The organism is Parashewanella sp. 2210YD4-3 (assembly GCF_056591735.1).
Genome location: NZ_JBWQOG010000001.1, coordinates 519,043 through 576,713 on the forward strand (window position 1 = coordinate 519,043; position 57,671 = coordinate 576,713).

The window sequence follows — 57,671 nt, forward strand, 5'->3', positions numbered from 1 at the left end:
CGATAGTTAGGTTAAGGTTAGTCGCGCCAAACGTCTTTTCAGTAGAAGCCAGCCATTCACCCGTTCCCATCACTTTGGTTTTTGGGGTCGTTAATGCGATTTGATTGAGTACATAACGTTTTGGTTCAGGGTGACCTTGTAAACTCAAACTTCCCAATTGGTATCCTTTAAACCGAAAATCGTCGGCCGATATGCTCAGAACAGGAAGCCCTTTTAGTACTTCAAGATTTTTGGCTGCATCAATGGTAGACGGCACATGTGCCTCTTCTGGCAATGCTTTTTTATCATTCTGCTGTGATGGCTGTTCAGTAAAGAGGTAGAGTTTGCTGGCATCAATATTGATGCCTTGCTCATTCCAATTTTTATGGAAAGTGAGCTTTCCAGCAAAGTTATCCGATGAAGCATGAAACACCCAATCACCTTGTTTTGGATTGGCGTTCATTTGCAGTTGCTTGAAAGATTGCCCAATAAAATCCAAGTGCTCTATTTGCGATTGAATTGAAACCAATTCAGGAAAGAAGGGAGGTTTCGGGGTTGTATTCACAGCTAGATGGGTCAAAGGAGGTTCTGAGTTTGAAGTAAAAGCATCCACCAAGGGCAACCATTTTTCAAGATTCGCATACTTAAGCTCAGCACGAAGTTGACCACCTTCATCATTCAATGCATCACCAGGCTGAAACAGTCGCCCAATAATGACATCATAGGCTTTTAGCCTCTTTTGGTTGTCAGGATCAAAACTTCCCCAAAACTCAGCTTGATCACCAAGTTTAACGCTCATCGAAAGCTGCTTATTATCTCCTGCTATTTCAGCTTGCAAAGATTTACTTTCTTTAGCGGTCTTAGCTAATTGTTCGGGTAAATCTAGAGTCACCCCAACTAAATCTGATCCCACAGTTCCTTGCAAACTGTAACCTGTATCACTGAACACCATCTTAAGTTTGGCTTTTAAGTCCATACTGCCCGAATAAAATGGCGACAGCGGGTTTTCAAACTCAACAGGGAGATTGCTTAAATCCCACTGACTACCCATAGTTAAATGTAAGTTGGTCGCATCTGTTTGTGGCTCAGTATCAAACGATAACTGTGTCGGTTGCTGAAATAACAACGCGGAAAGATCATCGCCTTCAACGACATCATTTTGAAAGCGAACATCACCGCTGACTTTTTGTAATTCGATCCCAGGCTCAGAAATGTAAATTGGATTATCTTTAAGGCTAATTTGGCCACGAATTTGTGCTTCATCACCTTCGTAGAGTGGAATATCAAGGTCTAATATCCCTTTTACTCGCCCTTGTACTTGAACGATATTCAGCACCTTACCAACCGAATCAGACAGTGGTGAAGACTGTAAAACCTCAGTAGCATTTTCCCCTTTAGGATGAAGCTCAGCTTGAACGCCTAGCCTTGATTTTTCATCCATTACTGGGATAAACACATGAGCACCATCAATCGGTACTTTGATCAATTGACCTTTGTTGACATGCAAATCCATTCGGGCATTTTCAAATAAAGCAGATAAGTTTAATTTATCAATATTGGGCCAATCTGGTTGAAAGCGGAATGTCGCATCTGCTAGCTGAAAACCAGCCTGAAACACGCCAGTATTTTGTTTAAACGGAAAGTCACTGAAGTTTCCTTGCCAAACCAATTCGGCATTAGGAATCTTACCCGCTACTAATGCACCAGTGAGGTAATCCGTTAAGTCTTTACCCATGGCCAACTGAGGAAGATATAAAAACGCATGGTTAACATTATGAATAGCAATATTAGCCGCCAGAGCTAATCCAGCCTGCTGCGTTAAGTCAACACTCGCCATTCCTTTTATATCAAGATCTGCATTATAAAAACGAAATTTGGGCACATCTAATTGTCCGTCAGAAAATGCGAATGACGCTTTGAGAGGTTCACCTTTTAGGTGCAAAGTTTCAATGAACTGCTCACCAAAGTCTAATTGATAACCTTGTTCTGGTAATGACAAATAAAGTTTATCAGCTTGCAGGTTCAAATTAGCATTGAATGGAGCAACTCCCAGACCATTATTGACTGAATTCCAACTGACTTGCTTTAATTGACTGGCTAGCTGCAATCCACTGCTTACAGAATAACTCAGTTGGGTTTCACCAATATAACCTTGAGGCTCTAATTGATGCCAATCAGTAAGCATTTGGTTCGATACTTGCGGGATCAAGGGAAGCAAAGGTTCCAACCACGCTAAATTAAGGCTGGTGATTTGAGCCTGTAGCTTATGCTGTTGATAATCGGCTGCTAATGACAATCCATGCCAACTCTGATCATTACTGACAAAATCTAAACGATCGCTGCGTAACCTAAAACCGTTCTCGGTATTAAGCCAACTAAACTCACCTTTATTAATTTCAAAGCGCTGAGTATCGTCATCTAACTTCCACTTTAGCCAACTGGGTTTAAAACGAATTAAACCTGACTTCCAGTTTCGATCTTCAAAGTTTGCCCAGCCCTGAAGATTAATTACACCTTGTAAATTAATCGCCGCTAACTGATTTAGAGCACTTTGATGCTTGGCGCCCCATTCTCCTAAATCTAAAGCATTCGCTTCTAGATAAGCTTGACCTTTAATCGAATCTGGCTTGTAACCATCACCATGAAAATCAAATTTTAATGCCAAATATTCTAAGGCATCTGAATTATTATCTAGCTTTAATTCGCCTTGACCTCGATGGCGCTCTCCTCGATTAAGCCAATGAAAATTTTGAATATGAATGGGCTGAAATTGCCGTTCATGGCTTAACAGTTGAATACTGACATCGGATAGCGAGTATTGTTGCAATTGCTCAAACAGCAGTTGATAAAGCCAATCGAGTTGGGGTGCAGTTGGATTTGTGCCTTCAGCTTGTTGCTCAATGTTTTCAGAGAGCTTTTTTTCTTCTTGCTCAACTTGATCAAGCTTTAATCCGACATGGACACCATCAACCTTAACGTCTTCAATCTTTGGAGATAAGGTCAGCAGTGTTTGCCAAAAATCTAATTTGATCTGCACTTTTTGTAAGATCAGGGTCGCGGGTAGCTTATCTTGCTCAGGCAGCACCAAATCGTCGACGGTAATTGAGGGGCCATAAGCTTGCCAGTGTGCAGACAAGCTTCCTACATAAACCTGAACTTGATATGTATCTTCGACAAACCGAACCAGCTCATTGCGAGCCTCATCCAATTGAGGCAGTAACCCTCTGATCAAACTGACCAGCAATGCAAACAGCACTAAACAGCCTGCGAGAATTTTCAGACTGATTTGAAAAAAGCGTGTAAGTATTGCTGTCCATTGCACTAGATCATCACCACATCATATTTATTTTGAGGGTACATAGCTTCGACATTCACACGGATACGTTTGTTCACATAAACCTCGAGTTCCGCAACTAAATGACTTTCTTCACCCGTTAAACTGCTATGTACTGATGGCGAACAATATAAAATAAACTCGTCAGCATCGTAGGTTTTATTTAAGCGGATCACTTCTCTAAAAATTTCATAAGAGATGGTATCGACGGTTTTCATGCTGCCACTGCCTTGGCATACACTACATGGCTCACATAACACGTGCTCTAGGCTTTCCCGTGTTCTTTTGCGGGTCATCTCTACTAAGCCTAAGCCTGAGAATCCACTAACACTGGTTTTGACCTTGTCTTTATCTAGGTTAGTTTGCAAGCTGTTGAGCACTCGTTGTTTGTGATCTTCATTGATCATATCAATAAAATCAATAATGATGATGCCGCCTAAGTTTCTTAGTCTCAACTGACGAGCAATGGCTTTGGTCGCTTCAAGGTTAGTATTAAAAATCGTTTCTTCTAAATTACGATGCCCAACAAAAGCGCCGGTATTGATGTCGATCGTCGTCATGGCTTCCGTTTGATCTATGATCAAATAGCCACCAGACTTAAGCTCCACTTTTCGCTCTAAAGCGCGCTTAGACTCGTTTTCTACATCGTACAATTCAAAAATAGGCTCAGAGCCTTCGTAGTGTTCGATCTTAGAGGCAATTTGTGGCATAAACTCGTCAGCAAACTGAACTAACTCTTCGTAAATACGCTGAGCATCGACCCGTACTTTTTCTAAATTCGCTCCAGCAAAATCACGTACGATTCTAACTTGCAGTGGTAAATCTTGATACAACAAACATGCCCCTTTACGGCGGCGACGTTCAATCACTTTTTGCCACACTCGACGTAAAAAGGCGGCGTCTTGTTTTAATTCTTCTTCCCCAACCCCTTCAGCAGCGGTGCGAATAATAAAACCACCATCCTCATCAACAAAAGGTTCTGCAATGGCTTTTAAGCGTTCTCGCTCAGAAAACTCAATACGTTGAGATACACCGACATGACCGGCGCCGGGCATAAAAACGAGATAACGGGAAGGAAGCGTAATATCCGTCGTTAAACGAGCACCTTTGGTACCCAGTGGATCTTTCACCACTTGCACCATGATAAATTGCCCTTGCTTTACCAGTTCGGCAATATCACGAACAACGAAATTTCCTTTTTCCACTTCAGCGACGCATTCAGTATGAGGCACAATATCTGAGGCATGTAAAAAAGCCGCTTTGTCTAAACCAATATCTACAAAAGCGGCCTGCATACCCGGCAAAACTCGGCTAATTTTGCCTTTATAAATATTCCCTACTAATCCCCGCTTAGTGCGACGCTCAATATGTACTTCTTGTAAAGAGCCATCTTCAATTAAAGCGACTCGGGCTTCACTGGGAGTAACATTGATCAAAAGTTCGGAGCTTTTATTCGCTTTTGCTTTTGATTTTTCTTCTGAATTCATTGTATTGTTCTCTGTCTGAAGCGCTTCTCAATCCCTGCTATCTAACTTTCCTATTATGAATTTAATGCTTGTTTTAATAGTGCTTGAGTCTCTGCCATAGGCAAGCCAATCACGGCTGAATGACTACCTTGGATTTGCTCAACAAAAGTGCCGCCAATGCCTTGAATACCATAAGCACCCGCTTTATCCATTGGCTCTTTAGAAGCCACATAAGCTTCAATAACCGCGTCTGTTAATTCGGTAAATTGGACTTGTGTCGTTACGCTACAAGCCAAAACTTCGTTTGCACTTATAATGGCAACAGCCGTCATCACTTGATGGCTAACTCCAGACAATCGAGATAATATCGCTTTGGCATCGGTAACATCTTTAGGTTTACCCAGCACCTGATTGTCAATTACCACTATGGTATCTGAGCCAATTACCAAGGCATCACCATCAATTAACGCCAATCCAGCTTTGGCTTTTTCAACAGCTAACCGCTCTACCAGTTGTTTGGGTGACTCATCATCAAATTGGGTTTCATCTATATCTGGCGAGACACACTCAAAAGTTTGTTGAGGCCACAGCTGTAAAATCAAATTCAACAGCTCTTTTCGTCTTGGAGAGGTAGACGCTAATACTAGTTTTTTCATAAACCTTAGGTTACTCGATACTTGTGGGCAATACTGCGGATCACCCAATAGGCCCAACGCCAAATAACAAAACTACTAATGGCAGAATAAAGTAAGGAAACCGAAAAGGTTCCAACACCTAAAATGAATTCCACCCAGTTCACCAGTAATTGATAGATAACAACGATACCGAATACCACCAAAGACTGCTGCCAGCGAGGGAAATTCATCAGCCGTTGTTGATACATAAGAACAAGATAAATACAGATAGAAAACCCAAGAGCTCGAATGCCAATGGTTGCCCCTAACAGCACATCTAATATCACACCCAGAATGAATCCTGTAAAAATACTGTATCTAAGAGGAAGTCTCATGGTCCAACAAATTAAGGTGATCAACACCCAATCAGGTCGCCATACTTCTAATTCGGTTGGCAACGGCATAATTTGCAATACTAAGGCCACCATAAAGGTGAGCCATGCTGCCATTCTTCCTGAAGCAGACTGATAACTCATTGAGTCTCCTCCTTGCTTTTAACTTGAATGTTTTTATCATTGTTAGGCCAAACCAGTAATACATAACGTATTCTATCCAGCGCCGCCAATGGCTCTGCCGTAACCTGAGCATACTTTTGACCATCATCTTTATTGACACTCACAACACGAGCAACCGGATAGCCTTCAGGAAAACGATGTCCAAGCCCAGATGTGACCAAAAGGTCTCCCACCCTTACATCGGTACTTTTAGCTACAAATTTCAGCTCAAGTTGATCCAATTCATCCGTGCCATTCGCTACCATGCGAACATCGTTGCGAGTAATTCGAACCGGTGTTGCATGAGTACTATCTGACAGTAATAACACTCGACTGCTATACGGGTTTACCTGCACCACTTGACCCACGACGCCTTGCCCATCAATAACCGGTTGCCCTACAAAAACATCATCGTTTTGTCCTTGATTTAACACTACATACTCATGAGCAGGATCATTAGCAACTTCGATGACTTCAGCCACTTTGATACGCGTATTCATACGCACAGGCGACTTCAGTAAAGTTCTCAGTCGTTGGTTTTCTTGGCGTAAATGTTCAAAACGTTGCAAGCGCTCACTCATCAAGAGTTGCTGATTGAGCAACTGATTATTCTGCTTTTGCAACATATCACGAGTCGCTAAAGCTTCAACTGAATAATTCAGCGCGATATTTGGCAAACTCGCAAGATACTGGAAAGGGGTTAAGAGTCCGGCAAGGGCACTTCTAAATGGCACTAAATAGGGATTGGCCACTATCAGTATGATCGACAACACGACTGCTACAAGCAGTCGTGTTTGAGGGGAAATTCCACGTACAAAAATTGGCTTCATAAATGCATTCGTATAGCAAACGCCCTATAGACTCGTGATACCTGAAGATGCAGGATTTCAGCGAGAATTAATTAACTGTCTTCAGAGAACAAATCGCCACCATGCATATCAATCATCTCAAGCGCTTTACCACCACCGCGGGCAACACACGTGAGGGGATCTTCGGCTACCACGACAGGAATACCGGTTTCTTGCATTAGCAGTCTGTCTAAATCACGTAGCAAACCGCCACCGCCAGTTAGCACCATGCCTCGCTCAGAAATATCCGACGCCAGTTCTGGTGGAGACTGCTCGAGTGCAACCATTACCGCACTCACAATACCACTTAACGGCTCTTGCAAGGCTTCAAGAATTTCGTTGCTGTTTAGGGTAAAACTTCTTGGTACACCTTCGGCTAAGTTACGTCCACGAACTTCAATTTCGAGCACTTCATCACCTGGATAAGCAGTACCAATCGTGTGTTTGATTCGCTCTGCTGTTGCTTCACCAATCAAGCTACCGTAATTGCGACGCACATAGTTAATGATGGCATCATCAAATTTATCGCCACCAATGCGAACGGACGATGAGTACACCACACCATTTAAAGAAATAATCGCAACTTCAGTCGTACCACCACCAATGTCAACAACCATAGAACCTGTGGCTTCTGACACCGGCAGACCAGCACCAATTGCCGCCGCCATTGGTTCTTCAATCAAATACACTTCTCGTGCACCTGCGCCCATTGCAGATTCACGAATCGCACGACGCTCAACCTGAGTAGCACCAACGGGAACACAAACTAATACTCGTGGGCTTGGACGGAAAAAACCGTTGTTGTTATGTACTTGCTTAATGAAATGCTGAAGCATTTTTTCGGTTACATAAAAGTCGGCAATAACACCATCTTTCATTGGACGAATGGCTTGAATATTACCAGGAGTCCTACCTAGCATTTGCTTCGCTTCAGTCCCCACCGCGGCAACAGACTTTTGTCCTGAACCACTTCGTTCACCACGGATTGCAACTACGGAAGGTTCATTAAGTACTATGCCTTGCTCCCTGACATAAATAAGAGTGTTTGCTGTTCCCAAATCAATGGAAAGATCATTAGAAAAAACGCCGCGCAGTTTTTTGAACATGGGTCCTGCCTGTCATAAATAAATCTAAGACGTATTTATCTTTAAATGCGAAGAAAAAGATAAATACGCCCTAAGCAAGCTTCTCATTTCAAGGGGTTTGAACCGAGAAACCAATTAATCAAAGAAATAATATAAATTCTGTTAACTTTATCAATGCCCTGTCAATTCCACAAGTGCTGAAACCGCAAGTTATGAGCCTAACGTGATTTATTTTAACTGTGATTTGCAAAGTATGTGTTTCGTTTTTTAGACCTTTCACTCTTTAACATCCAAGAGCGCCTTACATTTACCTTAGATTCAGTATCGATTCCTTACAATTATATTTATTTAAATAGAAATATAGAGGTGTCGAATGAAGTCTTTATCAAAATTAATAAATCTCAGCCTATTAGCGTTATCAAGCGTAACGTGTGGCCATTTGTGGGCTGCTGAAACCACTCAGTGTGACTCCATCCCAACTGTTGTCGATGATGGCAACGCCGATGGTAGTGTTGAACACCCTTTTCTGTTGTCTTCTCTTCAAGAGACCGATATCACTAACATCAAAGCGGGTGATGATACTTATTTTGTCTTCAATAAAAATACCCAAAGCATGCCCGCTTATTTGGCAGCAATCATCGTAAAGCCTGACCAAAAAATTACCATTACTGAACGTAAAAACTGCCCTCCAACAGAAAAAGATTATGACGTTAACGGCATCACTATTTTTAAAGCGAAAGACGTTGGGCGCTTATTGCTAGCTTATGTGGAAGATACTAAAGCAGATAACAATTATTGGTTCAGAATTCACGCTAACACCGATGTTTCTGGCGTTGGCCTAATGCCTGTATTGCAAGGCGGTGATTTCTCTCTACAAGATGTGTTGAATTTTCGGGGATAAAGTTAGAGCCTTAGAACCGCGAAATGAGAGAGCGAATATAAGCTCTCTCGTTAGATAATTTACTGAACTTCGCGCCAATAAATGATGCGGTCATGGCCTCTGAAGCGACCGAAATAGGCGTTCGACATAGGGTTTGCATCACTACCAGCAGGGTTAGCCCAAGGCCAGCGCCACTTTAAATATGTAGGAACTGTCAGTTCAGATGTTACCTTTCCTCGATAGTATGGAACAGAACTGGGTTTCCAAATTAATTGCAATTGTCCATTACTAAATCGACCATTATTACCAAACTCTCGACTGATACTTTGTCCCGCCCCAATAGAAGGGGCATATTGAGGATTTACCAAATTTGAAGTAGCTAGCGTCGTACAACTGTCTGTTTTATTATCCAGCCAATTCTTCGAAGCAGAATCCCATATCTGAATTTTTACTTTGGTGTTTATATCCTTAGACTCGATTCCATAGCCGTTTTCAGTAAAAGCTCGAGCATAGTAGAAATCAATGGGAGTAGTTGATAGCTTTAAGCCTTTACATGATTGAGAACTACAACCTCTTGGCGTCATATCAGCACCATTAATGCTCGCAATACCGTTATCCTTATCATCAAGAGCAATACCGATGTCATAGTTTAAATATGGCCCGTCTGGTAATGATTGCCTTTCAAAAATGGGATTAGAATTTATTGAACCTTGACCGTTCGACCAGCCAATATTCACTGTAGGGATATATTTGATGCTGCCAGAGCCAGATACCTTAGCATTTAATCTTGAGCTTAGATCTTGAGTACCACTTAGCGCCATAAGACGCATATCCGCTTTAGCAAATGAACCTGTATAATTTTGTGTATGAGTACCTGAGCTATTAACAGCCGTTATTTGATAGTTAAGATCAAACGGCTGATCCATATAAAGACTTTCACCACATACTGGAAAAGGTTTGGGTTTAACAACATTTACATTAAAACTGGCAGGAACAAAACGACCTACATTACTGGATGTAGCATCAACAATTGCTTTATTGATGTTCATGTAATTAGGCGCTGACACAGTAAAATTAAATACGCCAACTTCAGAGACAGATTGATTAACGGTATTGCCATCGCTCGATTGCTGATAGTTAAAGTTTGTGACTTTGAGATTGCCCTTTGCGCCACCAATTGGAGCAATCAACTGATGAGTTAATTGAATGCTTTGCTGCTGATAATTTTGTGTCGTCAAATTATTACAAAAATCACTGTCATTATCACTTTGCCAAGCCTTAGCGGTGACTTTTAAACCAAACTCTTCTCCTGCTTTCTTGAATGCACTATTTGCGTCAAAGCCACCTTTATATTCAGCTTTTGGATCAGTTTCTATGCAAAAACCGACTGGAGAACGGGTAAATTGATCGCTGCCTTTTAGTTCCAATCTATTGTTTTGGAATTGTAAGTTAAGCTCGACTTTGCCTGCTTCAGGATAATTCACATTAATGGAGGTTTGCCCTTGACCATTAAATCGTAATCTTAACTCACTGGGATTAGTAGCTTGCTTTGAAATAGGTTGTCCATCGACCGTTACATTGGCTGCATTAAGAGGTGTGCTTGGCTCTATATATTTACTTGAGAATTCAACCCAGCGCTGCTTGTTTCTAAACAAAGGAACACAGCGACCTTGATTATCTAAACGTTTAGCTTCAACTATTACCTCTTGCGATTTATTCGCGTACTCATCATTAATGGAAAATATAAAACCACTGCCTGAAAAATCCATTAAGCATGCTTGTGTACTTGCAGTCCCATTGCCTTTTTTACACAAGGTTGGCGTTAAAGCGAGCGGAGAAGATGAGCTGACACCAATGCGAATCGCATCTGTAGAAAAATAGCTTAAATCAACAGTCGACCGGCCTGAATTAAAGTTAACTTGCGAAACTCGATTACCATCAATCAACCAGCCTCCAAGAGCAGTACTAATGTTCGGTGATAAAGTGGCCGTTACTGCGCCTTGATACAAAGTACTACAACTTTGATCTGCACAGGCTTTAATGGCTATCGGCTCAGGTTTACAAGTAAAAGGCGAATCACTGTATTGCATTTCAAAATGATGTATTTGCGCTTGCTGCTTATCAATCAATTCAAATGCTGCAAAGCTGTATTCTTCATCTCGATGCCGTCTATCTGAGTCGCGAAAAGTATCTTCATCTACTACTGCACTGACTTGATTTTGATTTAATCGGCATCGACGTAACCAGCCACCATCACCTCCTTTTCGGGTAATTTTTTTTGCTACTAAAAAAGGGGTACCAGTAAACCCATCAAGATTAGTTGTGTGGCTACACTGCTGATTAAGATCACGTACACCATTCCCTGTTGCTGTCACTCCATTACCGAACTGAAATCTAAGTTGCTGAGTCGCATTGTAATCTACAACACCACTGCCAATTTTTAACGCCAAATAACCAACATTTTCAGTTCTTACACTCACTGAATCACTTGGTGCACAATAATTAAATCCACCAATTCGTCTATAAACTTCCGATGTATCTAAGTTAATATCACCATTCACGGCCCCATTGGATTGAATGGCTCGACGGCTTACACTCGTCACCCAACAATGGCTGTTGTTACTATTATTTCGGCGGTTATTGTCTGTCTGAATTTGAGTTAAAAAAGCATCATAGTCAACAGCATCATTGGTGACAGTCGTCCAAGCGGCGTTACTTAAATTAAGTGCATTATTAACCTGACGCGTTCCAGCAAACAGCTCTTGCCCATTGGGCAATTGATGAGTACCAGGAGTTACCGCAATCCAGTTAACGTTTCGCATTATACTCGATGGACGGTACCGATTAATTGGAGATGGAGGCTCACGCTGAATCCAAGTAAAACCAAATCGGTCTACACTAAGAATATAAATGGACGCAGGGCCTTCTCCATTAGTGTTACTGATAGGAATTGTGGGAGTGATAAAAATAACGGGAGTGGCACCTGCAGGAAATGGCGTATCGAAAGTAACGGTTACGGATTGATAATTGGCATTGTTTGCGCTTGACTGGGTCGTTCCAAATTTAAGAAACTGCTCCACATCAATAGCACAACTTTGCCACGAAAAAACACTAAGCAATAACAATAAGGCAATTGAATAAAACTGAGAAAACTTTGTTATTTTCATTATTATCTCGCCATGACTTCAACTGTGCGACTGACTCGATTTGGAGTGCTGTCCCCACACACAGCTTTAGCCGTTAATCTAAATTGAGTGCCGACATTGGCAACCGTGTAACTTTGGCAGGTTAGTGTTACTGGGCAAGCTTGCAAGGCTACATCATTATTACGCCAATCCTTATTAGTTCCATATGCATTATTTACGTTTGAGCAATCTCCACCACCAGCAACTGGAAACAGCAGTGCCAAGCCTGCATCTAACGCACTATTCGCCGCAAATAATGCTCTTGCACCTTGTACCTCTATGGTTATCGCTTGATCTTCGTTTTGTGAAACCTTGATCAACGTAGCTGCCAGCAGAAACATCACGGTTAGGATAAAAATACCCAGCACTAGCATGCTGCCTCGCTGCTTTGAACGATTCATCAAGCTATTATTTTTATGGAACATTCGGCACCTGCACTTGATGTTGGTACGACATACTTTGCCCTAATACTTCAAACCTTAAATTCATTTGAATAATGGCATTGTGCCTTAAGGTAGAAGGCAACAGGCTAAACGGCCTATCTGAAGCATCACTAATATCGTTTACAATGCTTTGAGCGATCACACTACCTGAACCACGATTCTGAGGTGTAGGTAATGTTACATTAAAGCTATAGTTGTCAAAGCGCTCGATTGTGTCCGATACCCCTGATATGCAATAGGTGACCGGATTACGAGTAAAATACATTCGTTTTTGTGGTGATGAGTACTTGAAGCGGGTGTCTCCAAAAAAAGTAAGTGTCAAGGTCGGTGAGGTGTTGCTTGGACTAGAACTATAAAATACCCTTGCAGCAATAGAGTTTTGAGTATTCGTAATATAAATTTCATCCGCACTTATCGGGTACACATAAGCTCGAGAAAAAGGAGGGATCTTGCTGTTGATATCATCACGGAACACAGTGGCAGTTCTTGACGGTGCAGTTAACGGAATTTGAATATAGCTTGTCGATGCAAAGGTAGGCACAAACTCTATACATTGATAACTAGCATTATCTGTATTCACACGGACGCTATTGGGTAAAGCAGTACGTAACTCTCGTGTCATCCGTTGGATTGCAAAACGACTCTCTCCTAATACTTTATCAACACTGGTTGAATCTACAAAAATGCGAGTTCCAAAGGTAATAAAACCACTCACACCAACCAACACAATACCAAGAATGATAATGACAGTTACCAGTTCAATTAAGGTAAACCCCACCGCTTTGTTATAGGAGCGTATCATTAGTAGTTGCTCCTTACAGCAGTAAACCGAATAGCTTCATTGAGTGGTGTTGTGACCGTGATGATAATGGTTTTAGACACACTTGGGTTAGTCGAACTCACCGACACATTTAATTGATAATTAGGATAGCGTTGAGCATAGGTTTGAGTCGAATCAAGCATCAAGCTTTTTTGATTCAATCCATTATAATCGTTCAAATTTTCAAAATTGTTCCGGCTTTTTCCACCAGGAGAGAAGACATTCGAGCAACTTGGTGCTGATGGACTACCGCAAGCCGGAATTCCTCCAACTCCAGAATTAGGATCGTATCTTTTCGACCAAATCTCATTCATTACCGATTGCGCTAATTCCGTAGCCCTCATACGATGTATATTCTCAGCAGCACGATCAGCTTGTGGATACAGCATAGTGGCCATCAGAACTAAACCAATGCCTAGTACCATCATACCCACAACTAACTCAATCAGGGTAAAACCTTTTTTGCAGATAAATTTAGGCCCCATGAATATACCCTGCCTTTGAAAGCTCAATTTTCACGGTATCTCCGGCACGTATTGTAATGGTTATTTTATCTGTAAACGTGTTGCCAATAGTCTCCAAACTGCCACTGCCTGAAAAATTAAACAGAAAGGTTGTCGGTGGTAAATAGAGATGAGATGTCACTTCGACGCCTTTTGGCCATGGTTTTAACGGTAGAAAATTTCGATAAGAATTGGAAGCACAAGCACCGATATTATTTTTATCTGCAACTAAGGATTGATATCCCTGCGTTGTTGCTGAAAAGCGAAAACATTGATCAGTGTTATTCATCGCCCTTAGCTGGAGTTGACGCAATTCACTGATTAATTCAGCTCGAACCGCATAAGCACTATAATTACTCGGCCCTAAAAATTTTGGCGCAACACTAACCGCAAGAATACCGATCAATACCATAGTGGCGATCAGTTCAACTAAGGTAAATCCTTTTTTACTGACATGAATTTTAGGAATGCGGCTAACCTGCTTCATTATTGTTATTTTTGTAGTCTTTTAGTGTCTTGGTAATAATGCATGAATTGATGGAAAAATAACAGCTGATTAACTCAAACTCTGTGTAATTTTTTGTCCCATAGCATGACCCCAAGCACCTCCCAAAAAGCCAGAAATAAGAGCTGCAAAGCTCATATTGACTGAAGTCTTATGATCATCATTATTGCTAGTAGAATTAATATTGTACTCTTCTGTGATTACAGCTCTTACGACAGATTTAACCGTATAACCACCGGCAACTGTCAAAGAGGCAACCATAGGATTACTGCATTTTAAACTGGTAAAAAACACACCTACTACAAGTTCGAGTTCCTCAATATTTTGATGAACTTTTTCTTCGTTTGAAGCACCTTGAGTCAACCATTTAGAAGTGCAACTCCAAAGGTGAAGTCCTGCTGCGACAGCGCCTCCCGTTGCAGCCAAAGGTAACCCTCCAGCAATGGCACCAACCCCCATCCCGAGACCTAATTTCCATGCTGCACTCTCAGTTGAACGTGACAAGATTGACACCAAGCTATTGTTTTGGATCATTTTGTTCTCCCAGTTGGATGTTAACAATCAGAGGGTTTAGGCAGTTTAGAATATTCGGGCAGCAATGTTCCTCTCGCTTCGGTGTATGATATGTAGCATTTTTCGGGGTCGCCCCGCTGCCAAATCTCGACTCTGCCAGTGTTATCACTCAGCATTATCCAATCTTGGCCTTGATCCGTTCCCTCAACTAAATCATGGCTTCGTGCACTGACCGCCTTTGCAAACCGTATACCTGTAGCATTTTCGATTTCATCGAGCCTAGCCTGCATGTAACCATAATTAGTATCTAAGGGTTTTCCGGTGCCAATATCTACTGCAGGTTTAGACATGGCATCAATTTTAGCTTTGCCTTGCAGTACTGCTTTTGAATAAACCAAAGCATTGGTGGTTTTTAGGGTGGATTCCATCTCCTGCAATGCCACCACCCTTGCTTCACCTTTGTAGTTGATAAACTTAGGCGCAGCGACAACGGCTAAAATACCCAGAACGATGATGACGATAACCAATTCGACAAGAGTAAAACCTAAATAATCTCGTCGAGTTGGTAATTGAATACGAGAGCTATTCATTTTCCCTGTAAACCAATTAAATTAAAAAGTGAACATACTCAACAACTGTTAGCATGCTGATGCCGCAGGTAATACACTGTATCGTGGAGCGTTGATTGTCGTGCCAGTCAATGAGGCTTGAGTGTAGGTAATACGACAAGTAGCTGGAGCACCACGCTGCCAAATCGTCACCACGCCAGAATCTGCAAAAATCGTCCAGTCAGCATTATTGTCAGTCACTATGGTATTATCAGTAGCACTGGTTCCAATATTAAATTTGAGATCGGTCGCGTTTTCTAGTTCTGCTAGGGTGGCTTGCAAATAGCCATATCGAGTGTTGGCATTCGTCCCAGTGCCAATATCGACAATTCCCGTCTCAACCCTTTCTCGACCGACTAAAATCGCTTTTGAATTCACCATAGAGTTGGTGCTTTTTAAGGTTGCTTCTACTCCTTTAAGGGCTGACACACGTGCGTCACCTTGAAAGTTGATAAATTTAGGGGCTGCCGTCACTGCCAATATACCGAGAATGATAATGACAATAACTAATTCGACTAAGGTAAAACCTTGATGTTGTTTCATAACAATGACCTCGATTGAGAATCATCCGTGATATGAATTTGTGTATAGATAGGAGGAAGTTAATTTAACGGTTTTTCTTGAAGTGGTAAAGAGGGTCAGTGTGGATTTAGGATTAATAAAAAAGCCCTATGTTATAGGGCCTTTTTGAAGATAACTCTTTAACAACCATCTGTTGTTGCAACAGCTTTAGCTGCCACAGTAGCTGTTGCCGGAGTATAAGTAACAAAACAGTTTCCTGAAACACCGTGAGCGTATAACTTTGCAGTGGTCACTGAACCTGCTGGTTCTTCGATCAACCAGTCACCAGTAGTTGTTTGATTACTATCAACCTTTTTATCTAAAGTTACCTGCATACCCGCTTCGAGTGAGGCTTTAGTAGCTTTCATATAACCGTGATCTACAGATACTGTACCCACAGTTTTACCCGTTCCTTTATGATCACCTGATAAACTTGCTTTAGAATAAATCAAGCTATTCGCACTATTAATTGCACCAGCTAAGCCAACAACTGTAGATTTTTTAGCATCGCCTTGAAAGTTAATGAACTTAGGCGCAGCTGTTACAGCCAAAATACCCAAAATAATGATTACTACTACTAATTCAATTAGAGTAAAGCCTTGTTGTTTTTGTTTCATATTATTTCTCTATAAAAATTTGAGTTTAGATATTAACAACCAGTTGTATCCACTGTAACTGATGGTATGCCACCTGAAGCAGCAGCGGTATAGGTCAATTGGCAAGACTTGGTCGTACTACCTACAGTTGTTGAAGTTGGAGCGTTTGTTTGTCTGATGATGATAGGTCCAGAACCTGTTACAACCCAATCATTATCTAGATCAACATTCATCCCCTTTGATAGAGCATCTTTAGAGGCAGACATATAGCCATTGGTAAGAGGTACATCATCTCCGGTAGCAGTCGTACCAAGTATGTCAATACTTGATGCAGTTTCTTTGTTTTTTACAACAGCTTGAGAGTGAATAAGCTTATTCGCACTTTCGATACTCCCCTTCAAACCTGCTAGAGCAGATTTATGAGCATCACCTTGAAAGTCCAAAAACTTAGGCGCAGCCGTTACCGCCAAAATACCTAAAATAATGATTACTACCACTAATTCGATTAGTGTGAATCCTTGTTGTTTTTTTATCATATCAATTCTCTTATTACGTCTACGTATTTCATATTCACAATTTGTCTGAAAATCACAAATTGTATACCCCGAAAACAGTCATATTAGTAATACGACTGACTAATATCTTCCGTGACGTAATACTGAAGTGAGGCTCATTTATAAAAAATGACCACTCCAGTCTACTACTCCAATTCTATTACTTAGCAGTATGATTACTGTTAAGTGTTTATTTTAACTGAACAAGATTAGCAATTGTACAATTAACTTAAATTTTACATACTCATATTTTAAAGTGATCACACTAGAGTTACTACTCTTATATAGCTTTTACTTCAGTAAAACTCAGCGTTTCACTCGCTAAACTATAAATAATCACTGCACTATCAAAGGCTTTAAACTCACACTGTTGCTGTGACTCATTGTAACGAGTAACCAAATGCAGCTTGGTACGACTTGCGCCCATTAATTGCTGCCATAATAATTCACAACCTTGAGCATCATTAGAGCTAGGTATGGGAAAGCCATTTACTGATAACTTTACCTTTGTGCTGGCTACGATTTTTGGATTACTGTTTAGCGGCTGAGTGAATTGGCTAACATCTTGCCAATTTAAGTTAATATACTTTGGCTTACCTCTGATAACCCATTGGTTATGAACCATGCCTAACACATGCTGCAATCGCAAATACTCTTGCTTGTAAGCTTGGTTATCTACCTGCTCTATATCTGGTTCGATATATGCCGAGGCATAACCAATAACCACCAATACCACGCAGATTGCAGCCATTTTTATAAACTGCAATGAGACATTGGCATCGGACTTTTGCTGAGGTGTCATTCTCACGTTATAGCAATCCTCACTGAAGAATGATCAGCCACCTTTAACCGCATTCATCATATCCCACATTGGTAAGTAGATGCCTAACGCTAATATCATTACCATCACCGCTACAATACCAATCAGAATCGGCTCTAATTTTGAAGTTAGGTTCTTAAGGTCGTAATCCACTTCGCCTTCGTAAAAATCGGCGGCATCCGTGAGCAATTCATCGATTCGTCCAGTTTCTTCACCTACTGCTACCATTTGCAGTACCAATGGCGTAAATAGTTTGCTGTTGGCCGAAGTTCGCAGCATGGAATCACCCGATTCAACCCCTCGTCGCATACCGACAATTTGATCATGCATGTACTTATTATCTACCGCATCAGCTACCAAGCTTAAGGCTTGGGTCATGGGAACACCAGAACCCAACATCATGGCAAAGCTACGGCAGTAACGAGAGAGTGTAGAGCGCTCAATAATCGACCCGACAACGGGTAATTTAAGCTTCCATAAATCCCATTGTTTTTCACCTTTGTCAGTCTTCAGCCAAGTTTTGATTCCGATTATCGATCCTGCAAGCACTATCAGCATTAACTGCCAATGGTTAACAAACGCATTAGAGGTAGCAATCAGTAGTTTTGTAGCCCAAGGCAGATCTGCACCTAAGCGGCTGAACATAGAAGTAAACTTTGGGATCACCAATATATTTAAAATGGTAATGGCGATACCGATAGCCAATAGTACAAAGGTTGGATAACGCATCGCAGCTTTGATCTGGCGTCTTGTTTCTTGCTCACGCTCAATGTATGACGCTAACTGTAAAAAGACTTCTTCAAGCTTACCCGAGTTTTCCCCCACATGAACCATAGACACATAAAGTGAGTCAAACACTGTAGGGTGCTGATTCATGGCCGTTGAAAGCTGTCGTCCTGATGTCAGCTGTTCATGGATAGCATTCAGCGCTAGCTTAAGTTTTTTGGAGTTTGTGCTTTCTGCCAAGCCCGCAATCGCACGTAAAATCGGAATGCCAGACTTAACCAAGGAATACATTTGCCGTGTAAAGATTTGCAATTCAGTCAGGTTGATTTGACGTTGAAATAAACGGCTTACATCAAAGCCAGTATTCTCTTTCGCTGTCGTTATCTGCAACGGAATGGTGCCACGAGACATCAACATATCGGCTACCGCCGCTTCAGAAGTCGCTTCAATACGCCCTGTTGCTTCTTTACCTTGGCTATCACGGCCTTTATATTCAAACCAAGGCATAATTAAGACTCTGCACTCAGTTCAGCCGTTTCGTTCAAGTCTTGTGGTGACTCCGCTACGGTTTCTACTAGCTTGGCGACTTCTTCAATAGTAGTCATACCTTTCAGAAGATAATCAATGGCCGCCTGAGACAGCGGCACAAAATCTTTCTTTTGCTCTGCAGCGTTGGCAAAGTCTTGGATATCACCGGTTCGCATCACCGACATTAAATGTTCGTCTAGTTCCAGCATTTCGAATACACCGATTCGACCACGATACCCTGTGCCGTTACAGGTCTGGCAGCCACTGCCGACTTTTAAATTCGCTTGTGAATACCCACTTTGGCTAATGGACGATAACCATAATTTTTCAGAATCGGTAAGGGAGTACTCAACCGCACAATTTTGGCAAACTCGACGTACTAATCGCTGTGCAATCACCACTCGTAATGCACTGGCCACCAAATAACCTGCGGCGCCCATATCTAATAAACGCATGGCACTGGTGATGGCATCATTGGTGTGCAAGGTGGACAATACAAAGTGACCCGTTAACGCACCACGCAAGCCGATTTCTACGGTTTCTTTGTCACGCATCTCACCCACCATGATGGTATCGGGGTCTTGACGTAAGGTTGTACGCAGAACACTAGAAAAATCCAAGCCAATCTTATGATTTACTTGTACTTGGTTAATCCGTGGAAGCTGGTATTCAACCGGGTCTTCAACAGTAATGATTTTACGTTCGGGGGTATTGAGTTCACTCAATATGCCATAAAGGGTGGTAGTTTTACCGCTACCCGTTGGCCCTGTTACCAGCAACATGCCGTGAGGACGTTTAATTTGCTGGCGAATACGTTTGAGGATATGCGGCGGCATCCCTGTTTCATCAAGGGTTAACAAACCAGCCGATTGATCCAGTAAACGCATTACTACCGATTCGCCATGATAAATTGGCATGGTAGACATACGCACATCAATCTTATGTTTGCGAACTTCGATATGAAAACGCCCATCCTGTGGAAGACGTTTTTCAGAGATATCCAGCCCTGCCATCAGTTTTAGCCTTAACACTAACGCATTAGCGATATTGGCTTCTTTTAATACGGTTTCAGATAGCTGCCCATCAATACGCTGGCGAATATAAAGCTTGGCATTACCCGGCTCAATATGAATATCCGAAGCACGCATTTGTACTGCGTCTTCAAAAATAGACTGCAATAGTTTAACGACGGTCGCTTCGTTGTTAGTATCGTCTTGACCCAGCGCAGAGAGATCAAATACATCATCAGAGGCATATTCTTGCTCTAACTCTCCCGCCATTTGCGCAATTTCTTGAGTACGGCGATAGAGGTTATCAAATGCCGTCATCAATTGTTGCTCTGGCACTACCACCAATGAAATATGCTTAGGCGCTAATAAGCCTTCCAAGCTATCCAGCGCTTGCAGATCGGCAGGATCGCTCATAGCGATTTTTACCGTATCGCCTTTATCTTCGATAGCCAACGCGCGGTAACGTCTAGCCTGTACTTCGGGGATCAGATTGACCACTTCTTCAGCAATTGGGCGACGACTAATATCTAAATAAGGAATGTTCAGCTGTTGAGACAAAAACGTCAGTAATTGATCTTCTGAAATAAAACTCAAATCGATCAGAGTCTTACCGAGCTTTTTACCACTGGTACGCTGCTCTGACAGAGCCTGCATTAATTGCGGTTCTGAAATAATGTGGTTTTCTACCAGCAAATCACCGAGACGTTTTTTTAACTTTGGCTTCATTTGGCGCTGTCATCCTTTTTGGAAGCTAACGAGTGAGCGGCTAACTGTTGTAATCGTTGCTGAACATAGTTCTCACTAGCTGGCGATAAATTACTGCTTAATAAGGCTTGTTTATAAGCATTACTCGCTTCCGAATACTGAGCTTGAGAGTCTAAATTAAACGCTAAACCTAGCCACCAACGGGATTGATGTGGTTGAAGATGAGTGAGCTGTTTATAGGCTTTAACAGCACGAGAATATTGCTTTTGCTGCTGGGCAATACGACCAATTTGAACCCATTTTTGAGTTGCAAACTCACTGCTATCTGGAATTTTTTCTAGGCTATACAAAGCTTCGGTTGGCTGCTTAACTTGGTATTGTACTTTCGCTAATAGTAAAGAAAACATGCTGTGTTGCGGATACTTACTGATACCATCACTAAGCACTTGCATTGCTTCTGCATACGATTGTTTTCCGTATAGCAGAGCCGCTAGTTTTTCCCTAGCTTGATGTTGTGCTGGATTAAATTCCAATACCTTTGAAAATAGCTCAATGGCAGAGTTTAATTCCCCGTCCTCTTGTGCTTGAAGTGCTTGTCTATAAAATTTAGCTGCCAATTGTTTTGGGGTCAGCTTTACTTCTTTGATCTGTAATACAGGCTTTTGTTCTTGCTTGGCTGGCTTAGTTACCGGTTCTGAGTTTACTCTTGGTTGTTGTATTTTAACTTGTGCAGCCACTTCTACTGGCGCTGTAGAATGAGTTTCAGGCTTTGATTGAACCGTTTTAGTTTCTAGCTGATTCGCTACATTGTTTGATGCTTGGCTAGTGCTAACCGCTTTTTCAGCTACAGGCATTACCGAGGTTTCAGCGGGGTTGCTGATTTGTTTTGCTGAAGATGGTTGCGTTTTTACCGGAGCTTGAGCAAGGCTCAGTTCTGTTTTCGGTTCTACTTCTGATTTTGATTGTTGAGTGGAATACCACCAGTAGCCACTCGCTATGGCGACAAAAGCGATCAACAAAGACAGTAAGATCACTGACATCTGTTTCCAACGATTATCCTTGTCTTCCGCAATCTGAACTCGAGAAACATTACTCAAGTCATGAGGCTGCTGTCTTTGCTCTAAATCTTTGAGCATTTTATTAATAACACTCATGGTTTACCTCCTAACCACAAGGTTGTTGATAAGGTGATCAATAAGGTCAAAATGATCATCAAGGGAACCCATTTTGATCGCCATCCAGCCCACTGGGTATCATCGGTATCCAGCACGGCCGTTTTAATATGAGATGGAGTGATGATGTGCTTACCTTCACCATAAGCAAGTAGCAGTGCTTTATGAACCAAGATATTGACTAACCTTGGTGTTCCTCTTGCCGCTTTAGTAATGTATTTTGCCACTTTATTATTGATAGGGCTTGCGCCTGTTAATCCTGCAACACGCAATCGCTTCTGAATGTAGTTATTAACTTCATGTTCCGTCAGTAATCTGAGTTCATAACGAAAACTGATCCTCTGTCTCAGTTGACGGAATTTATCTTGCTTTAATCGTTGATCCAACTCAGGCTGCCCAAATAGCACAAAGCGTAGTAGCTTACGTTGCTCAGTTTCTAGGTTAGTAAACAGGCGTAAGGCTTCAAGTGTGTCGTCAGGAATGGCTTGCGCTTCATCTAACACAAGCACTACGGTTTTACCTGCCGCAGCTAACTCAATTAAGCGATTTTGGATCAAACTGTTCAATGTCGCTTGATTGACCTCTGACTCTACTTCAATCTCTAATTCCGCCGCCAGTGCCCAGTTAAGTTCACTCGGCGTCAAATATGGATTAGGAATGTAAGCGCACTGAAAATCGTCTGGTAACTCATTCATCAACTTACGGCACAACAGGGTTTTGCCACTGCCAACTTCACCGACAACTTTGATAAAACCCTCACCCATTTGCAGTGCCGTTTGCAGTACTTGCATGGCTTCAAGGTGAGGCCCCAGTTCTACAAAGTAACTGGTATTTGGAGTTAAGCTGAATGGCAGCTCTGTTAGGCCGAAATGCTGTAAATACATCAGTTTTCTGGATACCAGCGATCAAGCAACTTTTTAGAGCGTTCAAGCTCAGTCTTCCAAGTGCTTTCGTCAACCACCGTTGGCTTGAGTAAAATAATAAGCTCAGTTTTGTTAGTCACTTTACGACGATTAGTAAAAGCTTCACCTAAGAATGGAATGTCACCTAGTAATGGGACTTTAGATACTTGGTCATTGGTTTCAGATCTCATCAACCCACCAATCACAACCACATCGCCACTTTTGGCCTTAATGACGGTATCAGACTCACGTATTTCAGATCGTGCCAATGGCAAGACTAGAGGATCATCGCCTATGTTGATGCTCTTGGTTTGCTCGTTGATATCAACAACGGACGGGTGAACGTGTAGTAACACTCCTCCGTTATCATCAATTTGTGGCGTTACATCTAAAGCAATACCGGAGAAAAATGGTGTGAGTTCAACATCAGGCTGTGTGACCGTACCGCCACCGCTATTACTGACAACACTTGAAGACACATTAGTTACAAAATACTCATCACTTCCCGCTTTTAACACCGCTTTTTGGTTGTTTGATGCTGTAACTCTTGGGCTAGAAAGTACATCAACATCCCCTTGGGTTTTAAGTAACCTAACTAATGTATTGAAACTATTTCCCTTTTTATCTGCAAAGGTAAAACTTAAAGAGCCTATACCACCTAATGCATCTGAAATCGCATCAGAAAAAGGTTGACCTTTACTGGTAGAAAAACGGGAAACTGAATCTCCATTAGTACCAAACTTGTCAACTATACTGCCCCACTCGATACCTTGCTGATAACCGTCTGATAACGTCACCTCAATGATCTTCGCTTCTAAAATTACTTGGCGTTGCAAGTGTGATTCTGCCGTAGTTAAAAAAGAACGCACTTGTCGTAATTCGTCAGGATAGGCACGAATGGTCACTAGGCCAGCTTGTGGTGTTACCACGACTTGGCGACCATTTTCACCACTGTGCACTATAGTACTTAAGGTTTTTTCTAAATCTTTCCAAAAATCGGTTTCGGTGCTGGAACGAATAAACGTACCATTGGACGAGCCATTACCATTGGCATTATTGCCATTGTTATTGCCGTTATTGTTGCCGTTATTACTGCTGTTATTTCGATTATTAGAGTTGTTGTTATTAGAATTACCGTTGCCATTATTACCATTGTTTTCTGATAAACGCCCAGAGTTAACCGAGGTCAACGACAAGCCTTGGCGCTTCATAAATAGGTAATTTACTGGAAAGGTTTCCGTTCTCAACCCAGCAGGAAATACGCGTAAGATTCTTCCTTCACGACTGATTTCATAGCCGTAAATATCTTGAACGACCTGTAAGACTTCTGACATGGTTACCGCCTTTAGCGATAACGATATTTTGCCAGTGACTTGCGGGTGTACCACAACACTCAAAGGTGTGTTTTGCACAAGGCTGGCAAAGAACAATCTTGCATCAACATCACTGGCATTGACATCAAATCGACGCTGTTGAGGTACTAACTGATTAGACCCAAAAGACTGTTGGTTCGACAACTCTTGTTCAACATCAGATGGCAGAGCAGGAGGCGGTGACAGTGGTTTCACCTTATTTTTCTGAGTCGCTAAGGCTTGATTTAACTCTGATTTCGCTATCTTAGGCTGTGGTCTTTGCGTTGTTTGGCAGGCAACCAGCGCTAAAGACAACAAAGTGATTACATACGCATTCGTTTTCATCTTTAATGCCTTCCCTCTTTAATCGCAACTGATTGAAACATTTTTATTTTTTTACCGTTAGCTAAAATCACTTGAGTTGGTTTGATGGCGACCACTTTACTGCCATTAATGCTATCGCCCACAGATTTAATTTCATTATTAATGATGGCAACGGGATGCTTACCAGAAATGACACTGGTTAGCCCCGATTGATTTTTATTTACCTTAACTGTTCCTGTCGACTTAGGACTTGGAAAAACAGCTGGACGTGTAGGATCATTAAGTGTGGCAGCATGGCTAACACCACTAACCCCTACACCCAAGATCAGAATTGCTTTTATTAGGCTATTGATTGTTTGCAACACGGATCAGTTCCTTGTTAATGCTCACTGTTTCAAGTTCTAATTCGATTTCAGCTTTTGGATATTGAGTAACGCTGTATTGCACTCGTTTCCAATACAATTTGTTGGGCAATGCATCGATGGCCGCAACAAATTTAATAAAACCGAAGTAATCCCCTGTGAGCTTCAACCTTAAACCGTGTCGATATAGGTTTTCTGAAGAGTTATCATCCAATGATAGAACTGGCACTGGCGCAACGGTTGTTAAACCAGTGAGTTTCACATTTGTTGTTTTACTTAATATGTCTTTGAGTAACGTAGGCATATATGTAGCAGATACCATATCCACTAACTGCCCCTCAAGCTTCTCATCGAGCGCCGCTTGTTGAACTTCTAGGCTTTGAATTTGTGCTCGATAATCAACATTAGGATCGGTTTGCAACCTTTGCTGGTAGCTCTCATTTAATTGACTCGACATCTGATTTTGTTGCATCAATGTTTTATAAGCATTTTTTTGATCGCACCACTGTTGATACAAATGCTCGACGGGCAAAGAACACAACCAAATTAGCAGCACACTTGATGCGGTCGCAATCAACACTCTTTCTCTTAAAGTAAGCTGAGCAAACTTGTCTCGCCATTGGCTAAAATTCAACTTCATGGCTTCTCCTCAGCAGCAGTTGTGGTCGAAGAAGCTTTAGAAAAATCAGTATTTAAGTGAAAATGGATAACGTCTTTATCATCCCTTTGTAACTGTAAGTCACTGAACTTTTGCCCTGCAAATGATTGAGTTTGACTTAACCGCTGTATCCAAGCCGGAACGCTGTCTGCGGACATGGTTTCACCTGAAAGCATCAGCTTGCCTTCTTGAACATCAATTTCAGTGAGCCATGAGCTGCCATCTGTAACTCTCGCTAGGTCTTCTAACATAGCATCGAAACTGCGGCTCTGAAGCTTACTAACATCGTCAAGCTCAGCTATCATTTTTTGTTTAATATCCAGCTGCTTGCGTTTTAATTCAATTTCTTTCGACAAAGATTGATCCGGCAAATGAACGGCTAACTGCTGTTCTAATTGTTTTTGTTGCTCTTGGATTTGCTGGCTTTGATGCTGAGCCGTCTGCATTTTTGCCATCAGAGCATCACTTTCCATCCAAAACAAAACACTTAACCCTAATGAGAAACAAATAATTAACACGAATACCGACAACAAACGCGGTAAACTTAAGCTTAATTTTTTTGGTAATAAGTCTTCTGAAAGTAAGTTAACCCGAGTTTTTATCGCTGTCATTGGCTAACCTCTTTTGCGTTATCGGTTAACCCTAATTCTGATAATCCTAATTCAGCCAACCATAACGAATAATTCTCAACCGATACTACCTCAACAGGCTGTTGCAAATTTTGGGCGAGCAAGGGTTTTAAGTCTTCTCCACGATCACCCAAGATCAACTGAATTTTACTGATTGGAGCTTGGCGAGACTGACTTTCATAGAAATCCATCGAGCGTTGGATCTCTAAGCTTAATGTGTCAGCAGCCCCATAGCTTAAGTCTTCTTTACTCATGGCATTTAAGGCATGGAAGCCACGAATACGACGTTGCAGACATAGCTCACCGTCTTTGATCACCACTAGAAGTAAATCTGCTCCTTCTTGATAGCACAACATCATGCGAGCTTGATCTGTTTCACTTGGGCTATTGGAAAGCACGATTTCTTCAATACTAATCCCTTCAACTGTTAACTCATGTTCACAAGCAGCAGCGACCATTTGTTGCAATAATGCTTTTTCAGAAACAACAACATTGAGCTTATTGTTGTTTGAAATGGAATAAGAGAAGTAATCGAGATGTAATTGATTAACTGGAGTAGACACCAGATCTTTGATAGACCATAACAAAGCTTGTTTAAGCTCGGCTTCATCGACTTGTGGTCTGTCTACTTGTAAAAACTGATAACATCCTTGGCCAAGGACAAGTTGGAGGTGAGCATTAGGATAAACATCACTAATCGCTTTAAAAATACTAGGCCAACCGTCGTCTCTAGCAAAACTTTGGGGCGCACTAAGCTCCCCCTCACGCTGGGTAAAACACCATACATGATTGTTATCTAAATAAATCCCTATATTTATTGATTCTGAAGGCTTCTTCCAAAACGCCAATTTTCTGGACAGCACATTACCCATTAATTGCCTTTATTTTTCTTATATAACGCTTCGTCTCTTACCTGACAGCAGCAATAACAAGGTAAGTCTTGTGACGATTTTCCAACAATTGACCTAAAAACGTCAAGTGAAAGCTCAATAAATTTAAAATAGCCGAGAGGGCAAAAAGTACATTGGCGATAAATACAAGCTTCATATTTGCAAAATAACTTAACAAAAAAATACCAACTTTATTATGATAATTGCGTTAACTCATTAAAGAAGCTTCCCTGCCCTGCACTGACCCCTAACACTTGTAACGTTTGCCATTCTTCAAATGCTTCAACGCCCTCTGCAATAATCTTGGCATCAGTCCGATACAAAGCGCCATACAAACTTCTAACGAATAACTGATTCTCGGGGCGAAGATGAATCTGCCTGACAATAGCCCTATGCAATTTTACATAATTTACTTTCATTTCTTTCAAGTATTGGCTACCGACAACTTGCTGCCCAACACTATCGATACTGATTTTTGCTCCCAACGAAGACACTAAAGCAAACACTTGGTTGACTTCATCACTGTGTTTTACCGCGACTGGCTCAGAGACTTCAAAAATAAGTTGTGGAACATATTGCACCTGTTCTTTTAGGAACGAAGTCAGCCACTCCTTAAAGGGCTTATTTAACAGAGAGTCGACATGCAAATTAATACAATATTGAGACTGACGGTTATGCTTCTTACTCAAATGTAGACGCAATAAAGACTCGATAGTCAGACGGTCAATCTGCGGCATTAAGCCACACTTTGCTGCCATGGCAGTGTATTGGGAAGTACGAATAAAACTGTCTTTAGATTCTTTGATCCGTGAAAACACTTCGAAATATAAAGTACTTTGATCAACGTCTATTACTTTTTGAACAAACGCTACAAACCTTTGTTTTTCGATGGCGTTTTCTAATAAGCTGCGCCATCTTACAGAGCCTTTTTTCACATCTTCAATCACGAATTCTTTTTCATACATAAACCAACTGCTGTTCCCCTGAAACTGAGCAGCTCTTAGCGCCATTTCAGCTTCTTCCATGGTTGATTTACTATCATCGCCGACACTAAAAAATGCACCGCCAATATGAAAAAAATCATCCATCCTTTTTGAAGTAGGCAAAGGCAATCGCAAACAAATCTTTAAAATTCGTGCGGCTAAAGCATCGGCTTCAGGTAAAGACAGTTGCGGGATAACAATTGCGAATTGATTAAAGCTACGACGAGCGACAAAGCTGTTTGCTTGACTCTGAAGCGCAACGTCGATGGCGCTCACACAAGCGGTTAAAAAACCACGTATGGCTTCTTCACCTTCTTCTTGCTGTAACAAGTCGAGGTCTTCCATTTCCAAAAAGTAAATCACGCCATTGGATAACATCCCTTGTTCATTGGATAAGGCCGCTAAACGATTTTTGAGATATAAACGGTTGCCGATCCCGATCTCGGGATCTAAAAAGGTGTTACTGCGAATGTATTTATCAAACCGTGATCTCTCTTTATGTGCGTCTTTCAGTTCTTCCAACAGTAAGGTAATGGCATTATTGATGAGCCTAGGTTGCCCTCGGCCTTTTTCTGATAAGGCTTGATCAAATTTCCCCTCAAGGATCAGTTGTCCTCGTGTCGCTAATTCTTCGACCCCGTATAATTGATTTTCGATCCAACGATATCCATAAAACGTAAACCCAGCAATCACGCCTAAAGTTATCAACAGCAAAATCACTTCAAATTTGCTCACTTGGTGCATCATGTAAGGAGACTCAAGTGTTAAAGTGACGCTCGCTTTATTGTTTGTATTTAAATTGAATTGATATTGATTAACAAAGCGCGTTTGAATATTGCCCTGATAGCGGAATAAGACTTTATTATTTTCGGTAAGCTCAAAATTTACCGTGTTATAACTCATCAATACTGGTGGCAACCAGTCATCAAGCTCCCAACTGGAATACTCCGTCTTATGCTCCACCAACATACTCTTTAATTCATCAACTTGCTGGCTTTGCAGATTATTGGCTAAATGAAAAAAACTTAAGAGGGAACTCGAAATAAACACAACTGCCACTGCAGCAAGAGACAACAGCCAAAATAAGGCCAGTTTTTTGGTGAGAACTCGAGTTAGCTTCATACAAGGTCCAATGTAATTGACACTTTTGTAACAATACTTGCTGAATTATTCGTGAAGCAACTGCAAAAGGCAATTAGAACTGAACAAATATATGCCCAAAACGAACAAAGCCTCCAAATAGGAGGCTTCGTTGTAGTGCAGGTTAATTACTTAACTCCGTCTTTTAAGCCTTTACCGGCCTTAAACTTAGGCACTGTTGCCGCAGGAATTTTGATTTCTTTACCCGTTTGCGGGTTACGGCCGACACGAGCCGCCCTTTTTGAAACATCAAATGTTCCAAAACCAAGAATTGATACTTTTTTGCCAGACTTTAGCGCTTTAGTAACCGCACTTTCAAAAGCACTTAGGGCACGGCCTGCATCAGCTTTTGTTAGCTTTGCTTCGTCAGCAATAACTTCAATTAATTCACTTTTATTCATATTTTATGTCTCTTCTTTCCATAGATGATCAAGGTGGTTAAGCATGTTCAGTATTCGGCTTAACGACCCATAACAAAGAGATAACTGAGCAAAGCGCTCTCTATCCCACCTTTTGTACACTTTATATTGATTAATTTGGACTGAAACGACTTGATACAAGCTCAATAACGACTAAAGCGAAGCAACCATAGAGAAGGCTGCTTCCCTAGTATAGACATAGTTTTTAATCTGTTGCAGTAAATCTTGCAAAATATCGACGATTTTCTTTAGAAAACGCCACCCAAAACTGGAAAGCTAACAAAATGACTACAGAAATTGATAATGGTATCAATGGGATATTAATGCCTTTAAAGGTAATAACTACATCATCAGGGTTTATCTGATATGAAATAAGCCCAACAATAGAGAAACCGCATATTCCGATTAACTGTATGGCTAGATAAATCTTCAACAAAATTAACGTCCATGACTTATGGGTAAATACTCCATATAAAATCGGTAAAACGCCAAAGGTAAATATTTCTATTACACCCGCATCAAATATTCGCCAAACGCCGATAATCGCCACCAAACAATACATGAAACTGAGGATTTTTAGAGATAACGTTGTTTTTTCCATTCTTCCCACCCAAAATGCTATACTTTTAATCGTTTTTAGATTGATAAAACTTAATTGAAATCTAGGAACTTTGTCGTTTCTTCACTATTCTAAAAGTGCATGTTTATGCTGCCCACCTTCATTCTCCCCGGTGAGCGACATGATGTTCTTGCAATCAAAAACACAAACTATAGGAGTCCAACATGAAGCACCTCATTTATGCATTCACCGGTTTGTTCCTACTTGCAGGTTGTGCCTCAAAGCCTGCGCCAGAGCCAACTATGGTAACGACCACCTCAGGTAAAGTAACCATAAACTGGAAAGAGCCTTCAAAATTCACCGACATTAAATCTTCTGGTGAGTTACAAAGCCGATTCGAAAAACGCCTGTTTGATAGCCTCACCAAAGACATTGATAAAACAGCGTCTAAGTTTCTTAAGCCCGATCAAAAGCTCGAACTGAAGGTGACCAACCTCGATTTAGCTGGCGATGTTCGCCCAACTTTTGGTGCAACCAGCGACGACATTCGATTCGTACAAGGGATTTATCCACCTAGGATCAAATTCAGCTATAAAGTAACCGTCAGTGGCAACATTATTAGTTCAGGCACCCAGAATTTAAGTGACCTTGCCTTCCAAGATCGTATTGTGCGCGATCTTGATAGACCGTTCGTTTATGAGAAAAACCTAATCAATCGCTGGTTAACACGTACTTTGAAGCCGCAGCTGGAGAAATAAATCATTTAACCTGTTGTTTAAACGCTTGCTGAGTTTGTAACACAACACCGAGTCTAGCGACAATCTCTGTAATATCAGATTCCGCTAGATTTGGCGTTTGTTTTAATTCTTCAAACTCTTCCACTAATTCCAGCACATAAGGCTTAAAGCGGTTACTTTTGGTAACAAACCCCATATCTTCATTAAATATTTGAGAAAATTGACCTTTACCTTCTTGCTTTAAACCATCTAGCTGGCTGTCAAGATCAATGGCTTTACGATAAGCTAACTGTAGATTTTGATGGATTTGCTCAAGCACCTTTTGGTATGACATCGATGAAGCTCTTTGTAATAAATAATTGAGGAATTATATCTGATATGAATCGTCAAAACATGATCCTATGTGGGCTTATGTTCAGTGCCCTAATATTTTGCACTTCAGCATGGGCAAAACTTACGGATACCCCTCCTTTTTATAAGGTTGAATATCAAGGAAAAACCGCCTTTTTACTTGGCTCGGTACACCTTGGAAAAAAGGACTTTTATCCTCTTCCTAAACCAATCAACCAAGCTTTTAACGCCAGCGAAACATTAGTGGTTGAAGCCTTGCCAGATGATAAAACCACCAGCACAATCCTCAAAGCTCAAACAGCAAGTACCCTACCAGCAGCTAAATCACAAGGTTACATCAATTTCTGTGAGTTGCATTTATTGCTATGCCAAGCGATTGAGCATATGCCAATGTGGATACAAGCAACCCAAATCACCTTGTTTAGGTTGTCCCACTTGGGCTATCACCCAAATTTGGGAATAGATATGCATTTTATCAATCGAGCCAAAGGTAAACACAAAGCCCAACTGGAAAGTATGGAGTATCAACTAAAGCTGCTTAACACTATCGACAAAAAAGCTCAGTTACACATGCTTGATGAAGCCATTTCTACCCCTGACGATGAACTTGAAGATTTGTTTATTGCTTGGCGACAAGGCGATAGCGAAAAAATCAGTAATACAATCAAGCAATCCATGGGCAAAGGTGGCAATACTAAATTGCTGGATACATTAGTCTGGAAACGAAATAAACCTATGAGTGATGGGATAATTAGGCTAATGACAAATACCAAAGGTGGCTCATCAATTTTTGTTGTGATTGGCGCTGGCCACCTAGAAGGTGACCATAGCGTCAATCATTATTTAAAACAAGCAGGTGCTAAAGTAAGAAGCGTGTGGCAAAAGCCATAGCCCTTGTAAAAGCCATTAGTGCTTAAAACTGCCCGCTTCATTTTCATTTAATGAAACACTAATAGGATGCTCTGTTAAGTGCTGAATAGCCTGCTTATAATCCTCAAGCAGTAGGCTGGCGAGATCGAAGCTAAATCCACGCTTAACGAGTATTCGTTGCACAACGGTTTCCTGTTCATTAGCAGGCATAGAGTAAGCAGGTACTAACCAACCTTTATTTCTAAGCCTATCGGCTAAGTCATATAAGGTGAACTCCGTTACATAAGATTTTAGTTTCCAGCTTAATGCAGGGATACCATCATCACCGTTATAAATGATATCAAAATGCCCCATTTTGTTAATTTCATCCGCCAAGAACATGGCTACTTTGCGGCAATTGTCATGTATGGCGTAGTAGCCAGAACGTCCCAAATGCAAAAAGTTATAATACTGAGCAATGATCTGACCGCTTGGTCTAGAAAAGTTCAAAGCTAAATCCGGCATGTTGCCACCTAGATAGTTCACATGAAAGATAAGCTCATCAGGTAAATCAGATTCCTCGTGCCACATGATCCAGCCCACTCCTAATGGCGTGAGACCAAATTTGTGCCCAGAGGCATTGATGGATCGTACGCGATCTAAACGAAAATCCCACTCAAGATCCGGATGTAAAAAAGGCGCAACAAAACCACCACTGGCAGCATCAACATGCATAGGAATATCGTGGCCGGTTTGGCGCTGAAAATCATCCAGAGCTTTTGCAATATCTTTAACTGGATCATATTTTCCGGTAAAGGTAATCCCAAGAGTGGCGACAACACCAATGGTGTTTTCATCACAATGAGCTACCGCCCCTTTTGGAGTTAAATGATATTGATCTTTCTCCATGGGGACTTCTCTCAGAGTCACCCCCCAATATCGAGCAAACTTGTGCCAGCATACTTGCACTGGACCTGTAACCAAATTAGGTTTATCAACAGGAAGTCCCTGTGCCTTACGTTTTGCTTGCCATTTTCTCAGCAAAGATAAACCACCTAGCATGGCCGCTTCAGAAGACCCCGTGGTAGAAGTCCCTATGGCACTTTTAGTTTCTTTGCTGTTCCAGAGATCGGAAATGATATTGACACAACGACGTTCTAATTCTGCAGTTTGTGGATATTCGTCCCTATCCACGATATTTTTATCAATGGCAACCGACATTAAGTCGACGACTTCTGGCTCAAACCAAGTTTGGCAAAAAGTAGCTAGATTTTGTCGTGAGTTACCATCAAGCATCAACTCATCTTTAATAAGTTGATGGATAATATTACTAGAATGAGATTCTTCAGGTAGGCGGTGTTTTTCGAGTTCATGCTGAGATTCTGGAGAACTGAAAACCGAAGTCTCAGAACTATCGTGCTTCTTGTGTAACATTGCTTCCTCCAACACTTAAAACAGGCAAAGAAATTACGTTACAAAAAGCTTAACTCATGATTAGATAAAGTACAGTACACAAAGATAACTTGCGTTTCAATTTAATAGTGACCAAGCATATGGACGTAGCGTCCTAATGGAATATAAGTTTGATGGCGTGAGTATTTGAGTTCCATTTTAATCAATTGGTCATTATCTAACGTTTGGTTTTTACTAAGCTTGAGATAATCATTAATCACTCGAACGCCACTACGACACGCTTCCTGTAAATCCCATTCTTTAAACCATTGTTCAACATCTTCAATAAGTAATGGATATTGTGGAGTAAGCCTAACAGGTTTTTTTACTTTTAATCCAGCTTCAACATAATCAAAGTTTCCCGAAACTAGGCTGTGAAAACGTTGGGCATCTTTGTTGTAGAACATCAAAGATAAATGCCCTTGCGGTTTTAAAAACGCCAGTAGACCTTTAATGGTGGCTTTGGCATCAACTAGCCATTCGACCACTGCATGACAAAGCACTAAGTCAAACTGCCCTAGAGATTCAACCGATAAATCCTGAATAGAAGATTGGAGCAAAGTGATGTCTAATTCTTTAGCATTATCTCGGATTTGCTCATCAGCCAAAGCTAACATTTCTTCTGAGATATCACACAAGACAATGCTATGCCCTAGCTCAGCTAACTGCTGACTCAAATACCCAAAACCACCACCAGCATCTAGTATTCTCAATTTACTTGTTGTTAAGCTGGGTATGCTTTCAAACAAATCTCGCTTGAGCACTTCAATACGAATTTGTCCTTTAGCCGTACCATAAATATTTTTGGAAAACTTGGTTGCTAGCGAGTCAAAGTTTTTATCTTTCATATGTACAAAAAAAAGAGGAGCGCCGTCCTCTTACAAATAATGGAAATAACCAAATTAATTATGCCACAAATCAACGTAGATTATTTTCATCCGAAAGCAAATTCAATACATCACTTAATATGATTTATTGGATGCCAAGAATGGTCTTAATAACGGCTCTAACTGGAGCTTAGATAGTTTTTGTACAATAGGTAGTGAGAAATTATTTGGCTGTTGTGCTTGTTTAGATGTGGAAATATTAATATGCCAAATTGCTGAAAGAAAAGTTCCGCCCTCATTAACAAAGTTAGCAGATACCATTATGTTCGATGGAGCAAAAACCATGCTCAATAGATTCAATGTAACTGTCGTAGACTTATCCGTTGTGGTAAGCACCATCTTTTTAGGAAAAAAATGACATTGACCTTGTTGATTTCCTGACTTCTTAACATAGTCAGTAGCGGTTCCCTCCCAAAGCTCTATTGTTGCTGAGCAAGGGTAAGTGTTACCTTTCAGTGCCAAGCTTGTAGTATCTGAAGAATTTGCCGTTGCTTTTGCCAAACTAAAAGTAGACATCACAAAGTAAGATAGCGGTAAAGAGCTTTAATAAACTTATAATACGTTCTCTTTAGCCCTTGAGAACTACTCAGCATAATGAGGTTAAAAAGGGTATCCCCATAAAATCACGTTCTATTCAGAATTTATTCAGCTTTTGAACGATAAAAGCGACCACTGACGGTCGCTTTTATTGAAATGGTTAAGTGATTACTTGTCACTTAACCCATATAGTTTTCAGGTAAGGCGATTTTCGCTACCCCTGATTTTACTGCTGCTTCAGCAACAGCTTTAGCTACTCGTGGTAATAAACGAGGGTCCATTGGTTTTGGAAGCACATATTCTGAACCAAACTCCATGCTGTCTACGCCTTCATATGCATCAAGTACGCTTTGAGGTACAGACTCTTTTGCTAGTTCAGCTAGTGCATGAACCGCTGCAACTTTCATTTCATCATTAATTTCAGTAGCACGAACATCCAGTGCGCCACGGAATAAAAATGGGAAACAAAGTACATTGTTAACTTGGTTAGGGTAATCACTACGACCTGTCCCCATAATCACATCAGGACGAACCGCTTGTGCCAGTTCAGGTTTGATCTCAGGATCTGGGTTTGAACAAGCGAATACTACCGGCTTCTCTGCCATTAGCTTAATGTCTTCTTCATCTAGAAGATTTGGTCCTGATAAGCCTAAGAATGCATCAGCACCTTTGATTGCATCTTGTAAGGTGCGTTTATCGGTATTATTGGCAAACAAAGCTTTATAAGCATTCAAATCATCACGCTGTGTGTGAATAACACCTTTACGGTCAAGCATATAAATATGCTCACGTTGAGCACCACATTTTACCAACATGGTCATACACGCAATCGCTGCAGCACCAGCACCTAAACAAACAAAAGTGGCATCTTCAATCTTCTTACCTTGAATTTCCAATGCATTGATCATACCCGCTGCAGTAACAATTGCAGTACCGTGTTGATCGTCATGGAATACGGGTACACGGCAACGCTCAATTAATGTCTTTTCAATTTCAAAGCATTCTGGTGCTTTAATATCTTCGAGGTTAATGCCACCAAAAGTATCAGCAATAGCTGCAACAGTATTGATAAAATCTTCGGTTGTATTGTGCTTAACTTCAATATCTGTTGCATCGATATCAGCAAAGGTTTTAAACAATAACGCCTTACCTTCCATTACAGGTTTAGACGCTAGTGGGCCTAGATTCCCCAACCCTAAAATCGCTGTCCCGTTAGAAATAACCGCTACGGTGTTACCTTTGCTGGTATAGCGATAAGCATTTTCTGGGTCGGCTGCAATCTCTCGTACTGGCTCCGCTACACCTGGGCTATAGGCAAGAGATAAGTCATGGCTTGTTTTAGCTGGCTTAGTTAAGGTTACGGCCATTTTTCCCGGTACAGGGAATTCATGATAATCAAGTGCTTGTTGGCGAAAATCCGACATGAGAGTGTCCTAAAGTGTGTATCTGAATACAAGATGATAAAAAGTTAGCCCATTTTTTATGAATATAAAGATAGCGATCTTCATCACATAAAAATTGTTGCACATTCTAGTCTCTGACAAGGCTGCAAACAAGTTATTTCAGGTCTTACATGTTAACAATATCTTATTGATTATATTGGTTTTATTTTTGTTAAAAATGTTAATAAAACCACTTCACTTTTAAACATTGAAACTTGTTTTCATTTTAGAAATTAAAGTGAAGTTTAGCTATGTGAACAATGAGTATAAGTGCCTAAAAGAAGAATTTTTGATCGTTAAAATTCAATTCTATTCTTAAATAACAATAAGGCAGAGATTTCTAACTCACGATGTAAACTAGATGCAGGTAAAAAATCAAGCAAATTTATTGAGGAAAAATGTATCCCTCCATTTATACCCAAGATAGTAACTTGTATCTCGCCTGTTTTGTTTGATGTTATTACAAGTTGCTTATTTTCAATCTCATAAACAACAGTTAACTAAATTATAACCTTGAATCCATGAAAAGTATTTTGCTAACGCTACTCTTTGAGATACCAACCTAAAATTCAAGCGAGAGTTCATACTATGGCTACATCAACGGTCATGATAGCTCCCTGTCGAGCGAATACGGTGTTTGCTAACCCTATGTTTACAAGCTCCATGTCTACCGAAAGAACACTGAGTTCTGAGCCGAAGTCATTATTGTCGATAGCAGAGCTACAAACTTTCTCAAAATGTTGCCATGAGCTAGTCGGCGATGAACCATCAAATATTCAATCACACTTAGTGTTTTTTTGTGAATATATCAATACCATGGATGAAAATGACGAGTATAAAACTGAAGTAACGCCATTTTTTGGTACATTACAGTCACAATTGAACACTCTTAACCAATGGCTAGCAGACGATACTATACCATTTAAAGTTAAATTAATGGCACTCCAATTACTTCCTCAAAATGCAAAGGATCAAGCAGACAAGGAATTAGGCTTATGTCATAGCCTTAGCCTACTGAATGCAGCAAAAAATGATTCATTTGATGAGTATCGAGATTATGTAAAACACTGTGCAGCACGATATAGTCGACACATTTCTTGCGACGAAAATCATTTAATCGATGTTGCTCTTATAGAACACAGCGACGATCTATACTCAGGTGTAGAGAGAGTCGATGCTCCCGCTGTTTTAGATAAACACCGCATGGGATTTACCATATATTTATATGCGATGAGCCTACAAGTACCCAGTGTTCCAAATGCTGCAAAATCTCTTTTTGCTTATACAAAAATTCAAGACCAACATAAAAAAAGCTATACCGTTATAGGTAGCCACCCTCACTCAGCTCTGGAGGCACCGCGAGGTGCAGTTGTGACAACCCAAGACTATCGACAATTTTTTGTAGAAAACACAAAAGGCGAAAAAGCGCCAATTCAGGTAAAAAATTTAGTGAACATACCTCTTGATAATTTAGATCCTTTTGAGCAAACATTGATTGCGACAAGCGCAATGTTGAATACAAACGATGCCAATCAGTTTATCGACTTCATTCATAGGTTGAGTATTCAAACGCAAGTACGACCTCATGCACAAGCCTTACTATATCGTTGTAGTGAAGTTATTAATTCAAAATACGTTCAGCTTAATATGAGAAAGAGCTTAGACAGTTGCTTACCTCAAACTATCAATCAAATATATCCTTATTTATCACCTCAACTAAAAGCAAATTGTCTAGAAAGGTTAGCTGATTTAGGCGAGTTAACAGAAGACCTAAGGCTAAGTGATGACGCCGTTATTACTCGTCTTCCAGCACATCTTCTCTCCGAAAAGTATCTACCGGATCAAGCATTCATGTCATTCCTGTGTGATGCTTGTGATCATGATAATCGCGTCTTGTTAATGAAGCTGTTATCTTGCGAAAGGCTTAAAGATATAGTCAAAAAAGCAGGGACATCTCAAGCACTAGTTGAATTTTCCCCATTCCATATAGCGGCTGGCAACGGACACCTAAAATGTGTCACAAGCCTTTATGCTTATTGCGAAGCACAGGAAATAACTACATGGCTCAAGAATCCTGATAAAAAAGGAAATTCGGCTCTCAGCATGGCCGTTTTCAATGGGCATGTAAAAGTCGTTGAGTATTTACTGAATAAATTTGATTATGATGTGAACCAGCACACAGTCAATCAAGACGGTGAAAGTTTATGTCTGCTTGCCGTTAAGAGTGGCAATTTAACGATGCTAGATTTTTTGCTGCGAATTCCATACTGGAACACAACTGGAACAAAAATCAAAGATGATTTAATTTCTAAACTGAAACATTCTCGCTATGCTCTTTATGCTTCAACAAAAGTATTAGAAAAGATCAATAGCATTGATCGATCCCTCAATAATGCAAAGAGGTTCACTCTCAGAGAGACCAAGTTTGAAAACCCATATTTAGCACGCATAGGGATAAGAGGTAGAGCTGAATTGTTAGAATTTTGGCTGCAAAAAGGAACGACTGAACAAATAAAAGAAATATTAAAATTTATACATCCAACCAACACCTTGATGAATGCAATAATCTATACCGTAACAGTTAACGATATTGAAACTCTTGAGATTTTATTGCCTCTAGTCGACGCCACAGTTTTACTCAATTATCAAAACTTTGAATTTAATGGGGTAAAACGCCAAAGTATGCTTTCTCTAGCGCTTGACTATCATCATAAGGGCAAAGCTAATCCCCCCGAAAGACCTTGTTTCCAATCGTTAGTAAAAAAATGTCCTGAACTTCTAGGTCTACCTCTAAAGGGACATAACAATGCCCTCTTATACTTTTTGCAAGAACATGATAAAGACACAATGACAAAATTTATCATACCACTTAAGCCTGACTTGTTATTACAAGCCGATAAGGATGGCCGCTTCGCTCTTCATATCGCTGTAGAAAGAAGAAGCGTGGTCAAAGTCAAAGCTGTACTTGAATATTTACCTGAGGATAGGCTTAAAGTTAGAACCCAGGGAATCTTTAAGGGGAAAACAGCTCGCGAGCTGGCTCAGAGGAATGGTGACCTTTACTATGTTACCCTCATAGATGATTGGCATGCCATAAACAAACTACAGCGTAAAGATGAGGTACGATAGATAAACAAGCTTTGTCTTTTACACACAAAAAAAGCGCCAAATTGGCGCTTTTTTCATTATCAGTAAGCCGCTATTACTTCTTGCTAAGCATACCGAAACGCTTGTTGAACTTGTCGATACGACCACCAGTGTCAACAACTTTTTGAGTACCAGTGTAGAATGGGTGACATGCACCACATACGTCCAAGTGCAAATCTTTACCTACAGTAGAGTTGATCTTGATAGTGTTACCACAAGTACAAGTTGCAGTGATTTCTTCGTATTTAGGGTGGATACCTTCTTTCATCGGATTACCTTTAGCGTTAAGGCCATGTCGCTCTCCCAACCCGAAGTTGAGCACCACATGCGTTAAAATTCAAAATTCGTTTCATTGGATTGGCCCGCAATTAGGCAAATTCCAAGGCGCGAAATTCTACAAGAAATCAATCATTCATACAAGTCTGTAGTATTAAGTGAATTTTACCTAGCCGTTATCTGATCCACTAAGTAAACTAACTACCATGTTTCTATTGGTTTTCTCTTAAATACTCAATGTCATCCATTTTTGTTGAAGTCGCTCTACCTGTTCCCATGCGCCAATGTTTCAGCTATGCCGTTTCTGAAACTCAGCAATCTCATGTGTGTATTGGTGGGCGAGTTAAAGTGCCCTTCGGTCGACAAAAGTTGATTGGTATTGTCTTGAGTATCAATTCGCATTGCGACGTGCCTGCCGACAAAATTAAAACCATCATTGAAGTATTAGATAACCACCCCTTACTCCCCGAGTCCTTAACTAAGCTTTGTGATTGGGCGGCCAAGTATTACTTTTGCAGCCAAGGACAAATGTTTTCTCAAGCTATTCCTGTAGCATTACGAAATGGTGCAGACAGCCAAAGTGCTAAACGAATCGAATACCGCATTACACAAGCGGGGCGAGAGATGGATGAAGCCCTTTTGAAACGTGCTACAGCCCAGCTTAAAATACTCAGATTACTAAAAGACCAAGCCCTATCACCACTTGAAATTTCCGATTTACAACTAAGCAAACCTGCACTTAATGTGTTGATCGAAAAAGACTTGGCCATAAAACTAGAACTTGAGCGTAAAGTGGATTTGCGTTGGCGTGATCAACTGGAAATGGGCGAAACACCACTGCGTCTTAATCCAGAGCAGGCGATTGCCGTATCAGCCATTAATCAGCAACAAAATTATCATTGCTCTTTAATTGAAGGCGTTACTGGCTCAGGTAAAACCGAAGTCTATCTATCGATATTAGAAACCGTATTAAAGCAAGGTAAACAAGCTTTAGTGTTAGTGCCAGAAATTGGACTCACCCCACAAACCATTAACCGTTTTAAATATCGTTTTAAGGTTACCATTGCAGTCATTCACTCTGGGTTAACCGATAAACAGCGATTAGAAGCGTGGCAATTGGCTCGAAGTGGTGAAGCCGCCATCATCATAGGGACTCGCTCAGCCCTATTTGCGCCAATGGCCTTTCCCGGCATGATCATTTTAGATGAGGAGCATGACTCCAGCTTTAAGCAACAAGAAGGTGTCGGTTATCACGCCAGAGACTTAGCCGTGATGCGAGGGCATTTAGAGCAAATCCCCGTGATTTTAGGCTCAGCTACACCGTCTTTAGAAACTCTGCAAAATGCCTTAACCGAACGCTATCAACACCATGTGCTGACTAAACGTGCAGGGGCTGCACAAAACGTCAAACAAGGCATCATCGATATTCGTAGCCAGCCACTAAAAGCAGGGCTATCTACACCCCTCATTAACGAGATCCGAATCCATCTCAACGCTGGTAACCAAGTCTTATTGTTTTTGAACCGTAGAGGGTTCTCACCTGCTCTACTTTGCCACGAATGTGGTCATTTACACGAGTGTGACCGCTGCGATGCTTACTTTACTGTTCATCAAGGCTTGAACGAAATCCGTTGTCACCACTGCGGTCAGCAATACGCTATCCCTAAACAGTGCCATCAATGTAGCAGCACTATGTTATTTGGTCATGGTGTCGGTACAGAGCAACTCGAAGCTGAACTTACAAAAGAGTTTCCAGACTTTCCCGTAGTGAGAATAGACAGAGACAGCACTCGACGAAAAGGCTCACTCGAGCAACACTTGAATGCTATTCATAAAGGTGAATACAAAATCTTAGTGGGCACCCAAATGCTCGCCAAAGGCCATCACTTTCCAGATGTCACCTTAGTCGGCTTATTAGATGTTGATGGAGCACTATTCAGCGCTGATTTTCGAGCACCAGAGCGCTTCGGGCAACTGTATACTCAAGTTGCAGGGCGAGCAGGACGAGCCACGAAACCCGGCACAGTATTACTGCAAACTCACCAAGCTGATAATCCATTGCTACGCGATTTACTGCATCGTGGTTATGGTGAATTTTCAAGAACTCAATTAGAAGAACGTAAACTGGCTCAACTACCACCCAGCTGGCACATGGTACTCATTCGTGCTGAATCCCATAAGCCTGAAGATGCGGATACGTTTTTAGCAGCGCTGAGTCAGTTACTGCCACAAGATAAACAATGTGAGGTCATTGGCCCAATGCCAGCACCAATGGATAGAAAAGCCGGAAAACATCGACGTCATTTGATGTTTCAAAGCAAACACCGTCCTTTGCTTCAACAAGTATTTGAGCAAGCTTTAGCGCAAGTGGAACAAATGCCTGAAGCTAAACGATGCCGCTGGAGTGTCGATAGAGATCCGCAAGATTTATTGTGACTTTTTCCTATCCCTAGATCCATGATACTGACTTTAATTATGGACTCCCTACCAACTAAATTTAGCTCCTTCGCCTAATAGGCACTTTGTTTTTTTCTTCTTTTGCATTTGCTCATTCTAGGGCGTGTCTGGGTAACCAATCGCTTTACTTGTCAAGAGCAAGTTAACGCCTACTTTAATCAATACCCAGTTTGTAACGTGATCACTGGGGAGATCGATCTAAGCGGTGATACCATAACCAATGGTATGCCTTTCAAAAACATTGAAACTATTGTCGGGGCTTTGGATATTCAAGTAGCAAAGATCAGAAGTACACATTTCCAATTATTCAGGAAACTGTAAGACTAATGACAGCTTCCAATGTCCAAATAACTAGAAAATTCAGCTTAGATTCAGCCCATTGAATTAGAGTATTAATATTGTTAATGAGATCAGAAAAACAATGGCAACGGCTCAAGCACCTTCTCGCACTCAAATATTACGTGGTATTGAAATTCAGCTTTCGAGTGAGACCACTTTAGATGACCTTTATAATGCTGTTCACAGCAAAATTGGTGATTACAACGCCGAATTTCATTGCAGCAGGCAAGACTGGTCTAGGTTTCATCATGCTAGCTCAGAGCCAGTGTATTGTCGGGTTATTGTGACAGACTCTTGTTGCAATTTACGACCATTAAAAACTTACTATCATGATGTATATGGTGGCGCCCTTCTTGCGGATATTTTACTTAAAGAACATGGCGTTAACAATACAGTCGCATTGATGACTAGAGCGGACACTTTACATTGTTACACAAATAAAATACAACATCTTAAAGATCCTAACTTAACCAGCGACTTAGGCCTTAGAAAATGCTTTGCTCTCGGTTCATCTAGCTACCCCACATCAACATATTTTATTTATCGCTTGAAACAGCAACAAGATAAAGTATCTACTGATTCGTTCTCAGCTACAACACGATTTATTGGTGAAACAACCCAAACCTTACCTCAATCTTCACCCAAAAGTTCACGTCGCCAAAAATATGTTATTCAGCAGTCAGAGGGTAAACCAACTTCTGATAAACGGACCAGCTTTCACCCAGATCTTGTAGGCAGAGCTACTTTAGAAAGGCATCTTTCACCTAAAACATCTAAAAAAGCCATCGAAGGGAGAGCAGAAACCACATTTTACTCAGGAACACCGAAACCAATTCTAAAAGTATCTAGAGATAAAAATGCTGCTCAAAAATCAACTGAGCAACATTCCCCACCCGATTCAACTCAAAACAAAATAACTGAGTCTCTCGTTTAGCTTTCTGATTCTGAGAGCTTCCACAAGCATACTAAGTTGGCAATAAACCATAAATCTTTAATTAAAAAGTGGCCTGTTGTAGAAAGAATGGTTTCTGCTGAAAACGCACCTTCAGCAGTAAATAAAAACGTTTGAGTAACAGCAAATACTGCGCCTGACATCAATACTGCAGGCAACAGGAATTGGCGTTTAAATATCGCAGCAATGACTAATGCCATCGCGATTAAATCGTAAACACCAATAAGATCTGAAGTGGTTTGTACATCCCATATGTTATACATCCATGACATCAGTGGAGACGTATTGACTAAGCTTTCGATGCCTTTAGCTTCTAGCTCAGTAAACTTCATGCCGCCGATCCAAAGCAACACTAAAATTACTGGAAATGCAGCAATGACTTTTTGTATCGTTTTATCCAAGTTTGGCAATAAAATGAGTAAGCCAACGGAAAGTAGAGCAAAATATTTGATCACCCCTTGGCCAGCGCCAATCGCTGGAAAACCACCTAGTGACGCAATCCACATCTTTGATGAAAACAATGCAATCAGCGGTACAGCACCAATAATGGTTAGCCACAGACCAAGCACTTTTTGATATTCAGCCTTTTTAATCGTCATCAAAGAAAAGATAGCGACTAATAGAAAACTCACCGCTGCGGTAACGTTAAATACGGCGCCAGAAGCAACTGATTCTAGGTGATAAAAATCAGTTACTATGGTGATGTGCCTATGGTCACCCATCAGTAACATACTCAGCCCCATCAAAGCAGAAGATACGGCTAATAAAACATAAACAGGTGTTGGGATTGAGGCTTTCATATACTTCATCTCTCGTTGACATTCACTTCAATTGATTACCAGACCCGAGAAAGCACAATTGAATTTCATAATTTATCGCTATTAATCAGTTAATGATCAGCATAGCTAATAGATTTCATCCACTTAGTCGGCAAATTAACGCAAAACGGTATATGATTTTAATTGTAGATTTGTATTGGAGTACTAAGAAATGGATGTTCTTACTTTAGTGTTGACGGGATTATCGTTTATTTACTTAATTGTTGGCGCTATCGCCACCTTGTATGTTGTTATTAGCTATTTACTCAATGGCTATACCGTATTTAATGCTCCCAAAAAGCCATCAATGCCCTTTCGGTATAAGGTCAGTTACATTTTCGTTATGCTCAATATCTTTCCTTACTTTTATATTGCTTTTATCAAAGAAATTTTATCGTTACACAAAAACGTAGCGCTTGGTAAAACAGCTAGTTCAGGATAGGATTATACTAACTCTCAAACTCATTCTAAGGAAAAACAATTGAAAACCATAGGGTTACTCGGTGGAATGAGTTGGGAGTCAACTGCCAGCTATTACAAAGCCATTAATGAGGAGGTAAAAGCCCAATTGGGTGGATTACACTCAGCTAAAATTTGTCTTTATAGTGTGGATTTTAATGAAATAGAAACGCTTCAACACCAAGGAAAGTGGGACGAAACTGCCGCTATTCTATCTAAGGCAGCAAAAGCTGTGGAGGCCGGAGGCGCAGACTTTCTGCTTATCTGCACTAATACTATGCATAAAGTCGCTTCGGAAATTCAATCCTCCATCTCTATCCCTCTTATTCATATCGCCGACGCCACTGCCGAAAGATTGATTGAAGATAAAATTAACCGTGTAGGGCTTCTTGGTACTCGATTTACCATGGAGCAAGATTTTTATAAAAAGCGGATTTCTGATCAATACGGTATTGAGGTCATTGTTCCAAACGAAAAAGAGCAAGAATATGTTCATCAAGTGATTTATCAAGAGCTATGTCAGGGTAAGATCAATGATGCTTCTAAAGACCAATATTTAAAAATCATCAATAGCTTATATGAACAAGGTGCAGAAGCCATCATTCTAGGCTGCACTGAAATCGCCTTACTCATTCAGCAGCAACATACTAAAATCCCACTGTATGACACCACTCAAATTCATGCCGCAAAAGCTGTTAATTTAGCTATAGGCTAAAGGTAATACTCCAAATTAATGAGTTAGAGCATTATCTTCTTAGTATTTTTCTGCTCTCAATGTGATGATGAAAAATAAACGGCATAGAGATTATAAAGATGCGCTGGACTCACCTCTTATTCATTACTGTTTTAGCAGCAGCTTCAGGCAATGCTTCTGCCTCAGCCTCAGTCAATACACACCATTTAGCTTCCCATCAAATAAAATCAATAAATAACTTTTCCGCAGCCCAACCATCCCATTCAACTAATTTGCTTGGCTGTACCGTCAGCCAAAATATCGTGCTCTACTCTCAAGCCGATGTAGATGGTTTTACCAATAAATATGCCCCTAAGTGCAAGTACATAGAAGTTGTGGGAGATTTATTAATCACAGGCTCAGATATATCAGACCTATCCAATCTAGAGGGTATTGTGACCATTGTAGGAAATTTGTATATCTCAAAAAATCCTAAACTCGTGAACTTACAGCACCTCTATCAATTAGCAACGGTAACCAAGAGCATTGAGATTGCCCATAATCCAGTTTTAGAATCCTTAGAGGGACTCAATGCGCTGAATGATGTAACTGGGGCTTTAGTGATTTTAGATAACCCTAACCTCCAAAATTTAGAGGGATTGATGGGTTTACAATATGTCGGTGCTGATTTGGTGGTTTCAGATGATAATAATTTAACTTCACTTTCAGGCCTCAACCTACTCAAGTCGGTAGGGGGAGAATTGGGTATAAACAACAACCAAAATCTTACCTCTTTGTCTGGTACACCTAATTTAACTCAAATAGGTAACCTGCATATTCAAAGCAACACAAAATTAACTGACTTATCAGGCTTAGCCACATTTGACGATATTACGGGCTATATTGAGATCAGTGGTAATGATAATTTGCACAGCTTGAATGGCTTAAACCTCAATACTCATTCGGTTAATGCACTAGCCATTGTTGATAACCCAACGCTAACAGATATGAATGCATTGCAAATGCTTCAAGATGTTAAACAAAGTATCAATATCAGCGGCAATGGCGCATTAACCACGCTTTTAGGGCTTCATAACATTACACAGCTCGATCCCAGTACCGATAAACCCACAAAATCACTCACACTAGAAGACGAAGCGAAACTCACTGATTGCAGCGGAATTTGCCCTTTTTTGTCTTGGGTCGATCCAAAGCTATTACAAACTCAAAACCTAACTAACGAGTGCATGAGTAGCATTAACAAAGGTGGCTGCCCTTAACATTTTGAGAGAAGGTGTATTCTGAACAAAATTATGAAAAAACCTATGGTCATACACGCAGTTAATTCGTTAAAATGAACGGCTATTTACCTTTTCATCAATCAGTGTTGCAAATCGCCAATGAAATCACATATTCAATCTTTGCTAGAGCAAACCTTACAGTCCTTAATTGAACAAGGCGTTGTGCCAACAGATATTCAAGCACGCATTCAGGTTGACCGAACCAAGGACAAGAGTCACGGTGATTTCGCAACAAACCTTGCGATGATGCTAACGAAAGCTGCGCGCAAAAATCCACGTGAGTTAGCGCAACTGATCATCGACAACCTTCCAGAATCAAGTCATGTGGCTAAGGTTGAGATTGCAGGCCCTGGTTTTATTAACTTCTTTATAGATGACAATGCTCTTGCGAATCAACTACAAGAAGCACTTGCAGATCCTAAGTTAGGCGTGACTTTACCTGAATCACAAACCATTGTGGTTGATTACTCTTCACCTAACCTTGCAAAAGAAATGCACGTTGGTCATTTACGCTCCAGCATCATTGGTGACAGCGTAGTTCGTACTTTAGAATTCTTAGGCCATAAAGTGATCCGTCAAAACCATGTGGGTGACTGGGGTACTCAGTTCGGTATGCTCTTAGCCTATATGGAAGAGTTGCAAGCCAAAGATGAAGGTAAAGCGAGCCTAGAGCTATCTGATTTGGAAACCTTTTACCGTGCTGCAAAAGTTCGATTTGATGAATCGGAAGAATTTGCGACTCGCGCTCGTAATCTAGTGGTTGAGTTGCAATCGGGTGATGAATACTGCAATAAACTATGGCGTCAATTCAACGATATTTCATTAAGTCACTGCTACCAAGTCTACGCAAAGTTAGGTGTGAGCTTAACTCGTGACGATGTGCGTGGTGAAAGCACTTACAATGATGACTTGCAACAAGTAGTAGCAGATTTGGATTCTCAAGGTTTATTAACCGAAAGCGAAGGCGCAAAAGTGGTCTTCCAAGATGAGTTTAAAACTAAAGATGGTGAACCACTGCCAGTGATCATCAAAAAAGCCGATGGTGGCTTTTTGTATGCAACAACCGATTTAGCAGCTATGCGTTATCGTGCCAATGTACTCAAAGCCGATCGTGCTTTGTATTTTGTCGACCTGCGCCAAGGCTTACACTTCCAACAAGTGTTCAGCCTAGCCAAACAAGCTAAGTTTGTACCAGAATCACTATCACTAGAGCACTTAGGCTTTGGTACTATGAATGGTGAAGATGGTCGTCCATTCAAGACTCGTAGCGGTGGCGTAGTCAAGCTGGTTGATTTACTTGACGAGGCAGTTGAACGTGCCATTGAATTGGTTCGCAGTAAAAATCCTGACATGGATGAAGCTGAAGTACAGCACATCGCTAAGGTTGTAGGCATTAGCTCTGTTAAATACGCAGACCTTTCAAAAAATCGTGCTAGCGACTATATTTTCAGCTTCGACCAAATGTTGAGCTTTGAAGGCAATACCGCGCCATACTTATTATATGCTTACACTCGTGTAGCGGGTATTTTCAAGAAAGCACAGGATATTGATTTAACTGATGCAAAAATTGTTCTTGAGCATGAAAAAGAGAAAGATCTAGGAACTAAGCTTGGGCAATTCAATGAGATATTAAGCCGAGTTAGTACCAAAGGACAGCCTCATGTACTTTGTGGCTACCTATTTGAATTAGCAGGGGCTTTTTCAAGCTTTTACGAAGCTTGCCCAGTACTTACTGCAGAAACTGAAGCTCAAAAACACAGCCGATTACAATTGGCTAAACTCACGGCACAGACTTTAAAACAAGGTCTGGCGCTTCTAGGGATTGAAACGTTAGAGAAGATGTAATGAGCCGCGATTACGCTAATCGTAAACCAAATAAACGCGCACCTCGCGCCAAGAAAAAGCAAGCGCCCGCAACGCGCTTGCCAATCATCCCTTTACTGATCGTCCTCGTGGCAATTGGTGGATTTGGCTATTTTTTATGGAACATTAAAGACAGTGCAGAAACCACCAAACCTGCGCCAATTCCAGTAAAAACGAAACCAAAGAAAAAGGATGATTTACCCCCCAAGCCTGAAGATAAATGGATTTATCAAGATTTGCTTGAAAATAAAGAAGTTCAGGTTGATGTGCCAAAGCAACAACCACAGCCAAATAGAAGTTACCAAATGCAGTGTGGATCTTTTAGATCTGAAGCTCAAGCGGAAACGATGCGAGCCAAAATTGCTTTTCAGGGGTTAAGCTCTAACGTTCGCAGAACTGAAGGTAAAAATGGTGTCTGGTACCGAGTATATCTTGGTCCCTACGACCGAAAACGAGCAGCCGAAAGAGAGCGCCATAAACTGCAAGCTATTTCGATTAATACTTGTATTATTTTATCGAAAAAAACGGATTAACGTCCTAAAAAAATAAAGCACCATTTCACCATGGTGCTTTATTTTATCGATAACTTATTCTTCTAGACTATTTTCAATTGCCAAACCATTTAGAACTGATTCTGGAATCAAATGGGATAAATCTTTCGCCCTTAGTTAAGTTTGCGCATTCATAAACGGCACTATGATCTGTCGATGTAAATTAAGCTCACCATCGCCCCTGCGTTTCCCTTCCTCCAAAGTTAATCGTCCACTGTCAGCGACGACTTGTTCAACCTTAATTTGGTTATATTCATCAAACCATAAGCTTTGCCATCTCCTTTATCGGGCTCAAATTGCGCCACTGATAAACTGTGAAAATCAAAATCAGACGAAACTTGATATTTAACCTCAGCTCTGCATAAGCCAACCTCTACAGCACAACTACTTATGCGTATTTCTGTGTTAGAACAGCCCGTATATAGAAACGCAGTAACGACAGCTTTGTATGTCGGTACTGACTATTACGAACTGTTCTGCCTTGAACTACACAAAATTAGCAGCACTGTAGATAAAAATTTAAGGTTTGCATTGTAAATCATAAAGTTATTGATTTCGTTATACAGAGCTGAGGTTATTTAGGTTGATTTTGAATGGGAGGATCAGAGAGATTATTATCGTTAGAAGTGTCACTACTTCTGCCACCACAGGCTGATAACGTAAAAAAACAGTCCAAGATAATTTTTTCGGAAATGCATAATGGAAAAGGCACCACCATTTTGTTGTTTTTTGTTAACCTCAATGGGTTTTGCCGCTGATGTATTTGTTCTTTACATAGATTTACTTTTGGCATTACCTCGTTGAATATGGCAGTCTTTCAGATTCAATGCTTCGAATAAGTAGGTTTTCCATGGCTAATATTGTCTTTATTGCGACTAGTCTTGATGGTTACATTGCAGATAAAAATCACAGTGTAGATTGGCTTCATACTGTTCCAAACCCTAATAATTTAGATATGGGGTTTGATGCACATATGGAAAGAGTAGATGCACTGATAATGGGGCGAAATACCATGGATCTGGTGTTGAGTTTTGACTGCGATTGGCCGTATAACAAACCCGTCTTTGTTCTTAGCAATACTTTAGATCAAGTACCTAAAGGCTATGAAGATAAAATCCAGTTGATCAAAGGGGATCTATCAGAGGTCATCAAGCAGCTAAAACTTAGAGGGTATGAAGATCTTTATATTGATGGCGGCATCACCATTCAGCAATTTTTAAAACAAGATTTAATCGACGAAATGCTAATTACCACCATTCCGATTTTATTAGGTGGCGGTATTCCACTTTTCGCAGAACTGGCTCATCCCCTAGAATTTCGATGTGTTGAATCAACACATTTCAATAATGGCGTATGTCAAAATCGTTTTGTTCGTTATCGTGGAAGTTAATGAAATTAAATCAGGTAAAATAAAACATAAATTAGTATAAAATATCACCACAAAGTATTTCACTAAACTTTTTGGATTTGAGAGAGTTAAACGAAATACTTTGCAAACTGGCATTTCCAATGGCTGTTCCTTCAACTTCTGCGCAGCTGGACACGCGTTTTTTATCTGAGCTATGCGCTTATGAAAAGCCAAAAATGCTTATTCAAAATGGCCGTAAATTTGAAGTATCAGAGAGCAGCACTGGGGAGTTTAGCGTTAAACATGCCTCATTCATGGAACAAAAAAGCAAGCCTGCCAATCCATCAAATGCCCAAAGATTCATACTATGGGTGGTAAAAATTATCCCCGATAGCCTTGCATCTAGACTCCCATTTCACCACAAAAATAGCCCCTTGTGTTTAGCTCAACGAGCTAGGCAGCTTGAACAGAAAATGAATCGACAACGGGAGCTTTTATTGCGTGGTTGCAAACAAGGTAACCTTGCAGCCATTGAGCGCGCTATTACGCAAGGAGTGAACCTCAACATTACCAATAAACAAGGGGACTCACCACTTAAACTTGCCACTACTCATAAACACCATGAAGCCATTACTGTACTCCTTAAACATGGTGCGAACGTTGATATAACTGACAAAGCAGGTAAAACACCTTTAATGTTGGCTTCAAGAGATGGTGATATTCAAGCAATAGCCGAACTCTTAAAGTTTGGTGCGGGTATAAATAAGCAGTGCCAAGATGAGGAGACACCACTTATTATAGCCGTGGGAAACAAGCGCACTGAAGCCGTCAAATTACTCCTTGCACACAATGCTGATATTGATATACAAGGAAAAGATGGTTGGTGTGCCACTATGATTGCTTTGAAATACTCTACTCCTGAGGTTACTCGGCATATTCTTGAATGCCAGCCTAACCTTCACTTAACAAATAATCATGGTTGGTCTCCTCTCTTGATTGCATCAGTGTATTCCACAACTGAGATTACACGGCTTATTTTAGAGAAAGAACCTGAGCTGCTTAACTCACAAAAAAATGATGGCTACACAGCGTTAATGCTTGCGGCTTTTCATGGAAATATAGAAATCGTACAACTTTTACTGTCAAAACATCCTGATCTCAATGTGCAAAATCAAAAGGGCATGACAGCGATAATGGTAGCTGCGAGATATGGTCAGATAGAAGCCGTTAACCTCTTATTGAGACAAAAACCAAATTTGGACATTCAAAGCACGCAAAAATATACTGCATTAATGCTAGCCTTAGAGCGAGGTCATGTTGGTATTGCTCACCTTTTACTCTCGAAGCAACAAGATTTTACCCTACAGGATAGTCATGGCTGCACAGCGTTTACACTTGCGGCTAGGAATGGCCACACTGGCATTATGAGGCTGATGCTCGCACAGCGACAAGAGTTAAACATTAATCAACAACGCGATGACGGTTCAACAGCATTAATACTTGCCGCTAAATATGGTCGACTAAAGGTAGTTGATTATTTAATGGAATTGGGGGCTGATAGTCATATACAAAATTCAAAAGGGAAAAGTGCATTGCACCTTGCTGTTGAGGACGGCAATATCGAGATTGTTAAGAAGTTACTCACTGATAACCCTAACCTAACTCTCAAAGACAGCACAGGGTTCACTCCGCTTCATCTAGCCGCCAAACATGGACACCATAAAATAGTTAAACTGTTGCTTGAGAAAGGGGCAAGTAACAATATTAAAAGTACTTCAGGTTTAACACCCGAAGAACTCGCCTTCATTTATGGGAACGTTAAGTCACTCGCCTACATCACGACACACTGATATAGCTATAATGAGCTCTCAATTTAAAACGTCTTGCCTAAAAAGAAATAGACCGTTGAATTACCACCATCAGCATAACCAAAACCTAACGCAGCTGGGCCGAATTGCGTTTGTGTCCCCAAGAATACACTGCCGCCATAGATCAAATCGCTAAATGAGACGTCACTGCGATTCAACCACACATTACCAGCTTCAAAACTAGTGCCCAAATAGAGTGGGAAAGAGTTTAACCCGAGCACACCTCTGCCTAAATCATATTGATACATCAATGCAGCGAATGCTTTATGGTTTCCAAGTAACGCATCACGATGATAACCAGAGAGATTCAAAAAACCACCTAGTTCAGCAGGCTCTGCTACCAATTCTCCTTTAGTGTTATTGGCACTTTCTAAATCCAACTTACCGACAAAAATATGATTACCAACATTTATCGCGCCTTTCCAGTTCAGTTGATAATGTAAATTAAAGTCTGAAGAGAAATTTTCATCCTGACGAGTAACATCATTACGACCAAATTCTACCCCTAGAGTCAGCCTATCTCCCTCGGTTGGAAAACTGATACTGTCTAAATCATCATAACCTAGGCTAAAATAGCCGCCATAGCCTCTTATATCAAAGCTTGATTTCAAAACTGCATTGCTAGAGATACGCCCATATAAAGCTCTCATTCCTAGTTCAGCGAATCCATCATGGCCAAGGGTTACACCAATTCCTGACTCCACGTCATGGGTGCGACGGGAAACATCAAGCGCCAATTTATTGTTATCAAACACACCTTGTTTCTTTTTCGTAAAGGTATAGCGGCTTCTGAAGTAAAGGTTGTGTGAGCCATCGATAGGTTGATAAAACTCGGTCAAAAATCGTTTGTTATCTCCCACTTTTAATTCATTGCGCCATTCCCCACCGTTATCTGTGATATCCGTTAAGGTATAAGCCAAATCAACACTGACATATGAGCCAATCTCTAAATCATCCTCCCAGTTCAACCCAAACTGAAAATAATTCGGCCCCCAGGATTTCGCTTTTGTTGTTAGAGTCAGTATTCGACCTTGCTCTGTATCGGAAAACTCAGTAATAACCTTTTCAAACTTGTTCAGTGCATACACCCGTTTAATGGCATTTTGCAACTGCTGCTTAGTAACAGGTTTCCCCTCACGAATGTCAAAAGCGTTTAAAATGATATTCGCGCTAGTTTGTGAGTCATTATTTAATACTATCTTGTAAATTGGCTGGGTTAATGGCGAGGCTATATCTTGTTTTATTTGAGCTTTATGAGCTTGGTAACTGGCATATTGACTATTTGGTATAGACAAGCGCTTGAGCTTCGACAGCTGTGTTTTGGCTGCGGCTTCACCCAACTGATACACCTTGGGTAAGATACTGAAATCTGTTGTACTTAATGAACCAACCTTAGGGCGGATCAGTATGTCTTTCTTGTTCAATAGAGCGATTTGTTTTTGAGTACTGGCATTGGTCATCATCGTCGATAGTTGGTTTAATACGGCTACCGCATCATTAAGCTTTGATTTCTTTGCTAATGACGAGCCTATATCAACTGCAATAACAATGTCCGCTCCCATCGCTTTTACCACATCAACCGGCATATTGTTGGAAATACCGCCATCAACCAATAACTTGTCACCATAGGAAAGAGGCTGCAATGCACCAGGAACGGTTGCTGAAGCTTGCATCGCAAATACCAAGCTGCCTTTATCAATCACTACAGCATGACTTGTGATCAAATCAGTCGCTACAGCACGATATGGGATCGCTAATTGATCAAAGCTGTCAAACTTATGTACTAGGCCTGTTGAGTTACGCAATAACTCTGACATGGTTTGCCCTAGCAATATACCGGCTGGAGATTTTAATTTGTCATCGCTGTAGCCTAAAAACACCGGAACATTGAATTTATCTCGATTTTCTTTATCTCTGTAACTTAGATCCTTACGAGGAATAATGTCCGAATATCCCTTATCCCATTTGGTAGACAGCATGATTTTTTTTATTTCATCGGCACTGTAACCAAGAGCATACATGCCACCAACGTAAGCACCGATACTGGTTCCTGCAATATAATCAACAGGAATGTGGTTTTCTTCTAAAACTTTTAAAACACCAATGTGGGCTGCACCTTTCGCTCCGCCACCACTGAGAACTAATCCAATTTTAGGACGGGCAGAAACAGACTGAGCCATAAGACTAATGGTAAGCAATAGACCTATTATCAGTGTTTTTTTCATTAATTAGATTTCTCTTTCTAGTTCGTCGGCATGTTCAAGGTATTGTTCGATACCTTTAATATTAAGAGGCCTAGAAAAGTAGTATCCCTGCATAAGGTAACAACCACGCCCAATTAGGTGCTCAAGCTGTTCGTAGGTTTCAATACCTTCTGCCACCACTTTTAACTTCAAGTTACGCGCTAATTCGACAATACTGTTAACAATAGCTTGGTCAGCACGATTGTGGGCAATATCAATGATAAATTTACGATCGATCTTTAAGGTATTCACTTTAAAGTTTCGAAGATAAGCTAGAGATGAATATCCTGTTCCAAAATCATCAATGGCCACTTCAACTCCCATGGCATGTAGCTCTGACAAATGCGATTGAGCTATATCCAGCTCATTCATCAACACACCTTCGGTAATTTCTAAACCAACACTATCTGGCGAAACCCCAGTTTGTTCGATAGCTGACTTAACCGTTGCAACATAATCAGGCTGCCTGAAATGCGCAGCTGATACATTAATGGAAAGCCTAAATGTACGTTTATACTTTTGCTGCCACTTGGCTAACTGCCTCAGTGATGCAAACAATACCCACCGGTCGATATCAACAATCAAGCCGCATTTTTCAGCAATAGGTATGAAAATATCGGGAGGAATATAGCCCTTTTGACTGTGATTCCATCTCAATAAAGCCTCCATACCAACCATTTGATCGTCATCTAGAACACTAATTTGGGGCTGAAAATTTAATTCAAACTCATGTTTTTTAAAAGCATAACGAAGATCATGCTCTAACTGTAACTGGTACTGATTTTCCTGATATCGTGCTAAAGAATAATACTGATGATTACCTCGTCCTTCGTCTTTTGCATGATACATGGATAAATCAGCATTCTTAATGAGTCCTTCGGCCGTTATCGCATGATCTGGGAATAAACTGATACCAATACTGGTACTAATATAAAACTCACGATTATTGATGATAAATGGCGTTTCGATTTGTTTTAAGATAATCCCAGCCAAATGATCAAGTTGCGTGATATCCGTTACTTGCTTAATCAAAACAACGAACTCATCACCACCAAAGCGACACAAAACCGTATTTTCATCAATGGAGTCGATTAACCGTTTCGAAGCTTCCATCAGCACCGCATCTCCCATGCTGTGGCCGTAAGTGTCGTTAATATCTTTAAATCGATCTAGATCTAAAAACATCAGGGCTAACTGCTGATTTTCTTGCTGTGCTTCATGGATGGCTTGGGCTAATTCACGATTAAATTGGGTGCGGTTGGGTAATCCCGTTAAACCATCAAAGTTAGCCAGTTGAATAAGCTCTGCCTCAGTGCGTTTGCGCTCGGTAATGTCGGAGAACACAGCCACATAATGCGCTTCTGTTTGCATTCGAGACTGCATTGCTGACAAGTTCACCCAAACAGGACATGATGGATTGCCATCGGTAATAAAGGCAAGTTCACCATGCCAGTATGGATTGTCTTCAAGCAATGCATCCATACAGTATTCTTCTCGTTCTTTTGCTAGTAAATCGCAAAAACTACGATGTATTAACGCCTTTTCTTCAACACCAATGATGGACTGTGCCGATTTATTAGAAAGAATAACTTGTTGTTCGGAGTCAAAAATCAAAATTCCTTCAGAAGTATTTTCGAAAGACTCTCCAATCATACTTAATTTATTTTCAAGGTTTCGAGTACTGGTGATATCGGTCGAAATACCAGAAACGGTGTTAATCGTTCCGTCTTCAATATTTGCTTTAGTTGGTCGCCCCTTACTTCGAATCCAACGCCAACTGCCATCACGGTGTTGAAGCCGATATTCCAGTTCAAAAGAATCTTTCTTGCCTGAAAGCATTCTCTCCCATTGTTCAAGTACGAATACTTTATCGTCTGGGTGTATATTAAGTTCATCTACTGAACGAATAGAATGGTTCTGATCTTTATCAAAAATTTTGTTGTAGTTACCCAGCTTAACTTGAAGATTCTTTGGCTCCCACTCCCACAAAAAAGAGTCACTGCTCTTCAGTGCTTGATGCAAACGCTCTTGTGTATCCAGTAATTCTTGGTTTAATAATTTAGTTTTACGAGTTCGCGCTTGATGGCGCATTAAAAATACACCTAACAGCACAAAGATGCTGAAGCTCACAACCGTCTTAAACTGCTGAGACTGCCACCAGTTTTGTAATATGGTAAATGAGTAAATATAAGGTTTTTTGTTCTGCATCCCATTTACATCACCATATAGCTCTAAGGTATATTGCCCTGGTGCGAGGGAGGACAAATTAATCACAGAATGATTTGAGAGCTGAATAAACCCTTGTTTGCTTTCTACTCCCAATTTGTTAAACCGATAGGAAATGTGATTTAAATTTGCTTCAAGGTAATCATGAGTGGCAAGCTTCAAACTCAATAAACTGACATCAGGTTCAAACACTTCATTTTTTGTCGGGCTCAGTCTGATTTCTTCTCTATCTGGATAATACGCCGTAATTTGCGCTAGAAAAACACCGTCATTAATCAGTCGGTTTTTGATCTTATCAGGGTCAAGTAACATCACACCTTTAGTCGTACCGACATAAAAACCAGCGTCAGGGTGATAAAAAGCGGAACCTTCATTAAAGTCAGCTTTCAACAAACCGTCACTCTGTTCAAGAACCGTCACTTGTTGTGCATTTAGCATGTTGCTAGCTATCAATTTGTCATCACAGCCGACGAAAAACTTTTCTTCGACCTTACGAATAAAATACACCGCTTCGCAATGAGTGCCCCAACGCTGATTTAATGACTCACCCTGTGTCTCACTTGTTTTATACTCGAATACACCTCGGTTAAAGGTACCAAACCAAAGCGTATTTTTATCAACTTGAACGATTTCACTGATGGTTGGGATCGCTTTGAGACCAAAAAAAT

The 57,671-nt window shown here is 40.7% G+C and carries 51 protein-coding genes (2 of these 51 only partly in view); 13 read left to right on the top strand and 38 right to left on the bottom strand.

Annotation, left to right across the window (positions count from 1 at the left end; all coding sequences use genetic code 11):
- From AC1EU0_RS02200 to AC1EU0_RS02225, 6 genes are all read right to left on the bottom strand, one after another.
- Positions 1-3,301, bottom strand: the 5' portion of a protein-coding gene (locus tag AC1EU0_RS02200) for a YhdP family protein (protein WP_480300254.1). 800 nt of this gene lie to the left of the window's left edge; the window shows 3,301 of its 4,101 coding nt (coding positions 1-3,301); its start codon is at positions 3,299-3,301; the stop codon falls past the left edge of the window.
- Positions 3,301-4,800 (bottom strand): ribonuclease G, encoded by a 1,500-nt coding sequence (rng, locus tag AC1EU0_RS02205; RefSeq protein WP_480300255.1) that lies wholly within the window; start codon positions 4,798-4,800, stop codon positions 3,301-3,303. Before rng ends, AC1EU0_RS02200 begins: the two co-directional genes overlap by 1 nt.
- A 53-nt stretch (positions 4,801-4,853) precedes the next feature.
- Positions 4,854-5,435, bottom strand: a complete 582-nt coding sequence (locus AC1EU0_RS02210; RefSeq protein ID WP_480300257.1) for a Maf family protein — start codon at positions 5,433-5,435, stop codon at positions 4,854-4,856.
- 5 nt (positions 5,436-5,440) lie between these two features.
- Positions 5,441-5,929, bottom strand: coding sequence for a rod shape-determining protein MreD (gene mreD, locus AC1EU0_RS02215; RefSeq protein WP_480300259.1), 489 nt, complete (start codon positions 5,927-5,929; stop codon positions 5,441-5,443).
- Positions 5,926-6,777, bottom strand: a complete 852-nt coding sequence (mreC, locus tag AC1EU0_RS02220; RefSeq protein WP_480300261.1) for a rod shape-determining protein MreC — start codon at positions 6,775-6,777, stop codon at positions 5,926-5,928. Before mreC ends, mreD begins: the two co-directional genes overlap by 4 nt.
- Before the next feature lie 71 nt (positions 6,778-6,848).
- The gene (locus AC1EU0_RS02225; RefSeq protein ID WP_121839653.1) at positions 6,849-7,901 is read right to left on the bottom strand and encodes a rod shape-determining protein; all 1,053 of its coding nucleotides are present in this window, start codon (positions 7,899-7,901) and stop codon (positions 6,849-6,851) included.
- Positions 7,902-8,253: 352 nt separating this feature from the next.
- Here AC1EU0_RS02225 and AC1EU0_RS02230 point away from each other — a divergent pair, with 352 nt between their 5' ends.
- Positions 8,254-8,781, top strand: a complete 528-nt coding sequence (locus tag AC1EU0_RS02230) for a hypothetical protein (RefSeq protein WP_480300263.1) — start codon at positions 8,254-8,256, stop codon at positions 8,779-8,781.
- A gap of 59 nt (positions 8,782-8,840) precedes the next feature.
- Here AC1EU0_RS02230 and AC1EU0_RS02235 read toward each other — a convergent pair whose 3' ends face one another.
- The 23 genes from AC1EU0_RS02235 to AC1EU0_RS02345 form a co-directional block, all read right to left on the bottom strand.
- On the bottom strand, positions 8,841-11,927 hold the full coding sequence (locus tag AC1EU0_RS02235; RefSeq protein WP_480300265.1) for a DUF6701 domain-containing protein: 3,087 nt from the start codon (positions 11,925-11,927) through the stop codon (positions 8,841-8,843).
- A 2-nt stretch (positions 11,928-11,929) separates the two neighbouring features.
- Complete coding sequence (locus AC1EU0_RS02240; RefSeq protein ID WP_480300267.1) at positions 11,930-12,370, bottom strand: MSHA biogenesis protein MshP; 441 nt, start codon at positions 12,368-12,370, stop codon at positions 11,930-11,932.
- Positions 12,360-13,190, bottom strand: a complete 831-nt coding sequence (locus AC1EU0_RS02245; RefSeq protein WP_480300269.1) for a prepilin-type N-terminal cleavage/methylation domain-containing protein — start codon at positions 13,188-13,190, stop codon at positions 12,360-12,362. The genes AC1EU0_RS02240 and AC1EU0_RS02245 overlap by 11 nt, the downstream gene beginning before the upstream one ends.
- Positions 13,190-13,693 carry a prepilin-type N-terminal cleavage/methylation domain-containing protein gene (locus AC1EU0_RS02250; protein WP_480300270.1) on the bottom strand — a complete coding sequence of 168 codons (504 nt, stop codon included), beginning with the start codon at positions 13,691-13,693 and terminating at the stop codon, positions 13,190-13,192. The genes AC1EU0_RS02245 and AC1EU0_RS02250 overlap by 1 nt, the downstream gene beginning before the upstream one ends.
- Positions 13,683-14,198, bottom strand: a complete 516-nt coding sequence (locus tag AC1EU0_RS02255) for a type II secretion system protein (protein WP_480300272.1) — start codon at positions 14,196-14,198, stop codon at positions 13,683-13,685. The genes AC1EU0_RS02250 and AC1EU0_RS02255 overlap by 11 nt, the downstream gene beginning before the upstream one ends.
- Before the next feature lie 69 nt (positions 14,199-14,267).
- Positions 14,268-14,750, bottom strand: a complete 483-nt coding sequence (locus AC1EU0_RS02260) for a hypothetical protein (protein ID WP_480300273.1) — start codon at positions 14,748-14,750, stop codon at positions 14,268-14,270.
- A 20-nt stretch (positions 14,751-14,770) separates the two neighbouring features.
- Entirely contained in the window at positions 14,771-15,319 is a 549-nt protein-coding gene (locus tag AC1EU0_RS02265; protein ID WP_480300274.1) for a type II secretion system protein, read from the bottom strand.
- A gap of 48 nt (positions 15,320-15,367) precedes the next feature.
- Positions 15,368-15,880, bottom strand: a complete 513-nt coding sequence (locus AC1EU0_RS02270; protein WP_480300276.1) for a prepilin-type N-terminal cleavage/methylation domain-containing protein — start codon at positions 15,878-15,880, stop codon at positions 15,368-15,370.
- Between the two features lie 158 nt (positions 15,881-16,038).
- A complete protein-coding gene (locus AC1EU0_RS02275; RefSeq protein ID WP_480300278.1) occupies positions 16,039-16,515 on the bottom strand; it encodes a prepilin-type N-terminal cleavage/methylation domain-containing protein in 477 nt (158 codons plus the stop codon).
- Positions 16,516-16,547: 32 nt separating this feature from the next.
- Complete coding sequence (locus tag AC1EU0_RS02280) at positions 16,548-17,030, bottom strand: type II secretion system protein (protein ID WP_480300280.1); 483 nt, start codon at positions 17,028-17,030, stop codon at positions 16,548-16,550.
- Between the two features lie 298 nt (positions 17,031-17,328).
- Positions 17,329-17,856 (bottom strand): hypothetical protein, encoded by a 528-nt coding sequence (locus AC1EU0_RS02285; protein WP_480300282.1) that lies wholly within the window; start codon positions 17,854-17,856, stop codon positions 17,329-17,331.
- A gap of 27 nt (positions 17,857-17,883) precedes the next feature.
- Complete coding sequence (locus AC1EU0_RS02290) at positions 17,884-19,101, bottom strand: type II secretion system F family protein (RefSeq protein WP_480300284.1); 1,218 nt, start codon at positions 19,099-19,101, stop codon at positions 17,884-17,886.
- A gap of 2 nt (positions 19,102-19,103) precedes the next feature.
- Positions 19,104-20,858 carry a GspE/PulE family protein gene (locus AC1EU0_RS02295; protein ID WP_480300285.1) on the bottom strand — a complete coding sequence of 585 codons (1,755 nt, stop codon included), beginning with the start codon at positions 20,856-20,858 and terminating at the stop codon, positions 19,104-19,106.
- Positions 20,855-21,991, bottom strand: a complete 1,137-nt coding sequence (locus AC1EU0_RS02300) for a tetratricopeptide repeat protein (protein WP_480300287.1) — start codon at positions 21,989-21,991, stop codon at positions 20,855-20,857. The genes AC1EU0_RS02295 and AC1EU0_RS02300 overlap by 4 nt, the downstream gene beginning before the upstream one ends.
- Entirely contained in the window at positions 21,988-22,893 is a 906-nt protein-coding gene (locus AC1EU0_RS02305; protein ID WP_480300289.1) for an ExeA family protein, read from the bottom strand. Before AC1EU0_RS02305 ends, AC1EU0_RS02300 begins: the two co-directional genes overlap by 4 nt.
- Positions 22,893-24,608 (bottom strand): pilus (MSHA type) biogenesis protein MshL, encoded by a 1,716-nt coding sequence (gene mshL / locus AC1EU0_RS02310; protein ID WP_480300291.1) that lies wholly within the window; start codon positions 24,606-24,608, stop codon positions 22,893-22,895. The genes AC1EU0_RS02305 and mshL overlap by 1 nt, the downstream gene beginning before the upstream one ends.
- 2 nt (positions 24,609-24,610) lie before the next feature.
- Entirely contained in the window at positions 24,611-24,952 is a 342-nt protein-coding gene (locus AC1EU0_RS02315; RefSeq protein ID WP_480300293.1) for an MSHA biogenesis protein MshK, read from the bottom strand.
- Positions 24,933-25,589, bottom strand: a complete 657-nt coding sequence (locus AC1EU0_RS02320; protein ID WP_480300295.1) for an MSHA biogenesis protein MshJ — start codon at positions 25,587-25,589, stop codon at positions 24,933-24,935. Before AC1EU0_RS02320 ends, AC1EU0_RS02315 begins: the two co-directional genes overlap by 20 nt.
- Positions 25,586-26,218: a PilN domain-containing protein gene (locus AC1EU0_RS02325; protein ID WP_480300297.1), complete on the bottom strand. Its 633-nt coding sequence runs from the start codon at positions 26,216-26,218 to the stop codon at positions 25,586-25,588. The genes AC1EU0_RS02320 and AC1EU0_RS02325 overlap by 4 nt, the downstream gene beginning before the upstream one ends.
- Positions 26,215-27,108 carry a type IV pilus biogenesis protein PilM gene (locus AC1EU0_RS02330; protein WP_480300298.1) on the bottom strand — a complete coding sequence of 298 codons (894 nt, stop codon included), beginning with the start codon at positions 27,106-27,108 and terminating at the stop codon, positions 26,215-26,217. Before AC1EU0_RS02330 ends, AC1EU0_RS02325 begins: the two co-directional genes overlap by 4 nt.
- Positions 27,109-27,320: 212 nt before the next feature.
- On the bottom strand, positions 27,321-29,231 hold the full coding sequence (gene csrD, locus AC1EU0_RS02335; RefSeq protein ID WP_480300299.1) for an RNase E specificity factor CsrD: 1,911 nt from the start codon (positions 29,229-29,231) through the stop codon (positions 27,321-27,323).
- Positions 29,232-29,377: 146 nt separating this feature from the next.
- A complete protein-coding gene (locus tag AC1EU0_RS02340) occupies positions 29,378-29,650 on the bottom strand; it encodes an HU family DNA-binding protein (RefSeq protein ID WP_480300301.1) in 273 nt (90 codons plus the stop codon).
- 223 nt (positions 29,651-29,873) lie between these two features.
- Positions 29,874-30,269: a hypothetical protein gene (locus tag AC1EU0_RS02345; RefSeq protein ID WP_480300303.1), complete on the bottom strand. Its 396-nt coding sequence runs from the start codon at positions 30,267-30,269 to the stop codon at positions 29,874-29,876.
- A gap of 182 nt (positions 30,270-30,451) precedes the next feature.
- Here AC1EU0_RS02345 and AC1EU0_RS02350 point away from each other — a divergent pair, with 182 nt between their 5' ends.
- Positions 30,452-30,985, top strand: a complete 534-nt coding sequence (locus AC1EU0_RS02350; protein ID WP_480300304.1) for a DUF3016 domain-containing protein — start codon at positions 30,452-30,454, stop codon at positions 30,983-30,985.
- Position 30,986: 1 nt separating this feature from the next.
- Here AC1EU0_RS02350 and AC1EU0_RS02355 read toward each other — a convergent pair whose 3' ends face one another.
- A complete protein-coding gene (locus tag AC1EU0_RS02355) occupies positions 30,987-31,298 on the bottom strand; it encodes a prephenate dehydrogenase (protein WP_480300306.1) in 312 nt (103 codons plus the stop codon).
- Between the two features lie 44 nt (positions 31,299-31,342).
- Here AC1EU0_RS02355 and AC1EU0_RS02360 point away from each other — a divergent pair, with 44 nt between their 5' ends.
- Positions 31,343-32,206 (top strand): TraB/GumN family protein, encoded by an 864-nt coding sequence (locus tag AC1EU0_RS02360; RefSeq protein WP_480300308.1) that lies wholly within the window; start codon positions 31,343-31,345, stop codon positions 32,204-32,206.
- Between the two features lie 15 nt (positions 32,207-32,221).
- Here AC1EU0_RS02360 and gad read toward each other — a convergent pair whose 3' ends face one another.
- The 4 genes from gad to AC1EU0_RS02380 form a co-directional block, all read right to left on the bottom strand.
- The gene (gene gad, locus AC1EU0_RS02365; RefSeq protein ID WP_480300310.1) at positions 32,222-33,598 is read right to left on the bottom strand and encodes a glutamate decarboxylase; all 1,377 of its coding nucleotides are present in this window, start codon (positions 33,596-33,598) and stop codon (positions 32,222-32,224) included.
- Between the two features lie 101 nt (positions 33,599-33,699).
- A complete protein-coding gene (locus tag AC1EU0_RS02370; protein WP_480300312.1) occupies positions 33,700-34,464 on the bottom strand; it encodes a methyltransferase domain-containing protein in 765 nt (254 codons plus the stop codon).
- Positions 34,465-34,578: 114 nt separating this feature from the next.
- Entirely contained in the window at positions 34,579-35,019 is a 441-nt protein-coding gene (locus tag AC1EU0_RS02375) for a hypothetical protein (RefSeq protein ID WP_480300314.1), read from the bottom strand.
- Between the two features lie 200 nt (positions 35,020-35,219).
- Positions 35,220-36,464 carry a malic enzyme-like NAD(P)-binding protein gene (locus AC1EU0_RS02380; protein WP_480300315.1) on the bottom strand — a complete coding sequence of 415 codons (1,245 nt, stop codon included), beginning with the start codon at positions 36,462-36,464 and terminating at the stop codon, positions 35,220-35,222.
- Positions 36,465-37,070: 606 nt separating this feature from the next.
- Between AC1EU0_RS02380 and AC1EU0_RS02385 the strand changes: the two genes are divergently transcribed.
- Positions 37,071-39,611 (top strand): ankyrin repeat domain-containing protein, encoded by a 2,541-nt coding sequence (locus tag AC1EU0_RS02385; protein WP_480300317.1) that lies wholly within the window; start codon positions 37,071-37,073, stop codon positions 39,609-39,611.
- Between the two features lie 73 nt (positions 39,612-39,684).
- Here AC1EU0_RS02385 and rpmE read toward each other — a convergent pair whose 3' ends face one another.
- Positions 39,685-39,897 (bottom strand): 50S ribosomal protein L31, encoded by a 213-nt coding sequence (gene rpmE / locus AC1EU0_RS02390; RefSeq protein WP_480300319.1) that lies wholly within the window; start codon positions 39,895-39,897, stop codon positions 39,685-39,687.
- A gap of 245 nt (positions 39,898-40,142) precedes the next feature.
- Here rpmE and priA point away from each other — a divergent pair, with 245 nt between their 5' ends.
- Together priA and AC1EU0_RS02400 are read left to right on the top strand one after the other, a co-directional pair.
- Positions 40,143-42,341 carry a primosomal protein N' gene (gene priA, locus AC1EU0_RS02395; protein WP_480300321.1) on the top strand — a complete coding sequence of 733 codons (2,199 nt, stop codon included), beginning with the start codon at positions 40,143-40,145 and terminating at the stop codon, positions 42,339-42,341.
- 442 nt (positions 42,342-42,783) lie between these two features.
- Positions 42,784-43,635, top strand: coding sequence for a hypothetical protein (locus AC1EU0_RS02400; RefSeq protein WP_480300323.1), 852 nt, complete (start codon positions 42,784-42,786; stop codon positions 43,633-43,635).
- On the opposite strand, the gene AC1EU0_RS02405 is transcribed toward AC1EU0_RS02400, so the two are convergent.
- A complete protein-coding gene (locus AC1EU0_RS02405) occupies positions 43,632-44,453 on the bottom strand; it encodes a DUF417 family protein (protein ID WP_480300325.1) in 822 nt (273 codons plus the stop codon). The genes AC1EU0_RS02400 and AC1EU0_RS02405 overlap by 4 nt on opposite strands.
- A 190-nt stretch (positions 44,454-44,643) precedes the next feature.
- Here AC1EU0_RS02405 and AC1EU0_RS02410 point away from each other — a divergent pair, with 190 nt between their 5' ends.
- The 7 genes from AC1EU0_RS02410 (at position 44,644) to AC1EU0_RS02440 (ending at position 52,516) form a co-directional block, all read left to right on the top strand.
- The gene (locus AC1EU0_RS02410; protein ID WP_480300327.1) at positions 44,644-44,913 is read left to right on the top strand and encodes a hypothetical protein; all 270 of its coding nucleotides are present in this window, start codon (positions 44,644-44,646) and stop codon (positions 44,911-44,913) included.
- A gap of 39 nt (positions 44,914-44,952) precedes the next feature.
- Positions 44,953-45,645: an aspartate/glutamate racemase family protein gene (locus AC1EU0_RS02415; protein ID WP_480300329.1), complete on the top strand. Its 693-nt coding sequence runs from the start codon at positions 44,953-44,955 to the stop codon at positions 45,643-45,645.
- A gap of 98 nt (positions 45,646-45,743) precedes the next feature.
- Positions 45,744-46,883 carry a hypothetical protein gene (locus AC1EU0_RS02420; protein WP_480300331.1) on the top strand — a complete coding sequence of 380 codons (1,140 nt, stop codon included), beginning with the start codon at positions 45,744-45,746 and terminating at the stop codon, positions 46,881-46,883.
- Positions 46,884-47,003: 120 nt separating this feature from the next.
- On the top strand, positions 47,004-48,749 hold the full coding sequence (argS, locus tag AC1EU0_RS02425; protein WP_480300333.1) for an arginine--tRNA ligase: 1,746 nt from the start codon (positions 47,004-47,006) through the stop codon (positions 48,747-48,749).
- Positions 48,749-49,300, top strand: coding sequence for an SPOR domain-containing protein (locus AC1EU0_RS02430; protein ID WP_480300335.1), 552 nt, complete (start codon positions 48,749-48,751; stop codon positions 49,298-49,300). Before argS ends, AC1EU0_RS02430 begins: the two co-directional genes overlap by 1 nt.
- Positions 49,301-50,168: 868 nt before the next feature.
- Positions 50,169-50,708, top strand: a complete 540-nt coding sequence (locus AC1EU0_RS02435; protein WP_480300336.1) for a dihydrofolate reductase family protein — start codon at positions 50,169-50,171, stop codon at positions 50,706-50,708.
- 119 nt (positions 50,709-50,827) lie between these two features.
- Positions 50,828-52,516: an ankyrin repeat domain-containing protein gene (locus AC1EU0_RS02440; protein WP_480300337.1), complete on the top strand. Its 1,689-nt coding sequence runs from the start codon at positions 50,828-50,830 to the stop codon at positions 52,514-52,516.
- Between the two features lie 23 nt (positions 52,517-52,539).
- On the opposite strand, the gene AC1EU0_RS02445 is transcribed toward AC1EU0_RS02440, so the two are convergent.
- Positions 52,540-54,759, bottom strand: a complete 2,220-nt coding sequence (locus AC1EU0_RS02445) for a patatin-like phospholipase family protein (RefSeq protein WP_480300338.1) — start codon at positions 54,757-54,759, stop codon at positions 52,540-52,542.
- Positions 54,760-54,762: 3 nt separating this feature from the next.
- Positions 54,763-57,671, bottom strand: the 3' portion of a protein-coding gene (locus AC1EU0_RS02450) for an EAL domain-containing protein (protein WP_480300339.1). Its footprint extends 1,522 nt past the window's final position; 2,909 of the gene's 4,431 nt are visible here — the last part of the coding sequence; its start codon lies off the right edge, out of view; the stop codon is at positions 54,763-54,765.

Excerpts from the sequence above, each read along its gene's own strand:
- rng (WP_480300255.1), bottom strand. The coding sequence starts at position 4,800 with ATGAATTCAGAAGAAAAATCAAAAGCAAAAGCGAATAAAAGCTCCGAA.
- AC1EU0_RS02210 (WP_480300257.1), bottom strand. The coding sequence starts at position 5,435 with ATGAAAAAACTAGTATTAGCGTCTACCTCTCCAAGACGAAAAGAGCTG.
- mreD (WP_480300259.1), bottom strand. The coding sequence starts at position 5,929 with ATGAGTTATCAGTCTGCTTCAGGAAGAATGGCAGCATGGCTCACCTTT.
- mreC (WP_480300261.1), bottom strand. The coding sequence starts at position 6,777 with ATGAAGCCAATTTTTGTACGTGGAATTTCCCCTCAAACACGACTGCTT.
- AC1EU0_RS02225 (WP_121839653.1), bottom strand. The coding sequence starts at position 7,901 with ATGTTCAAAAAACTGCGCGGCGTTTTTTCTAATGATCTTTCCATTGAT.
- AC1EU0_RS02230 (WP_480300263.1), top strand. The coding sequence starts at position 8,254 with ATGAAGTCTTTATCAAAATTAATAAATCTCAGCCTATTAGCGTTATCA.
- AC1EU0_RS02235 (WP_480300265.1), bottom strand. The coding sequence starts at position 11,927 with ATGAAAATAACAAAGTTTTCTCAGTTTTATTCAATTGCCTTATTGTTA.
- AC1EU0_RS02240 (WP_480300267.1), bottom strand. The coding sequence starts at position 12,370 with ATGTTCCATAAAAATAATAGCTTGATGAATCGTTCAAAGCAGCGAGGC.
- AC1EU0_RS02245 (WP_480300269.1), bottom strand. The coding sequence starts at position 13,190 with ATGATACGCTCCTATAACAAAGCGGTGGGGTTTACCTTAATTGAACTG.
- AC1EU0_RS02250 (WP_480300270.1), bottom strand. The coding sequence starts at position 13,693 with ATGGGGCCTAAATTTATCTGCAAAAAAGGTTTTACCCTGATTGAGTTA.
- AC1EU0_RS02255 (WP_480300272.1), bottom strand. The coding sequence starts at position 14,198 with ATGAAGCAGGTTAGCCGCATTCCTAAAATTCATGTCAGTAAAAAAGGA.
- AC1EU0_RS02260 (WP_480300273.1), bottom strand. The coding sequence starts at position 14,750 with ATGATCCAAAACAATAGCTTGGTGTCAATCTTGTCACGTTCAACTGAG.
- AC1EU0_RS02265 (WP_480300274.1), bottom strand. The coding sequence starts at position 15,319 with ATGAATAGCTCTCGTATTCAATTACCAACTCGACGAGATTATTTAGGT.
- AC1EU0_RS02270 (WP_480300276.1), bottom strand. The coding sequence starts at position 15,880 with ATGAAACAACATCAAGGTTTTACCTTAGTCGAATTAGTTATTGTCATT.
- AC1EU0_RS02275 (WP_480300278.1), bottom strand. The coding sequence starts at position 16,515 with ATGAAACAAAAACAACAAGGCTTTACTCTAATTGAATTAGTAGTAGTA.
- AC1EU0_RS02280 (WP_480300280.1), bottom strand. The coding sequence starts at position 17,030 with ATGATAAAAAAACAACAAGGATTCACACTAATCGAATTAGTGGTAGTA.
- AC1EU0_RS02290 (WP_480300284.1), bottom strand. The coding sequence starts at position 19,101 with ATGCCTTGGTTTGAATATAAAGGCCGTGATAGCCAAGGTAAAGAAGCA.
- AC1EU0_RS02295 (WP_480300285.1), bottom strand. The coding sequence starts at position 20,858 with ATGAAGCCAAAGTTAAAAAAACGTCTCGGTGATTTGCTGGTAGAAAAC.
- AC1EU0_RS02300 (WP_480300287.1), bottom strand. The coding sequence starts at position 21,991 with ATGAGTGTTATTAATAAAATGCTCAAAGATTTAGAGCAAAGACAGCAG.
- AC1EU0_RS02305 (WP_480300289.1), bottom strand. The coding sequence starts at position 22,893 with ATGTATTTACAGCATTTCGGCCTAACAGAGCTGCCATTCAGCTTAACT.
- mshL (WP_480300291.1), bottom strand. The coding sequence starts at position 24,608 with ATGAAAACGAATGCGTATGTAATCACTTTGTTGTCTTTAGCGCTGGTT.
- AC1EU0_RS02320 (WP_480300295.1), bottom strand. The coding sequence starts at position 25,589 with ATGAAGTTGAATTTTAGCCAATGGCGAGACAAGTTTGCTCAGCTTACT.
- AC1EU0_RS02325 (WP_480300297.1), bottom strand. The coding sequence starts at position 26,218 with ATGACAGCGATAAAAACTCGGGTTAACTTACTTTCAGAAGACTTATTA.
- AC1EU0_RS02330 (WP_480300298.1), bottom strand. The coding sequence starts at position 27,108 with ATGGGTAATGTGCTGTCCAGAAAATTGGCGTTTTGGAAGAAGCCTTCA.
- csrD (WP_480300299.1), bottom strand. The coding sequence starts at position 29,231 with ATGAAGCTAACTCGAGTTCTCACCAAAAAACTGGCCTTATTTTGGCTG.
- AC1EU0_RS02340 (WP_480300301.1), bottom strand. The coding sequence starts at position 29,650 with ATGAATAAAAGTGAATTAATTGAAGTTATTGCTGACGAAGCAAAGCTA.
- AC1EU0_RS02345 (WP_480300303.1), bottom strand. The coding sequence starts at position 30,269 with ATGGAAAAAACAACGTTATCTCTAAAAATCCTCAGTTTCATGTATTGT.
- AC1EU0_RS02350 (WP_480300304.1), top strand. The coding sequence starts at position 30,452 with ATGAAGCACCTCATTTATGCATTCACCGGTTTGTTCCTACTTGCAGGT.
- AC1EU0_RS02355 (WP_480300306.1), bottom strand. The coding sequence starts at position 31,298 with ATGTCATACCAAAAGGTGCTTGAGCAAATCCATCAAAATCTACAGTTA.
- AC1EU0_RS02360 (WP_480300308.1), top strand. The coding sequence starts at position 31,343 with ATGAATCGTCAAAACATGATCCTATGTGGGCTTATGTTCAGTGCCCTA.
- gad (WP_480300310.1), bottom strand. The coding sequence starts at position 33,598 with ATGTTACACAAGAAGCACGATAGTTCTGAGACTTCGGTTTTCAGTTCT.
- AC1EU0_RS02370 (WP_480300312.1), bottom strand. The coding sequence starts at position 34,464 with ATGAAAGATAAAAACTTTGACTCGCTAGCAACCAAGTTTTCCAAAAAT.
- AC1EU0_RS02375 (WP_480300314.1), bottom strand. The coding sequence starts at position 35,019 with ATGTCTACTTTTAGTTTGGCAAAAGCAACGGCAAATTCTTCAGATACT.
- AC1EU0_RS02380 (WP_480300315.1), bottom strand. The coding sequence starts at position 36,464 with ATGTCGGATTTTCGCCAACAAGCACTTGATTATCATGAATTCCCTGTA.
- AC1EU0_RS02385 (WP_480300317.1), top strand. The coding sequence starts at position 37,071 with ATGGCTACATCAACGGTCATGATAGCTCCCTGTCGAGCGAATACGGTG.
- rpmE (WP_480300319.1), bottom strand. The coding sequence starts at position 39,897 with ATGAAAGAAGGTATCCACCCTAAATACGAAGAAATCACTGCAACTTGT.
- priA (WP_480300321.1), top strand. The coding sequence starts at position 40,143 with ATGTCATCCATTTTTGTTGAAGTCGCTCTACCTGTTCCCATGCGCCAA.
- AC1EU0_RS02400 (WP_480300323.1), top strand. The coding sequence starts at position 42,784 with ATGGCAACGGCTCAAGCACCTTCTCGCACTCAAATATTACGTGGTATT.
- AC1EU0_RS02405 (WP_480300325.1), bottom strand. The coding sequence starts at position 44,453 with ATGAAAGCCTCAATCCCAACACCTGTTTATGTTTTATTAGCCGTATCT.
- AC1EU0_RS02410 (WP_480300327.1), top strand. The coding sequence starts at position 44,644 with ATGGATGTTCTTACTTTAGTGTTGACGGGATTATCGTTTATTTACTTA.
- AC1EU0_RS02420 (WP_480300331.1), top strand. The coding sequence starts at position 45,744 with ATGCGCTGGACTCACCTCTTATTCATTACTGTTTTAGCAGCAGCTTCA.
- argS (WP_480300333.1), top strand. The coding sequence starts at position 47,004 with ATGAAATCACATATTCAATCTTTGCTAGAGCAAACCTTACAGTCCTTA.
- AC1EU0_RS02430 (WP_480300335.1), top strand. The coding sequence starts at position 48,749 with ATGAGCCGCGATTACGCTAATCGTAAACCAAATAAACGCGCACCTCGC.
- AC1EU0_RS02435 (WP_480300336.1), top strand. The coding sequence starts at position 50,169 with ATGGCTAATATTGTCTTTATTGCGACTAGTCTTGATGGTTACATTGCA.
- AC1EU0_RS02440 (WP_480300337.1), top strand. The coding sequence starts at position 50,828 with ATGGCTGTTCCTTCAACTTCTGCGCAGCTGGACACGCGTTTTTTATCT.
- AC1EU0_RS02445 (WP_480300338.1), bottom strand. The coding sequence starts at position 54,759 with ATGAAAAAAACACTGATAATAGGTCTATTGCTTACCATTAGTCTTATG.